Source organism: Devosia sp. RR2S18, from assembly GCF_030177755.1.
In the GTDB taxonomy this organism is placed as follows: Bacteria; Pseudomonadota; Alphaproteobacteria; order Rhizobiales; family Devosiaceae; genus Devosia; species Devosia rhizosphaerae.
On sequence record NZ_CP126539.1, the window covers coordinates 3346305 to 3401888 of the forward strand.

General features: G+C 63.0%; 56 protein-coding genes (2 of these 56 running past the window's edge). 22 read left to right on the forward strand and 34 right to left on the reverse strand.

The window, feature by feature from the left end; translation table 11 throughout:
- The 3 genes in view from gcvH to gcvPB are tightly spaced (at most 11 nt apart) and all read left to right on the forward strand, a layout consistent with a single transcriptional unit that may run on beyond the window.
- Positions 1-248 carry the 3' portion of a glycine cleavage system protein GcvH gene (gene gcvH / locus QOV41_RS16450; RefSeq protein WP_284577879.1) on the forward strand. The gene continues 118 nt to the left of window position 1, outside the view, so only the last 248 of its 366 coding nucleotides appear in the window; the start codon falls outside the window, past its left edge; it ends in the stop codon at positions 246-248.
- Between the two features lie 11 nt (positions 249-259).
- A complete protein-coding gene (gcvPA, locus tag QOV41_RS16455; RefSeq protein ID WP_284577880.1) occupies positions 260-1603 on the forward strand; it encodes an aminomethyl-transferring glycine dehydrogenase subunit GcvPA in 1344 nt (447 codons plus the stop codon).
- On the forward strand, positions 1600-3144 hold the full coding sequence (gcvPB, locus tag QOV41_RS16460; RefSeq protein WP_284577881.1) for an aminomethyl-transferring glycine dehydrogenase subunit GcvPB: 1545 nt from the start codon (positions 1600-1602) through the stop codon (positions 3142-3144). Before gcvPA ends, gcvPB begins: the two co-directional genes overlap by 4 nt.
- A gap of 51 nt (positions 3145-3195) precedes the next feature.
- Here gcvPB and QOV41_RS16465 read toward each other — a convergent pair whose 3' ends face one another.
- From QOV41_RS16465 to QOV41_RS16475, 3 genes are all read right to left on the reverse strand, one after another.
- Complete coding sequence (locus tag QOV41_RS16465) at positions 3196-3774, reverse strand: hypothetical protein (protein ID WP_284577882.1); 579 nt, start codon at positions 3772-3774, stop codon at positions 3196-3198.
- A gap of 29 nt (positions 3775-3803) precedes the next feature.
- Complete coding sequence (locus tag QOV41_RS16470; RefSeq protein WP_284577883.1) at positions 3804-4301, reverse strand: peroxiredoxin; 498 nt, start codon at positions 4299-4301, stop codon at positions 3804-3806.
- 88 nt (positions 4302-4389) lie between these two features.
- On the reverse strand, positions 4390-5202 hold the full coding sequence (locus tag QOV41_RS16475; RefSeq protein ID WP_284577884.1) for a protein-disulfide reductase DsbD domain-containing protein: 813 nt from the start codon (positions 5200-5202) through the stop codon (positions 4390-4392).
- Positions 5203-5332: 130 nt separating this feature from the next.
- Between QOV41_RS16475 and QOV41_RS16480 the strand changes: the two genes are divergently transcribed.
- Positions 5333-5908 (forward strand): YqgE/AlgH family protein, encoded by a 576-nt coding sequence (locus tag QOV41_RS16480; protein ID WP_284577885.1) that lies wholly within the window; start codon positions 5333-5335, stop codon positions 5906-5908.
- On the opposite strand, the gene QOV41_RS16485 is transcribed toward QOV41_RS16480, so the two are convergent.
- The 11 genes from QOV41_RS16485 to coxB form a co-directional block, all read right to left on the reverse strand.
- Entirely contained in the window at positions 5905-8784 is a 2880-nt protein-coding gene (locus QOV41_RS16485) for a putative bifunctional diguanylate cyclase/phosphodiesterase (protein WP_284577886.1), read from the reverse strand. The two genes, QOV41_RS16480 and QOV41_RS16485, sit on opposite strands and share 4 nt — an antisense overlap.
- Positions 8785-8945: 161 nt before the next feature.
- On the reverse strand, positions 8946-9557 hold the full coding sequence (locus tag QOV41_RS16490) for a GNAT family N-acetyltransferase (protein ID WP_284577887.1): 612 nt from the start codon (positions 9555-9557) through the stop codon (positions 8946-8948).
- A gap of 10 nt (positions 9558-9567) precedes the next feature.
- Positions 9568-10830, reverse strand: coding sequence for a M16 family metallopeptidase (locus QOV41_RS16495; protein ID WP_284577888.1), 1263 nt, complete (start codon positions 10828-10830; stop codon positions 9568-9570).
- 45 nt (positions 10831-10875) lie between these two features.
- Positions 10876-12270, reverse strand: coding sequence for a threonine synthase (thrC, locus tag QOV41_RS16500; protein WP_284577889.1), 1395 nt, complete (start codon positions 12268-12270; stop codon positions 10876-10878).
- A 75-nt stretch (positions 12271-12345) separates the two neighbouring features.
- The gene (locus QOV41_RS16505; protein WP_284577890.1) at positions 12346-13101 is read right to left on the reverse strand and encodes an SURF1 family protein; all 756 of its coding nucleotides are present in this window, start codon (positions 13099-13101) and stop codon (positions 12346-12348) included.
- 170 nt (positions 13102-13271) lie between these two features.
- Complete coding sequence (locus QOV41_RS16510; protein WP_284577891.1) at positions 13272-14105, reverse strand: cytochrome c oxidase subunit 3; 834 nt, start codon at positions 14103-14105, stop codon at positions 13272-13274.
- 3 nt (positions 14106-14108) lie between these two features.
- Positions 14109-14672 (reverse strand): cytochrome c oxidase assembly protein, encoded by a 564-nt coding sequence (locus tag QOV41_RS16515; protein WP_284577892.1) that lies wholly within the window; start codon positions 14670-14672, stop codon positions 14109-14111.
- Positions 14672-14854, reverse strand: coding sequence for a hypothetical protein (locus tag QOV41_RS16520; protein WP_284577893.1), 183 nt, complete (start codon positions 14852-14854; stop codon positions 14672-14674). The genes QOV41_RS16515 and QOV41_RS16520 overlap by 1 nt, the downstream gene beginning before the upstream one ends.
- Positions 14851-15786: a heme o synthase gene (locus QOV41_RS16525; protein WP_415926728.1), complete on the reverse strand. Its 936-nt coding sequence runs from the start codon at positions 15784-15786 to the stop codon at positions 14851-14853. Before QOV41_RS16525 ends, QOV41_RS16520 begins: the two co-directional genes overlap by 4 nt.
- Before the next feature lie 63 nt (positions 15787-15849).
- Positions 15850-17544 (reverse strand): cytochrome c oxidase subunit I, encoded by a 1695-nt coding sequence (gene ctaD, locus QOV41_RS16530; protein WP_284577894.1) that lies wholly within the window; start codon positions 17542-17544, stop codon positions 15850-15852.
- 24 nt (positions 17545-17568) lie between these two features.
- A complete protein-coding gene (gene coxB / locus QOV41_RS16535) occupies positions 17569-18519 on the reverse strand; it encodes a cytochrome c oxidase subunit II (protein WP_284577895.1) in 951 nt (316 codons plus the stop codon).
- A 351-nt stretch (positions 18520-18870) separates the two neighbouring features.
- On the opposite strand from coxB, the gene QOV41_RS16540 reads away from it, so the two are divergent.
- Positions 18871-19359: an invasion associated locus B family protein gene (locus tag QOV41_RS16540; protein ID WP_415926777.1), complete on the forward strand. Its 489-nt coding sequence runs from the start codon at positions 18871-18873 to the stop codon at positions 19357-19359.
- Between the two features lie 17 nt (positions 19360-19376).
- A complete protein-coding gene (locus QOV41_RS16545; RefSeq protein ID WP_284577896.1) occupies positions 19377-19619 on the forward strand; it encodes a PilZ domain-containing protein in 243 nt (80 codons plus the stop codon).
- Positions 19620-19763: 144 nt separating this feature from the next.
- Here QOV41_RS16545 and QOV41_RS16550 read toward each other — a convergent pair whose 3' ends face one another.
- The gene (locus QOV41_RS16550) at positions 19764-20024 is read right to left on the reverse strand and encodes a hypothetical protein (RefSeq protein ID WP_284577897.1); all 261 of its coding nucleotides are present in this window, start codon (positions 20022-20024) and stop codon (positions 19764-19766) included.
- Between the two features lie 144 nt (positions 20025-20168).
- Between QOV41_RS16550 and QOV41_RS16555 the strand changes: the two genes are divergently transcribed.
- Genes QOV41_RS16555 through QOV41_RS16570 form a run of 4 tightly spaced genes read left to right on the forward strand, consistent with a single transcriptional unit; the run spans position 20169 to position 24133 of the window.
- Complete coding sequence (locus QOV41_RS16555) at positions 20169-21056, forward strand: LysR family transcriptional regulator (protein WP_284577898.1); 888 nt, start codon at positions 20169-20171, stop codon at positions 21054-21056.
- Between the two features lie 41 nt (positions 21057-21097).
- Positions 21098-22711, forward strand: coding sequence for an exodeoxyribonuclease VII large subunit (gene xseA, locus QOV41_RS16560; RefSeq protein ID WP_284577899.1), 1614 nt, complete (start codon positions 21098-21100; stop codon positions 22709-22711).
- A 49-nt stretch (positions 22712-22760) separates the two neighbouring features.
- Positions 22761-22982 (forward strand): DUF2093 domain-containing protein, encoded by a 222-nt coding sequence (locus QOV41_RS16565; RefSeq protein ID WP_284577900.1) that lies wholly within the window; start codon positions 22761-22763, stop codon positions 22980-22982.
- A 2-nt stretch (positions 22983-22984) separates the two neighbouring features.
- A complete protein-coding gene (locus QOV41_RS16570) occupies positions 22985-24133 on the forward strand; it encodes a glycosyltransferase family protein (RefSeq protein WP_284577901.1) in 1149 nt (382 codons plus the stop codon).
- Here the strand turns inward: QOV41_RS16570 and QOV41_RS16575 are convergent.
- Both QOV41_RS16575 and QOV41_RS16580 read right to left on the reverse strand, forming a co-directional pair.
- Positions 24130-24378 carry a DUF4170 domain-containing protein gene (locus tag QOV41_RS16575; protein ID WP_284577902.1) on the reverse strand — a complete coding sequence of 83 codons (249 nt, stop codon included), beginning with the start codon at positions 24376-24378 and terminating at the stop codon, positions 24130-24132. The two genes, QOV41_RS16570 and QOV41_RS16575, sit on opposite strands and share 4 nt — an antisense overlap.
- Positions 24379-24395: 17 nt before the next feature.
- Positions 24396-25229: a 3'(2'),5'-bisphosphate nucleotidase CysQ gene (locus QOV41_RS16580; RefSeq protein ID WP_284577903.1), complete on the reverse strand. Its 834-nt coding sequence runs from the start codon at positions 25227-25229 to the stop codon at positions 24396-24398.
- 267 nt (positions 25230-25496) lie between these two features.
- Between QOV41_RS16580 and QOV41_RS16585 the strand changes: the two genes are divergently transcribed.
- A complete protein-coding gene (locus QOV41_RS16585) occupies positions 25497-26012 on the forward strand; it encodes a DUF6101 family protein (RefSeq protein WP_284577904.1) in 516 nt (171 codons plus the stop codon).
- A gap of 135 nt (positions 26013-26147) precedes the next feature.
- On the opposite strand, the gene ubiA is transcribed toward QOV41_RS16585, so the two are convergent.
- The gene (gene ubiA, locus QOV41_RS16590; protein ID WP_284577905.1) at positions 26148-27092 is read right to left on the reverse strand and encodes a 4-hydroxybenzoate octaprenyltransferase; all 945 of its coding nucleotides are present in this window, start codon (positions 27090-27092) and stop codon (positions 26148-26150) included.
- Between the two features lie 88 nt (positions 27093-27180).
- On the opposite strand from ubiA, the gene QOV41_RS16595 reads away from it, so the two are divergent.
- The 4 genes from QOV41_RS16595 to QOV41_RS16610 all read left to right on the forward strand — a co-directional run bounded on the left by QOV41_RS16595 (position 27181) and on the right by QOV41_RS16610 (position 31866).
- Complete coding sequence (locus QOV41_RS16595) at positions 27181-27930, forward strand: 16S rRNA (uracil(1498)-N(3))-methyltransferase (protein WP_284577906.1); 750 nt, start codon at positions 27181-27183, stop codon at positions 27928-27930.
- Positions 27931-28002: 72 nt separating this feature from the next.
- Complete coding sequence (locus QOV41_RS16600) at positions 28003-29373, forward strand: glutamate--cysteine ligase (protein WP_284577907.1); 1371 nt, start codon at positions 28003-28005, stop codon at positions 29371-29373.
- Positions 29374-29549: 176 nt separating this feature from the next.
- Positions 29550-30833 carry a phosphoribosylamine--glycine ligase gene (gene purD, locus QOV41_RS16605; protein WP_284581363.1) on the forward strand — a complete coding sequence of 428 codons (1284 nt, stop codon included), beginning with the start codon at positions 29550-29552 and terminating at the stop codon, positions 30831-30833.
- The gene (locus QOV41_RS16610) at positions 30757-31866 is read left to right on the forward strand and encodes a patatin-like phospholipase family protein (protein WP_284577908.1); all 1110 of its coding nucleotides are present in this window, start codon (positions 30757-30759) and stop codon (positions 31864-31866) included. The genes purD and QOV41_RS16610 overlap by 77 nt, the downstream gene beginning before the upstream one ends.
- A gap of 4 nt (positions 31867-31870) precedes the next feature.
- Here QOV41_RS16610 and QOV41_RS16615 read toward each other — a convergent pair whose 3' ends face one another.
- Together QOV41_RS16615 and QOV41_RS16620 are read right to left on the reverse strand one after the other, a co-directional pair.
- Positions 31871-32317 carry a nucleoside deaminase gene (locus tag QOV41_RS16615; RefSeq protein WP_284577909.1) on the reverse strand — a complete coding sequence of 149 codons (447 nt, stop codon included), beginning with the start codon at positions 32315-32317 and terminating at the stop codon, positions 31871-31873.
- Positions 32318-32353: 36 nt separating this feature from the next.
- On the reverse strand, positions 32354-32560 hold the full coding sequence (locus QOV41_RS16620; RefSeq protein ID WP_284577910.1) for a hypothetical protein: 207 nt from the start codon (positions 32558-32560) through the stop codon (positions 32354-32356).
- Positions 32561-32726: 166 nt separating this feature from the next.
- Between QOV41_RS16620 and mutL the strand changes: the two genes are divergently transcribed.
- A complete protein-coding gene (gene mutL, locus QOV41_RS16625) occupies positions 32727-34577 on the forward strand; it encodes a DNA mismatch repair endonuclease MutL (RefSeq protein WP_284577911.1) in 1851 nt (616 codons plus the stop codon).
- A gap of 7 nt (positions 34578-34584) precedes the next feature.
- On the forward strand, positions 34585-35085 hold the full coding sequence (locus QOV41_RS16630; protein ID WP_284577912.1) for a metallophosphoesterase family protein: 501 nt from the start codon (positions 34585-34587) through the stop codon (positions 35083-35085).
- Here the strand turns inward: QOV41_RS16630 and edd are convergent.
- The 4 genes from edd to QOV41_RS16650 form a co-directional block, all read right to left on the reverse strand.
- The gene (edd, locus tag QOV41_RS16635) at positions 35082-36896 is read right to left on the reverse strand and encodes a phosphogluconate dehydratase (RefSeq protein ID WP_284577913.1); all 1815 of its coding nucleotides are present in this window, start codon (positions 36894-36896) and stop codon (positions 35082-35084) included. The two genes, QOV41_RS16630 and edd, sit on opposite strands and share 4 nt — an antisense overlap.
- Positions 36897-36960: 64 nt before the next feature.
- The gene (gene pgl, locus QOV41_RS16640) at positions 36961-37668 is read right to left on the reverse strand and encodes a 6-phosphogluconolactonase (protein ID WP_284577914.1); all 708 of its coding nucleotides are present in this window, start codon (positions 37666-37668) and stop codon (positions 36961-36963) included.
- The gene (gene zwf, locus QOV41_RS16645) at positions 37668-39149 is read right to left on the reverse strand and encodes a glucose-6-phosphate dehydrogenase (protein ID WP_284577915.1); all 1482 of its coding nucleotides are present in this window, start codon (positions 39147-39149) and stop codon (positions 37668-37670) included. The genes pgl and zwf overlap by 1 nt, the downstream gene beginning before the upstream one ends.
- A gap of 27 nt (positions 39150-39176) precedes the next feature.
- Complete coding sequence (locus QOV41_RS16650; RefSeq protein WP_284577916.1) at positions 39177-40118, reverse strand: glucosamine kinase nucleotide-binding domain-containing protein; 942 nt, start codon at positions 40116-40118, stop codon at positions 39177-39179.
- A gap of 205 nt (positions 40119-40323) precedes the next feature.
- Between QOV41_RS16650 and cobU the strand changes: the two genes are divergently transcribed.
- Positions 40324-40878: a bifunctional adenosylcobinamide kinase/adenosylcobinamide-phosphate guanylyltransferase gene (gene cobU / locus QOV41_RS16655; protein ID WP_284577917.1), complete on the forward strand. Its 555-nt coding sequence runs from the start codon at positions 40324-40326 to the stop codon at positions 40876-40878.
- A 250-nt stretch (positions 40879-41128) separates the two neighbouring features.
- Positions 41129-41692: a ParB N-terminal domain-containing protein gene (locus QOV41_RS16660; protein ID WP_284577918.1), complete on the forward strand. Its 564-nt coding sequence runs from the start codon at positions 41129-41131 to the stop codon at positions 41690-41692.
- Positions 41693-41724: 32 nt separating this feature from the next.
- On the opposite strand, the gene cbiB is transcribed toward QOV41_RS16660, so the two are convergent.
- From cbiB to cobA, 4 genes are read right to left on the reverse strand one after another with little or no spacing between them, the layout of a single operon-like run.
- Positions 41725-42690 (reverse strand): adenosylcobinamide-phosphate synthase CbiB, encoded by a 966-nt coding sequence (gene cbiB / locus QOV41_RS16665; RefSeq protein WP_284577919.1) that lies wholly within the window; start codon positions 42688-42690, stop codon positions 41725-41727.
- Positions 42690-44153: a cobyric acid synthase gene (locus QOV41_RS16670; protein WP_284577920.1), complete on the reverse strand. Its 1464-nt coding sequence runs from the start codon at positions 44151-44153 to the stop codon at positions 42690-42692. Before QOV41_RS16670 ends, cbiB begins: the two co-directional genes overlap by 1 nt.
- A 2-nt stretch (positions 44154-44155) precedes the next feature.
- On the reverse strand, positions 44156-45475 hold the full coding sequence (locus QOV41_RS16675) for a cobyrinate a,c-diamide synthase (protein WP_284577921.1): 1320 nt from the start codon (positions 45473-45475) through the stop codon (positions 44156-44158).
- Positions 45441-46277 (reverse strand): uroporphyrinogen-III C-methyltransferase, encoded by an 837-nt coding sequence (gene cobA, locus QOV41_RS16680; protein ID WP_284577922.1) that lies wholly within the window; start codon positions 46275-46277, stop codon positions 45441-45443. The genes QOV41_RS16675 and cobA overlap by 35 nt, the downstream gene beginning before the upstream one ends.
- Positions 46278-46342: 65 nt before the next feature.
- On the opposite strand from cobA, the gene QOV41_RS16685 reads away from it, so the two are divergent.
- Positions 46343-47068: a cobalt-precorrin-6A reductase gene (locus tag QOV41_RS16685; protein ID WP_284577923.1), complete on the forward strand. Its 726-nt coding sequence runs from the start codon at positions 46343-46345 to the stop codon at positions 47066-47068.
- Here QOV41_RS16685 and QOV41_RS16690 read toward each other — a convergent pair.
- A complete protein-coding gene (locus QOV41_RS16690) occupies positions 47005-47472 on the reverse strand; it encodes a cobalamin biosynthesis protein (RefSeq protein WP_284577924.1) in 468 nt (155 codons plus the stop codon). The two genes, QOV41_RS16685 and QOV41_RS16690, sit on opposite strands and share 64 nt — an antisense overlap.
- A 273-nt stretch (positions 47473-47745) precedes the next feature.
- On the opposite strand from QOV41_RS16690, the gene QOV41_RS16695 reads away from it, so the two are divergent.
- Both QOV41_RS16695 and QOV41_RS16700 read left to right on the forward strand, forming a co-directional pair.
- Positions 47746-48645: a cation diffusion facilitator family transporter gene (locus QOV41_RS16695; protein WP_284577925.1), complete on the forward strand. Its 900-nt coding sequence runs from the start codon at positions 47746-47748 to the stop codon at positions 48643-48645.
- Between the two features lie 48 nt (positions 48646-48693).
- Entirely contained in the window at positions 48694-49164 is a 471-nt protein-coding gene (locus QOV41_RS16700) for a hypothetical protein (protein WP_284577926.1), read from the forward strand.
- Here QOV41_RS16700 and cobO read toward each other — a convergent pair.
- The 5 genes in view from cobO to QOV41_RS16725 are tightly spaced (at most 46 nt apart) and all read right to left on the reverse strand, a layout consistent with a single transcriptional unit that may run on beyond the window.
- Positions 49161-49802 (reverse strand): cob(I)yrinic acid a,c-diamide adenosyltransferase, encoded by a 642-nt coding sequence (gene cobO / locus QOV41_RS16705; protein ID WP_284577927.1) that lies wholly within the window; start codon positions 49800-49802, stop codon positions 49161-49163. The genes QOV41_RS16700 and cobO overlap by 4 nt on opposite strands.
- Positions 49799-53608 carry a cobaltochelatase subunit CobN gene (gene cobN / locus QOV41_RS16710; RefSeq protein WP_284577928.1) on the reverse strand — a complete coding sequence of 1270 codons (3810 nt, stop codon included), beginning with the start codon at positions 53606-53608 and terminating at the stop codon, positions 49799-49801. The genes cobO and cobN overlap by 4 nt, the downstream gene beginning before the upstream one ends.
- A complete protein-coding gene (cobW, locus tag QOV41_RS16715; protein WP_284577929.1) occupies positions 53608-54657 on the reverse strand; it encodes a cobalamin biosynthesis protein CobW in 1050 nt (349 codons plus the stop codon). The genes cobN and cobW overlap by 1 nt, the downstream gene beginning before the upstream one ends.
- Positions 54654-55394, reverse strand: a complete 741-nt coding sequence (locus QOV41_RS16720; RefSeq protein WP_284577930.1) for a CbtA family protein — start codon at positions 55392-55394, stop codon at positions 54654-54656. Before QOV41_RS16720 ends, cobW begins: the two co-directional genes overlap by 4 nt.
- A 46-nt stretch (positions 55395-55440) precedes the next feature.
- On the reverse strand, positions 55441-55584 hold the 3' portion of the coding sequence (locus QOV41_RS16725; RefSeq protein ID WP_284577931.1) for a CbtB domain-containing protein. The gene runs 36 nt beyond the window's last position; only the last 144 of its 180 coding nucleotides appear in the window; the start codon falls outside the window, past its right edge; its stop codon occupies positions 55441-55443.

Sequence of the window (55584 nt, forward strand, 5' to 3'; positions counted from 1 at the left end):
CAACCGTTGGCAAGGAGCTCAAGAAGGGCGACGAAGCTGCCGTGGTCGAGTCCGTCAAGGCCGCGTCCGAGATCTACGCGCCAGTTTCGGGCACCGTCACCGAGATCAACTCCGCCCTCTCCGGCGAACCGGGCCTCGTCAACTCGGCTCCAGACTCTGACGGCTGGATGTTCAAGATCGCCATTAGCGACATGAGCGAAATCGACAAATTGCTCGATGCTGACAGCTACCACGAGCTGACCCTCTAACCGAGTACGCCATGCGCTATCTTCCCCATTCCGAAGCCGAGCGGTCAGAGATGCTCGCCGCAATCGGCGCCGATACGATCAACGCGCTGTTCAGCGCCGTTCCCGCCAAGGCTCTCAAGACCTTCGACCTGGGCTTGCCGGCCCACCAGCCAGAATTTCTTGTGGAAGCCCATATGCGGGCGCTGGCAGCTAAGAACCACACTGGTTCGGATGGCCCCTTCTTCATCGGGGCTGGCGCCTATCGGCATCACGTTCCGGCAACTGTCGATCACCTGATCCAGCGGTCGGAATGGCTCACCGCCTATACGCCCTACCAGCCCGAGATCTCGCAGGGCACCCTGCAGATGCTCTTTGAGTTCCAGACCCAGGTGGCCAAGATCACCGGCATGGATGTGGCCAATGCGTCCCTTTACGACGGCTCCACCGGTACCGCCGAAGCCGTGCTCATGGCCCGCCGCCTCACCAAGCGCAACAAGGTTGTACTTTCTGGCGGCCTTCATCCCCATTACCGAGACGTCGTGCGCGCCTACCTCAAGGATGACGCCGATCTCGAGTGCCTTGCGGCTTCCCCCGAAGGTCAGGGCGACATTCTCGACCATATCGACGAGCAGACCGCAGCTATCGTCATCCAGACCCCAGACTTTTACGGCCATTTGCGCAACCTCAAGACTGCAGCCGACGCGGCACATGCCAAGGGCGCGCTGCTGATTGTCGTTATCACCGAAGTGGTCTCGCTGGGTCTGCTAGAAGCGCCGGGTGCTTTGGGCGCTGATATCGTGGTCGCCGAGGGCCAGTCGATCGGCAATGCCCTGAATTTTGGTGGCCCTTATCTGGGATTGATGGCCACCCGCAGGGAGTTCATCCGGCAGATGCCGGGCCGGCTCTGCGGGGAAACCGTCGACGCAGATGGGAATCGCGGCTTCGTTTTGACCCTGTCGACGCGTGAGCAGCATATCCGTCGCGAGAAGGCGACCAGCAATATCTGCACTAATTCGGGGCTGTGCGCCCTGGCCTTCTCGATCCACATGGCTTTGCTGGGTGAAGCTGGCTTCACGCGCCTCGCCCGTCTCAATCACGCTAATGCCTGCAAGCTGGCCAACGCGCTTTCGGCTGTTACAGGCATCGAGGTGCTGAACCGGAGCTTCTTCAATGAGATGACGATCCGCACCGCTCAGCCGGCTGCAGCTCTTGTTGAGCGCCTCGCCGCCCGCGGCATACTTGGTGGCGTACCGGTCAGCCGGGTTGAGCCCAGTGAGCCCGGTGTGGAGAACCTGATCGTTCTTGCAGCCACCGAACTCACGACCGATAGCGATATCGCTGCTCTCTGCGGCGCCCTTGCGGAGGAACTGGCATGAGCATGAATACGCAAGGCCGGCCGACGGGCATCGGTAGTACTGGTACGGCTGCTTCCGGCTCCGCCCTCCTCCCCAATGAACCGCTGCTGTTCGAGATCGGCGACACCGAACACTCTGGCGTGGATCTGCCGGATGTTACGATCGGCACAGACCGCCTCGGCGGCTTCGCCCGGCAGACACCGCTTGATCTCGCCGGACTTACTGAGCCCGAGGCCATGCGCCACTATGTGCGCCTCAGCCGCCTCAATCATTCCATCGATAGCGGCATGTATCCGCTTGGTTCGTGCACCATGAAGCACAATCCGCGCCTCAACGAAAAAATGGCGCGGCTGGCGGGCTTTTCCGATATTCACCCACTCCAGCCGGTCTCGACCGTCCAGGGTGCGCTCGAGTTGATGGAGCAGCTTTCCCATTGGTTGATGACGCTCACCAATACCGCTGCCGTTGCCCTTTCACCCAAGGCAGGTGCCCATGGCGAACTGCTCGGCATGATGGCGATCAAGGCGGCTCAGGAAGCCAAGGGCGAGGCGCATCGCCGGATCGTGCTCGTTCCCGAAAGCGCGCATGGCACCAACCCGGCCACGGCCGCTTTCCTTGGCTACACGGTCAAGCCTGTTCCAGCGCGGGAAGATGGGACAGTGGATGTGCAGGCGGTACAGGACGCGCTGTCCCCGGAAGTGGCCGCCATCATGCTCACCAATCCCAACACCTGTGGTCTCTTCGAGCCGCAGGTCATCGAGATCGCTAAGGCCGTGCACGAAGCGGGCGCGTTCTTCTATTGCGATGGCGCTAATTTCAACGCGATCATGGGCGTCGTGCGGCCGGGTGATCTTGGCATCGACGCCATGCACATCAACCTGCACAAGACCTTCTCGACGCCCCACGGCGGCGGTGGCCCAGGCGCCGGACCTGTGGTGTTGTCGGAGGCGCTCGCGCCATTCGCACCCGTCCCGTTCGTGCGCCAGGGTGAGACTGGGCTGGAATTGGTCGAGCACCAGCAGGATGCTGCGCTTGGCCGCGTCACCGCATTCCACGGCCAGATGGGCATGTATGTGCGGGCGCTCACCTATATGCTTAGCCATGGTGGCGATGGCCTCGCCCAGGCGGCGCAAGATGCGGTGCTTAACGCCAACTACATCAAGGCTCGTCTCCAGCACGCCTTTTCGGTACCGTTCAACGACTACCCCACCATGCATGAGGCGCTGTTCGATGATAGCTTCCTAGAGGGCACGGGCGTCACGACGCTCGACTTTGCCAAGGCGCTGATCGACGAAGGCTTCCACCCCATGACCATGTATTTCCCGCTGGTCGTGCATGGCGCGATGCTGATCGAACCCACCGAAAGCGAAAGCAAGCAGACCTTGGACCGGTTCTGTGATGTCATGGAAGAGCTCGCGGCCGACGCTAAGGCCGGCAACACCGAACGGTTCACTGCCGCGCCGCTGAAGGCGCCCCGCCGACGTCTCGACGAGACACGTGCGGCCCGGCAGCCGGTGCTTAAATGGGAGCGAGCACCGGAGTTGCCCAAAGCCGCCGAATAAAGCAGGAGGCCCGCAGATTGCTCTGCGGGCTTTTTTAGGTCTCTCGTTGGATTATCCGCGAGTGTCGAACCCTACCCAGATGGTGATCTCCTCGCCACCCAGGTAGGGAATGGCGACGTTCTCGACCACCTTGACGAACTCCGCCGACTGCGCCGGCGGATTGATCGCCACAGGAATGGTGTACTTCTCGGAGAACACCGCCTGTCCGTCGCGTTCCACTGCAAATCGCAGAGGCGCGTTGACCGAGCTCTGCGATCCGGCAGGGCCGAGCAGCACCCGGCCGACCACGCCCATGTTGACGGTAATCAGCCCGTTGGAGACCACGCAATTGCGCGATGTCTCATCGATGACGCCCTGATATTGCAGCGACTTGGCACTGCCGACCTGCCCACCACCATAATAGAACATCGCTTCACTGCCCGGCCGCACCTTGATGGGTGGGCATTCGGTGGCAATCACCGGCAGCGCGCTGGTTTGCGCCTGCGCCACCGAAGCAGGATTTGGCGTGGCATTCTGCAGCGTCTGGGCAGACGAGGAACCGCCGCCCCCCATGAGGCCGCCCATTGAGCAGGCGGTCAACAGGCTTGCCGCAGCACAGAGGCCAGCAAGGCGCAGAGCACGAAAGTACATCGAATTCATCGAGCGTGGTCCTGGGAGCATTAGCTTGGGTTGGCTTCAAGCGCCATCAGAATGGCCGGGGCACCCGTGGCGGTCACGCCGGGCGCGTCTTCGACAAAGACGCTCTCGACCACGCCGTCACGCACCAGCATAGCGGCACGGACAAAGCGCTTGCCCATGAGGGAGCCTGAGAAATCCTTGCTCATACCCAGGGCATCGGCCAGTTCGCCATTGCCGTCAGCCAGAAACTCGATCTTGCCGACCGCGCCGGAGGCTTCCGCCCAGGCCTTCATCACATGCACATCGTTGACTGAGGCACAGACGATCCGGTCAATCCCGGCGGCTTTGAGTTTAGCCTCATTGGCAACAAACCCGGGCAGGTGATTGACGTGACAGGTCGGCGTAAATGCCCCCGGCACCGCGAAGAACGCGACGCGCCCCGTCCCCAGAATTGCATCACTGGTGGTATCTGTCGTCTCGCCATCGGCGCCGATCAGCTTCACCCGCACAGACGGGATCGCATTACCCTTTTCAATCATCGAATAGTTCGCCCCATCCTACCGCTCGCTGGCGGTTCCCCTTTGACCCACGTTCGTCACTCAGGCAATTCATGCACATCCGGAAAAGCTATTCTGTCACTGTAGGCTCAACCGGTCGAGTGACCTCGAAAGCTCCCATTTCGGTCATGAACGTGAGCTGAACGTCTTCACCCACCAGTGCCGCATCGTTCTCGGCACCAAGTATGGGGATCAGCACTAGGTTCGGCTCGGGGCTTTTTTGCGGCACACCAAACACCGGCTCCCCCGGTACCGTCGCTGCGATAAGGGAAGCAGCGTCCACCCGTGGGTCTAGCACCTTAACGGCAATTGCGCCGCCTTCCTCCGTCAGAGCGACGTCACCGATCACCGGCGATGACTCGGTCCAGGCAACTGGCGTTTCCGCAAGCGCCTGGCGGATGCGCAAGCTGTTGGGCGCGTCCTTTACCGGTTCGGCGAGGGCGATGGAAAAAGCCGCTTGAGCCGGCATGCAAATGTCCGAACAAATCCCCAGGGTCGCCTTCATCTCCAGATGCGATCCGGCTCCCGCCTCTAACTCTAGCGGTAAAACCGTCGGCCCATGATAGACATAGTCCAGGTATTCACCGGTCTTCTGCCGCTCTGGATAAGGCCAGTGAACTTTGTGACTGGCCACACCGGACGAGCCCGCCAGGTCAATTTCCAACGGCAGTCCAGTTTCCCCCGGCACCCGCCAATAGGTTTTGGTGTTCGCTGGCATATCGATTTCGAGCGCCGCGTAGGTGGTGCCGTCCGCTGTAATCTCTCCGCTGGTGATCAGCCGCAGTTGCACCCCCGGGGCAATCTCCTGCCACGGCGTTTCTCCCCCGGTGGCAGGGCCGCAGGCGAAAAGAGCGATAGCGAGGGCAGCGGATCTTGTTGTCATGGCGCCGGCATTAATGCACGCCATGGTGAAGAAACAACTGACGCCAGCATCATGCCTTCGTGATGGTGCCAGGCCCGGCCGCAGGCGCTCGCGCCTTGGCACATCGAGCAATCGTGCCTACACTTGGGGTATGAACTCACTTGAAGGACAATTCCTTGTTGCAATGCCCGAAATGGCGGACGAACGCTTCGCCGAGAGCGTCATCCTGCTGGTCGGCCATAGCGACGAGGGTGCGATGGGCCTGGTCGTCAATCACGAACTGGCCGATCTCCGCTTCGCCGATATTCTCGACGAACTCGATCTGGGCGACCCTGATGCGGTAATCCGTCTGCCTGACACCATCCGCGATCGCTCAGTGTTGCGCGGGGGGCCGGTCGAGAAGGGCCGCGGCTTCGTGCTCCATACGGCCGACTACAAAAGCGGCAACACCTACGCGGTGACCGAAGACATCTATCTGACGGCAACTCTTGATGTGCTCAAGGCGATGGCCTTCGGGCCCGCGCCCAAGGCCTCACTCTTTGCATTGGGCTGCTGCGGTTGGGGCGCTGGCCAACTCGAACAGGAGATCGCGGAGAACGGCTGGTTAACCGTCCCGTTCAAGCGCGAATTGCTGTTCGATACACCGGTCGAGAAACGCTATGATGCGGCGCTTGCGAGCCTTCACATTACCCGCGCTACACTCAGCAGCGACGCAGGACACGCTTAGCGCGCCAATTGCGCGCTAAGCTTGCGGCCGAACTCTGCGCCGGTCATGGCAGCACCGAACGCAAATCCCTGGCCATAGCGGCAGTTGAGTTGGCGCAGCCGCTCGATCTCGTCCAGTGTCTCCACACCCTCGGCGATCACCATCAGGTCGAGATCGCTGGCCAAGCCGACCACAGCCCTGATGATGGGCGCCTGGGTATGTGCAATGCCGGTGTCGGCGCCGAGCTTCACGAAGGGCGCCGCGATCTTGATCGTGTCGAACGGGAAGCGGTGCAAATAGCTTAGGGACGAGTGGCCGGTGCCGAAATCGTCAAGCGCCAGCCCCAGCCCCAGACTGCGCAACGCGTCGAGCATGTAGGCTGAATGCTCAGGATTGTTCATGACCTGGCTCTCGGTGATCTCGAGCTTGAGGTGCTGCGCCAGCTTTCGGTCCTGATTAACGAGGCTGCGCATGTCGTTGAGCAGCGTTTCGGTGGCCAATTGGCTGGGCGAGAGATTGACCGAAATAAAGAAATCCTCGGGCAAGCCGATCGAGGTCATCCAGTCCTTGGCCTGCGTGGCCGATTGTTCGAACGCCAAGCGGCCAAGCTTCTCGATGAGTCCGGAGCGCTCCGCCAAGGGTACGAATTCGTCGGGATTGACTACGCCGCGCGTTGGATGGGTCCAGCGCATCAGCGCCTCGGCACCCACCATCTGCCCCGAGACAATGTCCATTACCGGCTGGAACTGCACATGCAGTTCGCCCTGCTTCATGCCGCGTTCCAGATCGGCTTCGCTAGCACGGTTGTAGGCTGAAATGGAGCGTGCTGACGCGCGATAGGCCTCGATGCGGTCTCCGCCCAAACGCTTGGCGTAGTACATGGCGAGTTCCGCATCGCGCAGCACATCGGGTGCATCTGCCGGGTTCCCGTCATAGATGGTGACGCCGATGGAGCAGGATAGCGTCAGATCGCGGTCCCCGAAGTTGAAAGGTGCCTTGAGCGCCTTGCGGATCTGCTCGGCCGTCTCCGCAATCTTGCCCGCCGCCTGCTCGGACGCGAGGATCACCGCGAACTGATCGGCGGTGATGCGCGCCACCGTATCGAGCGGTCGCATGATCCGGCCAATGCGCCGGGCAATGGCGAGCAGCACCGAGTCCGCCGCCGAGTGACCGATGCGCTCTTCCAACTCCATGAATCGATCGATGTCGATCATGAACACCGCAGGCTTGATCCCACCTGGCGTGCGCGAACGCACCAGCGCCCGCTCCAGCCTGTCGAGGAACAATTGCCGGTTGGGGAGCCCGGTGAGGCTATCGTGCACGGCATCATGCAAGAGCCGTTCGCGGGCCGCCCGATCTTCGGTCACGTCCTGTAAGGTGCCGACGATCCGGTTCACCTGGCCGTCGCCACCGAGCACCGGCTTCACCCGCATGCGGAAACAGCGATAGCTGCCATCCTGGCCAGCAATGCGCAGGTCGGACGAGACCTTGCCGCGCCGTAGTTCGACCAACGTGTCGAACGCCGTGCGGAAACGATCGCGATCATCGGGGTGCACTCGGTCCAGCCACCGCTTGATTGCACCCCGCAGAGCGCCGCGCTTCTCGCCCAAACGGGTCGCGAGTTCCTCGCTGACGGTGACCCGGTCGCGCTCGATATTCCAGTCGAAGACAAAATCCCCCGAGCCGGTCAGCGCTAGCGCACGCCGCTCCACCTCCGAGAGTGTGCCAATGGTGACCTGCCCTTCGGAAAAGGCGTGCTGCACGGCCGTGAAGCCCAAGAGCATCACAATAAGCACCAGGCCACCGCCGACGGCTGGTTGCGCGACATCGTTGCTGACTTGCCCGGAGACCACCAGCCAGGCGTAGAACAGCCAGGCGATAAAGATGATCCAGGTGGGCACCAACAGAACCGCTCGATCATAGCCACGCAGGGCGAGCAGGATGATGAGGAAGAACCCAGAAAGCCCCAGTAGCACCAGCACCAGCCGGGCAATCGTGGCCGCAATGGCGGGCTGGAAGAAAGCGAACGCAAAGAGCGCAAGAAACAGCGCTGCCAGGCCAAGCGCCAGATGAATGAAGCGCAGATGCCAGCGGTGAAGATTGAGATAGATGAAGAGGAAACCCGCTAGGGTGGTCGCGATACCGGCCTCGGCCGCCGCCCGCAGCGGCTGGACGCCGCCGGCAGGCAAGCCGAGTAGCCGCCCCAGCACGCCGAAATCGATCAGGAGATAGATCAGCACCGCCCAGGCAAAGGCCGCCGTCGCCGGGAACACCCCCCTACCCTTCACCACGAACATGATGGTGAGGAAGACCGCGGCGAGGGAGGCGACGCCCAGAACCACTCCCCGGAACAGGGTGAAGGAGTTGACGTAGTCGCGATAGGCGTTTGGCTGCCAGAGGTAGAGTTCTGGCAATTGCCCGGAAGCCAGCTCAGCCACGAAGGTCACGGTGGACCCGGGGTCCAGCGTCACCTCGAAGACGTCGGCTTCGCTATCGGTCAGCCGCACCGGGCGGATGCCGGCGCTCGGCGTCAAGGCTTCTATTCGATCGTCGCCTAAATCGGGCTGGATGATGCCGGAGGCTGGAAGGCGAAAAAAGGGCGCCACCAGCAGTCGCTCGATCTGCTGGTCGCTGTCATTGCGCAGCGCGAACAACGCAAAAGCGGGGTTGGTACCGGGTTCGGTCGCCAGCACTTCGATGCGCCGGATGATGCCGTCGTCCCCTGGCGCCGTCGACAACTGAACCCGGCCCTCGCGCCCGGGCTGCACTTCGATGACGTCGGAGAGGTTAACGGCATTGACGTCCTCGGGGACGGCAATGACCTCGAACGCCATGGCAGGAACCAGCAGGGCCAGCAGGCAAGCGAGACAGAGCGCAAGGGCATGAAGGTGACGCATCAGGGGCGACTATATCCTGCGGTAGGCTTCATTGTGGCAGAGGTTCGGCAGCCACTCCGGCAACCGGCGCTCCTGATCGCTTTGTCTGGCGGGAGCGCATCTTGGTAGCGACGTTCGCTGCGAGCCACAAGCGCGAGCGGCTGTTGCTCAACTGCCACAAACTAGCGCAGACCTCGAGAATAGCGGGACGCTTCATAGCGTTCCTTGTGCAGGCCAAAGAGCACGTGGTCTTCCCAGCGCCCGTTGATCTGCAGGTATTTCTCCGCAAACCCTTCCTCCACGAAGCCGTTCTTTTCTAGCACCCGGCGCGATGCGTCATTGCCCGGCAGGAAGGCGGCATGGATGCGGTGCAGATCCAGCGTGTCAAAGACAAAGGGCAAGCAAATCGCTACCGCTTCGCTCATCAGCCCGCGCCCGGCATATTGCTGACCCATCCAATAGCCGAGTGTCACGAATTGCGCCGCTCGCCGCCGGATGTTTGAGAGCGTGATGCCTCCCACCAGGATTTCGCTCCGCCCCTCCTCGACAAAGATGAAGAAGGAATAGTCAGTGCCCTGCTCGGCCTCCTCGCGCGCCCGCCGAACGCGGGAAACGTAGATTCGACGTCCCAGATCGGCTTCGGTCCAGCGCGGCTCGAACGGACGGAGGAAGTCCCGACTTGAGCGTCGCAGGGTGAACCAGGCTTCGTAATCGTCCATCTGCGGCAGCCGCAGCACTACATTGGGCCCGCGCAGGTTGACCAGAGACGCCGGAGATGACCAAGGCCAGAGCATCAGCACTGGATCAGCGGCGCAAATGCGCGCTGATAGCGTCCACGTCGGCTAGTCGGTTCACCGGACCAATACCGGCGACGGTGGGAACTCCGCTCGAGAAGATCTGCTCGGCGACTTCCTTGACCCGATCGGCCGTGATGCGATTGATACGCTCGACCGTCTCCTGCATCGGGATGGGACGTCCCCAAAGGATCTGCTGGCGGGCCAGTTGACCAGCGCGCGCAGAGGGGCTTTCCAGCGACATCAGGAGACCCGCACGGATCTGGTTGCGGACGCGGATGACTTCCTCTTCCAAGATGCTCTCGGTGGTGCGCTTGAGTTCATCGAGCACAACGGGCACGAGGTCGTCCACCTCGTCCTCGCCAGTAGCCGCGGCAACACCGAAGACGCCACTATCGGCGAAGGCCCAGTGGAAGGAATAAACGGAGTAGCAGAGGCCCCGCTTCTCGCGCACTTCCTGGAACAGCCGTGAGCTCATGCCCCCGCCCAGAATGGAAGCAAGCACCTGCGCGGCATAAAAACCATCGGAGTTGTAGGCCCGACCCTCAAAACCGATCACGATATGCGCCTGCTCGTGATCGGAAATCAGCCGCTCTTCGCCGCCCTTGTATTCGGCCCGCTGTGGTGCTGGCGCACCATTGGGCTTGAGATCGGAGAAACGCTGGCGCGCCACCTGAACGAGATCCTCGTGGTCGACATTTCCTGCGGCGGCAATCACCATGTGGTCGCCCACATAGTTGCGGCTCATATATTTCCGGATCATGTCCGGATTAAACTCGCGCACGGAGTCAGTGGTGCCCAGAATTGTCCGACCGATGGGCTGGGTTGGAAATGCGGCTTGCTGGAACAGGTCAAAAACGTGGTCGTCGGGGTTGTCGCGAGCGGCCCCGATCTCCTGGACGATCACCTGTTTTTCGCGCGTCAACTCCTCCTCTTCGAACAAGGAGTTCTGAAGAATGTCGGAAAGGATGTCGGCTGCGAGCACCACGTCATCCTTGAGGACGCGGGCGAAGTATCCGGTGTGTTCGATGGAGGTAGCTGCGTTGAGATCGCCACCCACGTTCTCGATGGCTTCTGCAATCTGGAGGGCGTTGCGCGAACCGGTCCCCTTGAAGGCCATATGCTCTAGGAGATGGGAGATGCCGTGCTCGGCCTTGCGCTCGGAGCGCGCGCCCGCTTTGACCCAAACCCCCAGCGAGGCGCTTTCGAGGTGCGGCATGTCGTCGGTGAGCACCACCATGCCGTTGTCCAGTGTCGTCGATTGTACGCTCACTACTCGTCCTCCTGACGCTGCCGAATGCACGGCCGCATCTCTCCGCTATGCCGCACGCGTCCGCGCGCTGATAAATTCTTCGACCGCTTGCTGGTCATTGGCAAGCACCGTGAGCCGCTCCTCGCGGCCATGCAGATCCGCCAGCCAGTCCGGAAGCGCCGCGTCAAGCCCCGAGGCTGCCTTGACCGCGTCTGGGAACTTGGCGGGGTGCGCGGTCGCCAGAGTGATCATTGGCGTGGTGGACCGCTCCTGCATCCGGGCAACATGCACACCAACGGCCGTATGTGGGTCGAGCAAATAGCCGGCACCGCGATAGGTGCTGGTCACAGCGGCGGCCGTTTCGGTCTCGTCCGCGCGCCCAGCCCGGAAGTCAGCTCGGATCTTCTCGAGCGCATCTGTCGGCATGCTGAACCCGCGAGACTGCTTGAGGCTGTCCATCATGCGTAGCACCGCTTCGGCATCCCGCCCGGTGCTCTCGAAGAGCAGCCGCTCGAAATTGGACGAGATCTGGATGTCCATGGATGGGCTGATCGTTGCTTCGACACCCTCCATTTCATAGCGACCCGTCTTGAGCGTTCTGAACAGGATGTCGTTGGAGTTGGTGGCGATGACCAAGCGCTCGATGGGCAGACCCATGGCCTTGGCGCAATAGCCAGCGAAGATGTCGCCGAAATTGCCGGTCGGCACCGTGAAGCTGACCTTGCGGTGTGGCGCTCCCAGGGAGACCGCGGCGGTGAAGTAATAGACGATCTGCGCAACGATGCGGCCCCAGTTGATCGAGTTCACCCCGGAAAGGCGCACCCGGTCGCGGAACTTGGCGTTGTTGAACATCGCTTTCACAATGTCCTGGCAATCGTCGAACGTGCCCTCGAGCGCGAGGTTATGCACGTTGGCGTCCAACACCGTCGTCATCTGGAGGCGCTGCACCGGCGACGTGCGGCCACGGGGGTGGAGAATGAAGATGTCGGTGGTTTCGCGCCCGCGAAACGCTTCGATCGCAGCAGATCCCGTATCACCCGAGGTGGCTCCCACGATCGTGGCCTTGAGCCCGCGCTCGGCCAGGATATGGTCCATGACCCGGCTCAGGAACTGCATGGCGACGTCCTTGAACGCCAGCGTTGGTCCATGGAAAAGCTCAAGCAGGAAGTGGTTGGGCTCGAGTTCGACCAGCGGCGCTACCGATGGGTGCCGGAAGACGCTATAGGCGCCATTGATGATTTCACGCAGTTTGGCAGGCGGAATCTCATCGCCGGTGAAGCGGCCAATGATATCATAGGCCACGTCTGCGTAGGATGCGCCGGCAAAGCCGGAGATCTCCTCCGGTATAACCCGTGGCCATTGGGCGGGAACATAAAGGCCACCGTCGGCGGCTAAGCCTGCCAGGACTGCGTCAGAGAAGCCGAGCGCCGGCGCCTGGCCGCGCGTGGATACAAACTGCATCGAGGGGAAGTGCCCTTTCAGAATTGCTGCAACCTAGAGAATGCGGCTTTGCGCCGCAAGTTCTCCGGCATGACCTCACTGTCCAATGCGGCGCTGCCGCCACAACCAAAAGCCCAGCATCACCACGGCGACGACGGCAAAGCCGTACCAGGTCAGCGCATAGCCAAGGTGATTATTAGGGAACTCAACAACGGTTTCGCCGCCTTGCGGCAACTCACCGGGTGCGCCTGCCGGTAGATCGACATAGAAGGGCGCAAAGGGGGCGAGCGCCGGGTCGGTCAACTCGGCGAGCCGCTCGGGATCGCGGACCCACTCGACACGGTCGGAGGTGTTCGGCGCCGGCGTGAGCATGTTGGCGGCTTCAGCCGAACGCAACAGCCCGGTGACACTGACCGTCCCCACCTCCCCCTCGGGATCGCTGACTGCAGCTGGCTGGAACTCCTGGGGAATAAAGCCGCGATTGACGAAGACCGTACCACCATCGGCGAGCGCAAAGGGTGTAACGACCCAGTACCCTGGACCCGAAGCGGGTCCCCGCGCATTAGCCAGGCTGGTGAACACCGTCACCGTCTGGTTGTATCGAAACGCGCCGGTCAGCGTCACCGGCTGAAAGTTTAGCGCCTCGGTATCAAGGCTGGCCCATTCCTCGGCCGGCGGAACCGCGATCGGGTCGGCGTTCAGCCGGGTGTCCACCGCGGCGATGAGCGCCTCCTTCTCGGCAAGGCGATCCATTTGCCAGCTACCCAGCCAAAAGCAGACAACGGCAAGCGCCAACATCAGCACCACAAAGATCCAGGTGCTTACCTTGCGCAGTCCCGAGCGCTTGCTCATCGATATGGTTCCAGAGCGGTGCACGGCCTAACCGCACATGACCTGTGGGCGGTCTCTTGTGCGTTGAAGCTGCGGGAGGGGAGACTGGATGCGCGCGGGATCATTTTGGCCTTGAATGCAAGTGGGGCGCAGCTTGCGGCTGCGCCCCAGATCGAGAAGGTGACGGGCTTCTAGTGATGCAACGCTACCCCCCAGCTGCCCCAGATATAGACCGAGGCAAACAGGAAGAGCCACACCACGTCCACGAAGTGCCAGTACCACGCCGCGAACTCGAAACCGAGATGGCGTTCCGGAGTGAAGTCCCCCCGCTCGGCGCGGATCAGGCAGACAGCCAGGAAGATAGTGCCCACGAAAACGTGGAAGCCGTGGAAGCCCGTCGCCATGAAGAAGGTGGCGCCATAGAGATTGCCGGAGAACGAGAAGCCGGCTTCGGTATATTCCAATATCTGCACGAAGGAGAACAGCACACCCAGCGCAATGGTCAGCACCAGGCCCCACCGCAGCCCGTTGCGATCATTTTCGAGCAGCGCATGGTGCGCCCAGGTCACCGTGGTGCCCGACGTCAGCAGGATCAGCGTATTGAAGAGCGGCAGATGGAAGGGGTCGAAGAGCTCGATGCCGGCTGGCGGCCAGGCGCCACCGGTGAAAGCAACGCGAGCATATTGCTCGAGATCGTCGCCGCGGAAGAAGCCGTCGAAATAGGCCCAGAACCACGCGACAAAGAACATCACCTCGGAGATGATGAACAGGATCATGCCGTAGCGGTGATGCATCTGCACGACTGGCGTATGGTCGCCGGCATTGGCTTCCTTCACTACGTCGCTCCACCAAGCGTACATGCAGTAGAGCACGCCCACGAGACCAATGAAGAACGGGAACGGCGTCCAGTCGCGCATCCAGAAGATGGCGCCGACTGCCATCACCAGGAGTGCTATCGAGATGAAGAACGGCCACGGACTGGGCTCAACCAAATGGTAGTCGTGGTTCTTGGCTACTCCGGCCATGGTTCAGCTTTCCCCGTTGTCTGAAGCGTAGAAGGTATAAGAGAGCGTGATCTCTTTGATGGTATTGAGCTCGCGGTTTTGGTCGAGCTCGGGATCAACAAAAAACACGATCGGCATCTCGACGGTTTCGCCGGGCTGCAGTGTCTGCTCGGTGAAACAGAAACACTCGATCTTGTTGAAATAGACGCCGGCATTCTCGGGCGAAACGTTGAAGATCGCTTGTCCCGTGATCGGCTTGTCCGAATAGTTTGTGGCGATATAGTTCACCGTATCCACCGCACCGATATTATCGGTTATCGCTGCGGCGGGCTTTACGGTCCAGGGCAGATCATTGGCGACGGTGGCATCGAAGCGGACCTTCATCTCGCGCGCGATAACGCCCTTGGGGCTTTCGGTCGCGACCTGCGTGGTTCCGCCGAAACCCGTCACCTGGCAGAAAAGCTGATAGAGCGGCACGGAGGCAAAGGCGAGCCCCACCATGGCCAGCGCAAAAAGGCCGAAGCTGGCGCCTACCCGGCGGTTGCGGCGACCCTGCTGGTCGGCAATGGTGTGGAGAATGTCCGCCATCAGAGCGCCCGGTCGAACAAAGCCGGCCCCATCTTGGCGATGGTCAGCGCATAAAATGTCAGGGCAAAGAGAGCCAGTGCGATGGCCAAGGCGATGGAACGCCGGCGGCGGACCTTGGCACGTGCCGCCGCCACTTCGGGGCTCTCTGGTTCTACCTTGCGAATCTCGTCGGGTGCACTCATGCGGTGAAGCCCCCGAACTGACCCAACAGATTGTCGGCAAGGAGGGCGAAAAACAGCACGAACAGATAGCTCAGCGAATAGTTGAAGAGCGCCCGGGCGCTTTTGCGCATCGCGATGCTCTCATGGGTCCCGTATAGCCGCCAGGCAAAGAACAGGAATGCTCCGCCCGTACCCACCGCGGCCAGGGTATAAATCACGCCGGCAAAGCCGAGCACCGTGGGCAGCAGGCCAGCGGCAGCCAGCAGCACCGAGTACACGAGGATCTGCAGCTTGGTGGAGGCTTCCCCCACCACATTGGGCATCATGGGGATCCCAGCTGCGCCATAGTCGCTCTGCTTATAAAGCGCGAGCGCCCAGAAGTGCGGTGGCGTCCACAGGAAGATGATGAGAAAGAGCGCGATGCTTTCGAGCGTGATGCTGCCGGTGACCGCGGCCCAGCCGACCACGGGTGGAAAGGCACCCGCAGCCCCGCCGATCACGATATTCTGGGGCGTCGAGCGCTTGAGCCACATGGTATACACGACGGCATAGAAAAAGATGGTGAAGGCGAGCAGGCCACCCGCCACCCAATTGGTGGCTAGTCCCAGCAGCAGCACCGAAAACACCGACAGCACAACGCCGAACACCAGTGCTTCTTCTGGGGTAACGCGTCCCGAAGGTATGGGGCGGTTAACCGTACGGCTCATGATGGCGTCGATGTCAGCATCGTACCACATGTTGAGCGCACCCGATGCGCCGGCACCAATGGCGATGCAGCAGATGGCGATGATGGCAATCACTGGATTGATGGTGGCAGGCGCCACCACCAAGCCTACGATGGCTGTGAACACGACCAGTTGCATGACGCGTGGCTTCAGCAGCGCGAGGTAGTCCTCCACGCGCGCTTCGCCCGTCATCGCGGACATGTTCCGGCTGTCGTCGATAATAGCCAATAGCCTGCCTTCTCGTTTATTCCCAAACCGCGCGAACGCGGTCCGGGATCATGCAGTTGCGCTTTAGTGCGCGTTGCTCGCGTCGATCTTGGGGAGCGTGGTGAACTGGTGGAACGGCGGCGGCGAGGACAGGGTCCATTCCAGCGTCGTAGCCCCAGGACCCCACGGGTTGTCTCCAGCCGGGCGCTTCTTACGGGCCGCTTCCCACATGGCGTAGAAGAAGATCAGCATCGCCGCGAAGGTGATGTAGTAGCCGATTGAGGAGACACGGTTCCACAGGGCGAACGCATCGGGATAGTCGACATAGCGGCGCGGCATGCCGGCCAGGCCCAGGAAGTGCTGCGGGAAGAACACCAGGTTGACGCCGATAAACATGACCCAGAAGTGCGCCTTGGCCAGGAACTCGTTGTACATCCAGCCGAACATCTTGGGGTACCAGTAGTACCAGCCGGCAAAGATCGAGAACACGGCGCCCAGCGATAGCACGTAGTGGAAGTGCGCGACGACATAGTAGGTGTCATGGAGGGCCCGGTCAGCCGCCGCATTGGCCAGCACCACGCCCGTCACACCGCCAACGGTAAACAGGAAGATGAAGCCGATAGCCCAGAGCATGGGCGTGCGGAAGGTGATCGAGCCACCCCACATGGTGGCGATCCACGAGAAGATCTTCACACCCGTGGGCACCGCGATGACCATGGTGGCCGCCACGAAGTAGCGCTGCACGTCGAGGCTGAGGCCGGTCGTATACATGTGGTGCGCCCACACAACGAACCCAACGAAGCCAATGGCCACCATGGCATAGGCCATGGCCATGTAGCCAAAGACGGGCTTGCGGCTGAAGGTCGCCACGATGTGGCTGATGATGCCGAAGCCCGGCAAAATCATGATGTACACTTCGGGGTGCCCGAAGAACCAGAACAGGTGCTGGAACAGGACCGGGTCACCACCCCCTTCAGGCGCAAAGAAGGCCGTGCCGAAATTGCGATCGGTGAGCAACATGGTGATGGCACCCGCCAGCACGGGCAGAGCCAGCAGGAGCAGGAAGGCCGTCACGAGGATCGACCAGGCAAAAAGCGGCATCTTGTGCAGCGTCATGCCGGGTGCGCGCATGTTGAAGATGGTGGTGATCAGGTTGATCGCACCGAGAATAGAGCTAATGCCGGACACGTGCAGCGCCAGAATGGCGAAGTCCATCGCCGGACCGGGATGACCAGCCGTCGAAAGCGGCGGATAAACCGTCCAGCCGCCACCAAAACCGAGGGCGCCAGGGCCGGTTCCTTCAAAGAACAGGCTCATCAGCAGGAGGATGAAGGCAGGCGGCAACAGCCAGAACGCCACATTGTTGATGCGCGGGAAAGCCGTGTCCGGTGCGCCGATCATCAGAGGCGCGAAGTAGTTGCCGAAACCGCCGAAGGTGGCGGGCATCACCACGAAGAACACCATGATCAGGGCGTGCGCGGTGGTGAACACATTGTACATGTGCTTGCCCGCATCGAGGGCTTCACCGCCCTCCATGCCATAGACCATCGCGGCCAAGCCGTGGAAAATCTGGATGCCCGGCTCCTGCAGCTCCATGCGCATCACGCCGGACAAGAGCCCGCCGATGACGCCGGCGAAGATCGCAAAGATCAGGTACATCACACCAATATCTTTGTGATTGGTGGAGAACAGCCAGCGGCTCCAGCCCGTGGGCTCGTGCGCGTGCCCGTGGTCGGTATGTCCGGTTGCTTGGGCTTCGAGGTGTGCAGTGTCAGCCATTATCGAGTTCCTCTGACCCTATTCTTATTGCAGTGCGGCGAGCGTGGCGACGCCGGCGGCATAGTCACCACCTTCGAAGGCTGCCATGAACGCTGCATATTCTTCGCGCGTCACCACGCGGATGGCGATGGGCATGAAAGCATGATCCTTGCCGCACAGCTCCGAGCACTGACCGTAGTAGAGGCCAGTCTCGCGCACATGGAACCAGGTTTCGTTCAGCCGCCCGGGCACAGCGTCGATTTTAACGCCGAAAGCAGGCACCGCGAAAGCGTGAATGACGCCCAGCGGGTCGGCGGTCACCTGCAGACGCACGGTGGTATCAACCGGCACTACCAGTTCATTGTCGACGGCCAGCAGGCGCGGCTGCAGCGGCTTCAGCGCTTCGCGCGCATCTTCCTGCAGCATGATCTGGGTGATGCCGAGACCTTGGTCGACATATTCGTAGTCCCAATACCACTGCTGCCCGGTGGCTTTGATGGTGAGCTCGGGTGCCGGCACCTCGACCTCGCCGAACGAGAAGATGTTTTCGCCCAGATACTTGCGCTCGCCATCGGGCGTCGTCAGCTGGTCGGATAGTACGCCGAAGGAGGGGATGGCGATGACGATCAGCACCACGATCGGCAGCACCGTCCACAGCACTTCCACCATGGTATTGTGCGTGAACGCAGCCGGAACCGGGTTGGCCTTGGCATTGAAGCGGATGATTACCCAAACCAGCAGCGCCAGCACCAGCAGCACGATCAGCGAGATCGTCCACATCAAAATTCCGTCGTGGAATGCCACGATGGAGTCCATGATGGGGGTAACGGAGCGCTGCAGGTGATACTGCCCGTGCTCGGCATAACCGCCGACATTGTCGACCACATTGCCGTCCTTGGTATCCGCCACCAAGTCCTGCGCAGCAGCAAGGCCCGGCGCCAGCACTGTAGAAGCCGCAGCAAGCGCTCCCATCTTTCTCAAGAACTGACCGGTCACCGTGAACCCCCTGTGGACATAATTGGTGCAGTCGCACCGGGTTTGAGGGGGTATGATAGCGGCATAGGGAACGCCGCCCCGACTCAACCTCGGAGCGCAAAACTCGATTTTGACCTAAATCACATCGGAATGAGCGAGTCTATTGCATCCGCTCCCCTGCCCGTGCGTCATATTGCACTCGTACAGGGGCGGCCAACGCCTCACCACCGCCGCAGTTTGCGGGCTAAATCTCCAGCGTTTCCGGGGTTTGGTTGACTCAACCCCTGCACCTGTCGGAAACACTATTGGCGCGGCGCGATCTGCGATTCGAGTGGAGAAGTGATCAAAGTGAAGGCAGTTTTGAAGCGTCACATCGGCAGCCTCGGCCTTGCCGCTCTGGCTCTGGCGAGCTTCTCTGGCGCCTTGCAGGCCCAGGGCGTGGTGCGATCCACCCATGGCGATTGGCAGATGAGTTGCGACACGCCGCCCGGCGCCAGCTTTGAGCAATGCGCCATTATCCAGAACGTGACGGCTGAAGATCAGCCCAATGTCGGCCTCTCAGTCATAGTGCTGCGTACCGCCGACCGGGAGGCTCGCCTCCTGCGGGTGCTGGCGCCACTGGGCGTGCTGCTTCCCAATGGCCTGGGGCTCAATGTCGATGGGGAAGATATGGGTCGGGTCGCTTTCGTGCGCTGCCTTCCCAATGGGTGCGTCGCCGAAGTCGTGCTGGACGAGAGCTTGATCCAAACCCTTTCAGAGGGCACGGACGCCATTTTTGTGGTGTTCAAGACACCCGAGGAAGGGATCGGCATTCCAGTGTCGCTCGAAGGCTTCGCCGAAGGCTTTGCTGCGCTCCCCTGACGGCAGAGGCGGAAACGATGAACGAGCAGCGAGATGTCCCCAGGCGCCGCGTTCTTAAGGGCGGGAAAATCGTCATCAATGACGGGTTCTCGGCCTTTGACTGTATCGTACGCAATGTCTCGGACAGCGGCGCCCGCGTGAAAGTGCCGAGTATCGTGGGAATTCCCGATCAGTTCAGGCTGTCGATGAATGACGGGCGCGAGTTTGCCTGCACCGTGGTCTGGAAGACCGAGAACGAACTGGGCGTGACGTTCTCCTGAAAAAAGCCGGACAAGTGCAGAGCACTGTCCGGCAAGTCATCAGGAAACGAAGCCGGCGGCAAAACCGGCTCGGGAGATGGCACGCTCAAGAGACCGTGCCAACGCGTTGGCCCTGCCGTTCAGCAGAGCGATTCCATTTTCGGATCAGCCCTTTACATTCCGCGCCCGGGCGGCATTGAGCGTGTGTTGGGCGGCAGCGGCTGGGTGGGCCCGCGCACGGTTGATGTCCTCGCGCGATATCCCCAGATCGTCCAGGCGGCAGTGATCCAATTCCAGCAAGGCTTGCAGCGCGACCCGGCGGGTTCGTGCGGCGCGCGCCTTGGCAATCCAGCGCATGAGGGCGGCAAATGGATTAGTGGGCGTGGCGGCCGCAAGTGACCGCTCGCCGGGAAGCGAGAGAGCCATGCTGTTCTCCGATGTGATTTTGCCGAAGGGAGATCGGCGGGTTCAACGCAGGTTCTACGTCGATGATGGTGAGATAACCGGCTGGACTTCTATTCGTCCAACAAATAGATTTCATTCATTCGATCAATTCGGGTGATGCGATCCATGGCTACTCCCTTGGACCTTGATCAACTGCAGAGCTTCTGCGCTATCGCCGACTGCGGCAGCTTCACCGAGGCTGCCCGTCGCGTGAACAAGACTCAATCTGCGGTGTCTATGCAGATCAAGCGCCTCGAAGAGCGGCTTGGCCACAGCCTACTCACACGCGATGGCAGATCGGTGACACTCACCCACCATGGTGAAGTGCTCTACGAGCGCGCCCGCAAGATGCTGCGTACCAACGCCGAGATCCTCGACCACTTCTCCGAAGCCGATCTGGCCGGCTCGATACGCTTCGGCGTCCCCGATGATTACGCAGTGCGGCTCCTACCGGTGATCCTCTCGAGCTTCCAACGCACTCATCCCAGAATTGCGGTTGATGTCGCCTGCATGGCCTCCGAGCAACTGCTCGAAGGCATGAAGGTGGGTCGTTACGACCTGATCGTCTTCACCCAGGGCACCGACCACAGTTTCGGCGAACTTTTCCGCACCGAGAAGATGTTCTGGGTGGCCTCCCACGGGGGCCGGGCGCTGGCAACCGAGCCCTTAGCGATCGCGTGCGGTCCGCAATGCTGCATCTGGCGCAAGGATGCCATGGAGGCGTTGGAGCGGAGTGGCCGCGATTATCGGATTGCTTATACCTCGTCCAACGCGACCGCCATTTCCAGCGCTGTCTTGTCTGACCTCGCGGTCGGCTTCCTGCCTGAAAGCGCACTACAACCCGGCATGCGCCCGATTAGCGAAGATCAGGGTTTACCGCGACTGGGTGACGCGCAGATCGCCTTGATGCGGGCCAGCCACGCCTATGGCGGTATCTACGACGCATTGGCCAACCACATCGTGCAGTCGATGGGCAATCTCGATCAGCCGAGTGTGAGCGAAGCAGCGGAATAGGGCCGCTTGACCTCCCTGCCCGATTGGCTCACCAGAAGCACATGTCGCAAGCGCTCACCAATGCCGCCGAATTCACTGTCAGCGAAATCGCCCAGGCGGTCAAACGCACCGTCGAGGACGAGTTTGGCCATGTGCGGGTGCGCGGGGAGATTTCTGGTTTTCGCGGACAACATTCGTCCGGTCACTGCTACTTCACCCTCAAGGATGATGCTGCTTGCATCGACGCCGTGGTCTGGAAAGGCAGCTATGCCAAGCTGACGTTCAAGCCCGAAGAAGGCCTCGAGGTGATCGCCACAGGCCGCCTCACCACCTTCCCACGCTCCTCCAAATACCAGATCGTCATCGACAACATCGAACCGGCCGGCGCCGGCGCGCTGATGGCGCTCCTCGAAGAGCGGCGCCGCAAGCTCCAGGCCGAGGGACTTTTTGCGCGCGAGCGCAAGCGCGCCCTGCCCTATCTGCCGCGCGTCATTGGCGTGGTCACCTCCCCCACGGGCGCCGTGATTCGGGACATTCTCCACCGCCTCGAGGATCGCTTCCCCAGTCACGTGCTGGTCTGGCCAGTTCGCGTGCAGGGCGAGACGTGCGCGCCCGAGGTCGTAAACGCGATCCAGGGGTTCAACGCACTCCTGCCCGACGGCCCCATTCCCCGCCCGGACTTGCTGATTGTGGCGCGTGGTGGCGGCTCCATCGAGGATCTGTGGGGCTTCAACGAGGAGGCGGTGGTCCGCGCGGTCGCCGGCTCGGCCATTCCCGTCATCTCGGCCGTCGGCCACGAGACCGACACCACCCTGGTCGACCACGCCTCGGACATGCGGGCGCCGACGCCCACCGCCGCCGCCGAGGCCGCCGTGCCGGTGCGGGCTGAACTCATCGGCTATGTGGACGATCTGGGATCACGCCAGCGCCAGGCTTCCCGCCGCATCACCAGTTCCGGGCGCGATCGCTTTCGCGCCGTAGCCGCCGGCATGCCGCGCCCGGCCGACCTCGTTGCCACGCAGCGCCAGCGGCTGGACCAGGCTTCCAGCAACCTCTTTTCCTGCCTGCGTCACTCGGTTCAGGAACAGCGGGTGCACCTGTCGCGCGTCGAGTCGCGCCTCGGGCCGCAACTACTCGATCGGCGGCGCGCCGAAATGGCCGAGCGGCTGCGCAATTTGTCCATGCGCGCCGAGGCAGGCCTGCGGAAAAGCGTTGACCGCAATCGCCTGACCTATGATCCACGCGCCGAGCGCCTCGCCACTGCCGCCGCGCGCCTCGTCGAGCGCAAGCGCGCCCTGTTCGAGGCTATTGGGCCAAAGCTCTCGCCCACTGCCCTGCGGGCTGAACTGCGCCACTCCAGTGGTCAACTGGCGCCCCTGACAGCCCGGCTCGCCAACAGCATTCGCCTCACCTTGGCCGATCGGCGGAATACCCTGACCCAGTCCGCCAAGCTCCTGGACAGCCTGAGCTACAAAAGCGTGCTGGCCCGCGGCTATGCCGTCGTCAAGGACGCCGAGGGCCAACTGGTGCACAGCAAGGCCACTCTGTCACCTGGCGATCTGGTCTCGCTCGAATTTGGGGATGGTTCGGTCGATGCCACTGTCGTGGGCAGCCCTCCGCTCCGTAAGAAGGCCAAGACGCCCTCCGGCGAGGCTACCCAGGAAAGCCTCTTTTGACCTCGCCACTTGATCGTTATATCGATGGCCGACCTCAAGGATTGGTGCCATGAACATCTTCGACAGGGGCTTCCAGCCCACCGAGGCGGTGCTCCGCTATCTCGACGGCGATTATGTCGTGCTCAGGCCCGGCACGTTCGTGCGCTGCGCTATCACAGGCAAGCCGATCCCCCTCGATGAGCTCTTCTACTGGAATGTCGACCGGCAGGAGCCCTATGCCGATGCAGTGACGGCCCACCAAGCTTTCGAGCGGTACGGCCGGGAAAACTGACCGTGGCCCAAGCGGCGGGTCGCCCCAATATTCTCCTTATCTCCAATGGACACGGCGAAGACTGGATCGCCTCGGCCATCGCTGCCCGGCTCAAGGACCACGCCGACGTTGAAGCCTACCCGATGATCGGCGCAGGCTACGCCTATAGCGACGCCTGCCCCATCGTGGGGCCGCGCGCCAGCCTCGCCTCGGAGGGCTGGCGCAATGTCAAGGGCTCGCTCCGCCGCGACATCGCCACTGGTGGCCTCGGCATCATCCCTCCCGCCCTGCGTTTCCTCCGTGCGGTGCGCGGTCGCTATGACCGGGTGGTCGTGGTCGGCGATATGGTGGGGGTCCTTGCCTGTCTCGCCACTGGCTATCGGGATCTGGTCTATCTCGACGTTTACAAAACCGGAGCCGCCCGGCTTTACTCGCGGGCCGAGCGCTGGGCCATCAGGCAGACCTGCCGGACAGTGTTCTGCCGCAACCCTCGCCTGGCACAACTTCTCCAGCAGGATGGTGTAGACGCCCGCGCGGCCGGCAATGTGATGATGGACGCCATATCCAGCGGCCCTTACGATGCTGCCGCGCGGCGCACTCGTCCCCTCGCCGTGACGCTCCTTCCCGGAGCCCGGGCGCTCACCAGTGAGAGCTTCGAACTGCAGGTCGCGGCCCTTCGAACGCTCTCCGAGGACATGCTCCCCGACATCTTCATGGCGGTTGCCGGCAGCGCCAATATCGAGAACATGGCCAAGCGCACCGGGCTGCGCCGAGTGCCCATGCTCAGCCACGAGCCAGCAGATCTCGGCCAGCTTGCCGATGATCGGCTGACCATCCACATGGCCCGCGGCAATGCTCTTGGGAACGTGCTGGCAGCGTCAGATCTGGTGCTGTCGCAGGCGGGCACTGCCACCATTCAGGCGCTCGGCCTTGGCAAGCCCGCCATAACCTTTATCAATCCGCGTGACCGCCGTTCGCGCTTCGAGGACGAGCAGGCGCTGTTCGGCGACGCGCGCATTGTGGTGCAGCCTGAGGCGGGTGAGATCGGCGCTGCGCTCAAGAAACTCCTGGACGACAGCGCCCATCGGGAACGGCTGAGCCAATCGGGGCGAGACCGTATCGGCGGTCCAGGCGCCATGCAGGCGATCCTGGCCGTACTCCTCGGCCCTTAGGCGTCCTGCTTCTTGCCGGTCTCAGGATCGAGCAGGCGGTGCAGGTGCACGATGAAGTACCGCGTCTGCGCGCTATCGACGGTCATCTGCGCCTTCTGCCGCCAGGCAGCGAGCGCACTGGCATAATTGGGGTAGAGACCGACGATATCCACCTTGTCGAGGTCGCTAAAGGTGATCCCTTCGATGCTCGACAATTCGCCGCCGATCACCAGGTGAAGGAGTTGCTTTGGTTCTTGTTCGGCCATTGCATTGAGTCCGTAGTTCAGGAGGAGGAGGCGCTGCTCTGGTCTTGAGCGGGGCAGCCATAGACCTTGATCAGCGCGGCGTGGACAGCGGGTTTTAGGCTCATGTCGCTGAGCGCTGCAAGGGCCCCGTGGCGCACATCTCGTTTGTTGAAAATGGGGAAGCCGGTGCAGACATCGGCGAATTCGATACCGGCCTCGGCCAGGATCAGCGCAGCCGCCGCGATGTCCCAATCCTGCGAGCCACGACGGGAAACCGCGCCATCGAGCTTGCCGGTTGCCACCTGCACCAGCCGGTACGCCAGCGAGGGGTAGCTGGGGCCACGCGTATAGTGGAGACCGGCCGCCTGCATTTCCTGGTGCACTGCGCCAGGCGCCGGGATCAATGGCGGCGCTCCCGCCCGACGCCGCCGGACCATTGGCTGCTGGTTGAGCCGGGCGCCGCCGCCTTTAATTGCATCATACAGCTCGTCACGTGCCGGCGCGTAGATCACGCCGGCGACCGGGACACCCTGTTCCACTACCGCCAGGCACACCGTCCAGCTGTCTTCCCCGCGCAGGAAGCCGCGCGTGCCATCGATTGGATCAACGACAAAGACCCGCTCGGCGCCGAGCCGACTCGGATTGTCAGCGGTCTCTTCGCTGAGCCAGCCATAATCCGGGCGCGCCGCCAGCAGGGACGCGGCAAGATAACGGTCCACCAGAATGTCGGCTTCGCTGACGGGCGTCGCATTCTCCTTGGTCCAGGTCTTGATGTCCCTGCGGAAAAAGCCCATCGCGATGATCCCAGCCGACACCGCAGCGCTGCGGAGCAGGTCAAGGTCGTCCTGGTAGGTGCTGGGCGGCGTGGGCATCGGGGCGCTTGTAGGCGTGGCGTGCCCTGGCGGCAAGGGGCGCCGTCATGCGGCGCCCTTTGGGCTGTGGAGGGCAGGGTTAATGGGTCGCCACCGGGTGGGGTTAATCGGCTCCTACACCAGTTGAGGTCCTGCTAACCCTCACGGAAAACAAGATAAACTTAACCGAACCGATTAAGGTGCCGGGTAAGGGAGCGCGCTATGGTGGACCCACAAAAGAGAGCACCAAAAACCAGCTCTCGAAGTTAGCAGGAAGGCGTATTCAAGATGCATCACGGCGTGGCGATGGAAGGCACCTCGGTCGTTCTGGCGTTTGCCCAGCCCGTTCTGGCAGACCGCCGGTTCGTGGCAGCCAACGACAACGGCCCCAAGGATCCGGTCAAGACCGTAACCGTGCGTCGCATGCTCGAGCAGAGCGGCGTGGCCATCAAGATCAAGGTCCCCGTAACCGAGTTCATCGGCGTGGCCGTTGCAACCTCCATTTCCGAGGAGGGTGTACTGACCAGCGCGATCGAACTCGTCCATGAGGACAGCGAACTCAACTACCGGGTCTTCGAAGAAGAAGGGAACCACAACGTGGTGGCCGAATGGCAGAACTGGGGCAAGAAGCTCCGGCTGCCGCTCTTCATCAAGGCAGGCGACGGTGCCTACATGCCCTATTCGCAGCAGGTCGATGGCGTCATGGTGGGCTCCAGTGCCTCCCGCCGACGTCTGGCCGCCGAAGCCAATCGCCGTCCCCGCTTCCTCAACCGGCGCAAGCCCGGCCAGATCGAAGCTAACTAAGCAGTCGACTGCTCCTCCAAAGCACGGCGAAAGGGTTGACCAGTGGTGCGGTCAGCCCTTTCGGCGTTTTTAGCCCTTAAGTGCCACCCGAATTCGCTGTCACCCCCGGCACTCCAGTGTTGGCAGGGTCGCTGGCTACCAAACCCAGTCTGCCAGGAACGCCAGCGTCAGTGCCAAGCCCAGCCCAGCATAATGGTTGGAGCGAAAGCGCAGCAAGGGATTGCCGGGCTCATTGCCGTCCAGCGTCTGCACTTGCCAGGCCAACAGGCCTGCCACCACCAGAGACAAAACGGCAAAGACGATGCCGGCACCAGCCAGCGTCGCTGCTGCGAGCCAGAGCACATAAGCGCCTGCATAGAACCCGCCTACAATGGGGCGCGTCTTGTCGCCGAAGAGTCGCGCCGTCGACTTGACGCCGATCAGGGCGTCATCTTCGACATCTTGCAGGGCATAAATGGTGTCGTACCCGATGACCCAGAGAATGCAGCCAAAATAAAGCAGCAGTGCCGGGACGCTGAGCCCGCCCGTCTGGCTCGACCATCCCAGCAAGGCGCCGTAGGAGAAGGCCAAGCCCAAAAAGAGCTGCGGCCACCAGGTGATGCGCTTCATGAAGGGATAGATCGCCACCAGCACCAGCGAGGCGATGCCGGCCCAGATAGTGAAGCGGTTGAACTGAAACAGGATAACCGCACCCAAGAGCGCCTGCACCACAAGAAAGATTAGTGCTTGCTTGGCGCTGACCTGCCCCGAAGGAATGGGCCGCGAGCGCGTACGGGCGACCTTGTCGTCGATATCGCGGTCCACAATGTCGTTGAAGGTACAACCGGCACCCCGCATCAAGACGGCGCCGACAAACATCAGCACCATTGCCCACCAGTCAAAACCCCGCAGCGGATCGGCGATGGCTGCAAGACCGAGGCCCCAGGCACACGGCCAAAACAGGAGCCAAAAGCCGATCGGGCGGTCCCACCGCGCCAGCCGGCCGTAGGGCTTGAGCCAATCGGGCGCATGCCGGTCCAACCAATTGTCGGGCGGGGCATCGGCCACGGTGCCGCTGGTCACGGGGTTGGTATCGGTCATTGCAATCCGTCGTCGTCAGTTGGCAGTGGGCTTGATCCAGGGGTGGTATCAGTCCTAACTGCGCCGCGAAACCCGAACAACGCTCCCTATGCCCCGCACCCACGCCAGCCTGCCGCGTCTTTTCGTCCAACCCGAGCTCGCCGCGGGAGCGCAAATGACGCTGGGCAAGGACCAGTCGCTTTATCTCGCGGCGGTACTGCGCAAAACAGTGGGTGACGAAGTTGTCCTCTTCAACGGCCGCGACGGCGCCTGGCTCGCCCGCTTGCAAAGCGACGCCAAGAAGTCGGTCGCGCTGGAATTGATCGAGCAGATTGCCGTTCAGACACCCCGCTCCGATCTCTGGTACGGCTTCGCCCCGCTCAAGACTGAACGCCTCGATTATGTGATCCAGAAGGCGACGGAAATGGGTGCCGGCGTCATCCAGCCGGTGCTGACGCGGTTCACTCAGGTCAATCGCCTCAAGCACGACCGTCTGGTCGCCAATGCGGTTGAAGCGGCTGAACAGTGCGAGGTCCTGAGCGTTCCGGACGTTCGAACCGAACTCACCCTGGATCGCCTGCTCGACTCCTGGGCGACCGAACACGCCGACCGCCGCCTCATCCTGGCCGACGAAGTCGAAGCATCGGCCTCCCCCGTCGAGGCCATTTCTGCCCTTAAGGGCCAGCGCGTTGGCGTGCTGATTGGTCCCGAAGGCGGCTTTTCCGATGAGGAGAGATCCCGACTCCACAGCCTGCCCTTCGTTGTTCCTGTCAGTCTTGGTCCGCGGATTTTGCGTGCCGACACTGCCGCGGTGGCTGCCTTGGCCGTCATTCAAGCGATCATCGGTGATTGGCGATAAAAGCCGATTGCTTTGTTGCGCTGCAACGCTATGTTCCCGCGCGACATTGACCCCTCAATTCAAGAGGACCTTATGGCCGGCGCCGACACTCCATCGCCCCTTATCGACTCCCGGGCGGACCTCATCGAGGCCATGGCACGCGGCTGCAAGCCCGAGGCCGAGTGGCGCATTGGCACCGAGCACGAAAAGCACGTCTTCCACACCAATCCGCTCCGCCCCGTGGCTTACGACGGTCCCAATGGCATTCGCGCCCTGCTCGACGGCATCGAAAAGGAAACCGGGTGGCACCCGTTCTACGATGGCGAAAACCCGATCGGGTTGCGCAATCATGAGACCGTCGGTGGCATCTCGCTGGAACCGGGCGGGCAGTTCGAACTCTCGGGCTCGCCGCAGGCGGACCTCCATGGCACGGCTGCCGAACTGGCCCAGCATATGCAGGTCAGTAAAAAGGTCGCCGCGCCACTCGACATTCATTTCCTGGGCTTGGGCGTAACGCCAATCTGGTCGGTTGCCGATATCCCCGCAATGCCCAAGTCGCGCTATGGCATCATGGCGCCTTATATGGACAAGGTCGGCACGCTGGGCACTTCCATGATGTTCCGCTCGGCAACGGTCCAGTCCAATCTCGATTTCTCCAGTGAAGCCGACATGGTCAAGAAGCTACGCGTCGCGCTGGCGCTGCAGCCGGTTGCCACGGCCCTCTTTGCCAATTCGCCCTTCGTCGACGGCAAAGATTCGGGCTATCTCAGCTTCCGCAGCCACATCTGGCTCAACACCGATAATGACCGCACCGGCATGCTCCCGTTTGCCTTTGATGAAGGCTTCGGCTTCGAGCAATATGCGGACTACGCGCTCGACGTGCCGATGTATTTCGTTATTCGCGACAAGCAGTACATCAACGTGGCCGGCGAGAGCTTCCGTGATTTTTTGAATGGCCAGTTGCCGCAACTGCACGGTGAAAAGCCGACCATCAAGGATTGGGAGGACCACCTCTCAACCATTTTCCCCGAAGTCCGGCTCAAGCAGTTCCTCGAGATGCGCGGCGCCGACATGGGTGACGAGAAGTCCGTCGTGGCGCTCTCTGCCTTCTGGACCGGCTTGCTCTATGACGAAGTGTCGCTCGAAGCGGCTTATGAACTGATCGAGCCCTGGGACCAGAACGAGCGCGAGCGCCTCCGCCGCGAAGTACCGCGCTTGGGCCTCCAGACCCCCCATGACCGCTCCACCCTCTACGATGCCGCAGCTCAGGCGGTCGGCATTGCCGAAGCCGGTCTCGTGCGCCGCAACCGGCTCAATGGCGAGGGCAAGGATGAAACCGTCCACCTCGCCCCCCTCGAAGCAATCATCCATCACGCCTGTTCGCCCGCCGATAAATGGCTCGAGAAGTTCCGTGGTGAGTGGAACGGCGATCTGACCCGTATCTTCCGCGAAGCCGAGCTCTAGCCGATCCTCACCCGGCCTCCCCCTGGGAGGAGCAGGTTTGTGCTCGCCATGTCTTCCGCGTCCACCGGAGACACCTCCCCCTCCGAGGGGGAGGCCGGGTGGGGGTATCTCCGCTATCCCCTTGCCCTCCCACCTCCTCTCGTGCATCACCGCATCACTAGCGGGAGGGCATGAGCATGCGAGTTCTGGTGATCGGTTCGGGCGGGCGTGAGCACGCCCTGGCGTGGAAGATCGCCCAATCCCCCCAGCTCACCAAGCTCTTCATCGCTCCGGGCAATGGCGGCTCTGGCGAGATCGCCGAGAACGTCGCCATCGACATCACCGACCACCAGGCGGTGACCGATTTCTGCAAGCTCATGGCCATCGATTTCGTGGTGGTTGGGCCCGATGCGCAGGTGGTGGCTGGCTTGGGTGATGATGTCCGCGCCGCCGGCATCGCCTGCTTCTGCCCTTCCAAGGCGGCCGGGCAGTTGGAAGGCTCCAAGGGCTTCACCAAAACCTTGTGCGACGAAATGGATATTCCCACCGCGGCCTATGCCCGCTTCGACAACGCCGCGGCGGCACTCGCCTATCTCGACGCGCAGGGCGCCCCGATCGTTATCAAAGCCGATGGGCTGGCCGCCGGCAAAGGCGTCACCGTCGCCACCACGCTCAATGAGGCCAAGGCTGCCGTCAGCGACTGCTTCGCCGGCGCGTTCGGCGACTCGGGCGCCGAGGTGGTCATCGAGGAATTCATGGAAGGCGAGGAAGTTAGCCTCTTCGTTCTTTGCGACGGCACCGACATTCTCCCCCTCACCACCGCGCAGGACCACAAGCGCGCCTTTGATGGCGATACCGGACCCAATACCGGCGGCATGGGGGCCTATTCACCCGCGCCGGTGATGAGCGAGGCGGTGTACCAGGAAACGCTCACCCGCATCATCGAGCCGACCGTGCGCGGCATGGCCGCTCGCGGCACGCCTTACCAGGGCGTGCTCTATGCCGGGCTCATGCTCACCAAGAATGGACCCAAGCTCGTTGAATACAATGCCCGCTTCGGGGATCCGGAAACGCAGGTGCTGGTGATGCGGATGGAAAGTGACCTGCTCCCGCTGCTCCATGCCACCGCCACCGGTGATCTCAAGGGCAAGACGGTTGCCTGGAAGGACCAATACGCGCTCACCGTGATCCTCGCCACCCAGGGCTATCCCGGTGCTTACGGCAAGGGCAGCGACATCGCCGGCCTCGAAAATTTGGACGACGCTAACCTTCATGTCTTCCATGCAGGAACGCTTCGGGAAGGCAGGCGTTTAGTTGCATCGGGAGGGCGCGTGCTCAACGTCACGGCGCTGGGCAATACCCTGGAAGACGCGAAGGATCGTGCTTATCGAAGCGTGGACAAAATTGTTTGGCCAGAAGGCTTTTGCCGCAGAGACATCGGCTGGCGGGAGCTCGCGCGGCAAAACGCCCGATCTTCTTGAACCCTTTCGCAATCTTGGTGGACTACCCTATCTCAAAAGCGTCTTCGACGAGACGCCGAGCCAGCGACCGCTGACCCCGCTGCAGCGCCGCGGCAAGGCCCTCGCCGACCGGTTGCGCTCGCAGGGCAAGGAGCGGGGGAAAGTGAGCACGGCTTCAGGACCTCGGATCGGTGTCGCGCTGGGCGGCGGTTCGGCCCGTGGCCTCACGCACATCCCCTATATCGAGGCCATGGACGAACTTGGCCTCAAGCCTGCCGTCATTTCGGGCTGCTCCATTGGGGCGCTGATCGGCGCCGGGTGGGCGTCGGGCATGACCGGCAAGGAACTGCGCGAGCATTCCTTTGAGGTGCTGGGCACCATGAAGATCATCGCCGCCAAGCTCTGGTCCACCCAGATGCGTGGTCTGGGCGGCATGCTGCGCAATGGCATCTCGATGCAACTCGACGCCACCAGTATCGTCGACGCCTTTACCCCCGAGGATTTCCCCACCGAATTCAAGGATCTCAAGATCCCACTCTATGTGGTGGCGACCGACTTCCAATCCTGGCACCAGACGGTATTCAATTCCGGCCTGCTGCGACCGGCCATTGCTGGATCGATCGCCATTCCCTCGCTGTTCAAGCCGGTTACTCATGCCAACCACCTCCTGGTCGACGGCGGGGTGGTCAATCCGCTGCCGCTCGACCAGGCCGATATCGACACTGATTTCCTGATCGGCATCGACGTCAATGGCGACCCCTCCGAAGGCATCAGCAAGACCGACCACCGCCCGCTCGACCTCTGGATGGGCTCGGCCCAGATCATGATGCATTCCTTGACGGCGCACATGATGGCGGCCTATCCGCCGGACATCTATATCCGCCCCCACGTATCCTCGTTCGGCATTCTAGAATTCTGGCGGGTGCGCGAAATCCTCGCCCATGTGGATGGTGAGAAGGACCGCTTCAAGCGCATTCTCGAGCACAAGATCGAGGCGCATATCAACAACAGCGTGCAGGTGATGGAGAGCCGCCAGCCCGACCACCACGGCTGAGGCGCTAGCGCAATCCGCGAAAGAAGTTGCGCAGCATAGCCTCCGATCGACTCGCTCCCAGCCCGCCGATAATTTCGGGCCGATGATGGCAGCTGGGCTGCTCGAAAAGCCGCACCCCGTTTTCCACGGCACCGGCCTTGGGGTCCTCGGCGCCGAAATAGACACGCCGTAGCCGCGCATGGGCGATGGCGCCGGCGCACATGGCGCAGGGCTCCAAGGTCACATAGAGGTCGCAACCGTCAAGCCGACCGCTACCACGCTCTGCCAGGGCGGAGCGGATCGCCAACATCTCGGCATGCGCCGTCGGGTCCCCCAGAGCTTTCATGCGATTGCGTTCGGCCGCCAGAACCCGCTCGCCCTCGACCACCACTGCCCCAACGGGGGCCTCGCCCATCTCCGCCGCCTCTCGGGCGAGCGCCAGGGCGAGTTCCATGGGACTGGTCGAAATCATCGAAAGGCTCCGGTCGAAAGACCGGAAGGACTATGCCTAGTCTGGGCTGCCGTGCAAGCCGCCGACCTGATCTCCTAAAGGCTGGCCGTCGTCATCGCCGTTGAACTCAGCATTGGCTGCCTCGTTCACTTCCTGCGTATCCTTGGCATCCTTGAGCCGCTTGATCTTGCGCTCCTTGCCGCCCTCGAACTCTTCATGGGCCGCTTCGTTGGCGCTGGTGATGTCGTCACGCTTATCGCTCATGTCCGGTCTCCTTGTTGACCGGAGAACGCGCACCGCCCTGTCATGGTTGTGTCACATCGCTGCGGAACTCCACTGACACAGACTTCCCCCTCCCCGTGCACAACCAGCTGAACCCTGTCGGCAGCGCCGGGCCCCTGCCCTATACTGGGGCCAAGGAGAATCGCCCTTGCCCATTCGCCAACTGCCCGAGGACCTTATTAACCGCATCGCCGCCGGCGAAGTGGTGGAGCGGCCTGCGAGCGTCGTCAAGGAGCTGGTCGAGAACGCCATTGACGCCGGCGCGAGCCGGGTTGGCATCACCACCGGAGGGGGTGGCAAGACGCTTATCCGCATCGAGGATGATGGCATAGGCATGCACGAGGACGATCTCGTCCTTTCGGTCGAGCGGCACGCCACCTCCAAGCTCAGCGCCGATGACCTCGATGACATCCGCACGCTGGGCTTCCGCGGCGAAGCCCTTGCTTCCATCGGCTCGGTTGCCGAACTGTCGATCTGTTCGCGGCCGGAAGGCGCCCAAAGCGGGCTGCGGCTCGAGGTTCGGTTCGGCCTGCGTGTTGCCCCCATGCCGCAGGCGATGAACCGGGGCACAACGGTTGAAGTGAAAAACCTCTTCGCCCGCGTCCCGGCGCGCCTGAAATTCCTAAAATCGGACCGCGCCGAAGCAGCCGCGATCACCGACGTGGTCAAGCGGCTCGCCATGGCCAATCCGGCCGTGCACTTCGTCTTGTCCGGCACGGATCGCTCGGCGCTCAACTGGCCGGCGGTCAACGGCACCGGTGCCTTGGAGGCGAGGCTGGCGCAGGTCATCGGCGATGATTTCGCGCAGAATGCCGTGCCTCTGGCGATGAGCCGCCATGGCGTCGTCGTTGCCGGCCTTGCCGGACTGCCCACCTATACCCGCGCCAACTCACTGTCGCAGTTCTATTTCGTTAATGGCCGTTCGGTGCGCGACAAGGTTCTCGTCGGCGCCATTCGCGCCGCCTATGCCGACTACACCTTCCGCGACCGCTTTCCCGTGGTGGCGCTCTACTTGGCGATCGACCCAGGCGAAGTCGACGTCAACGTGCACCCCGCCAAGGCCGAACTGCGCTTTCGCGATCAACGTGCGGTACGCGGCGCCGTCATCCGCGCCGTGGGCGAAGCGCTTGCCGCCGCGGGCTTCAAGGCCTCCACTAGTGTTGCCGAGGATGTGCTGGGTGCGTTCACCGCTCCAACCTGTCCTTCCAGCCCTCAATCTTCCCCGGGCGCCAGCCCAAGCTATAGCTATCGCCCACCCGAACCTGCCTTTGCCGGCTACGAACGCCCCCGAGGCTATGGAGCTGACAACCCGTTCTCACCCGTCTTCGGCGCGGTGACGCAGTCGGGCTTGGCCGGCCTCGCCGAGCCAAGTGCCCGCTTTGAACCTCATGTGGCGCCGACACCCCAGGAGGCCGATTTCCCACTTGGCACTGCCCGGGCGCAGATGTTCGACAATTTCATTATCGCCCAGAACGGCGAGGGACTGTTGCTGGTGGATCAGCACGCAGCCCATGAGCGCCTCGTCTATGAGCGTTTTAAGACTCAGCTTGCAGCCGGTCCGGTGCCCAGCCAGGCTCAGCTGATCCCCATTGTCATCGATCTGCCCGAAGAGGATTGCGTGCGCCTTGAGGAAGCCGCGCCCGACCTCGAACGCTTTGGCCTTTATCTCGAACGTTTCGGCCCCCGAGCGATTGCCGTGCGCGAAACCCCCGCTCTGCTTGGTACGGGCGACGTTGATGGCCTCATCCGCGATCTCGCCGACGGCTTGGCCGAATGGGATTCGACCGCCGCTGTCACCGATCGCATGGAAGCCATTATTGCCCGCATGGCCTGTCATGGCTCTGTGCGGTCCGGTCGGCGCCTACGGCTCGATGAGATGAACGCGCTCTTGCGCGATATGGAGGCGACGCCCCATTCGGGCCAGTGCATCCATGGCCGCCCCACCTACGTTGAGCTGAAGAAGAAGGATATCGAGCGGCTGTTCGGCCGCAGCCGCTAGGACGGGCATGCTCTACTTTACCAGCGACACGCATTTCGCCGACCCGCGCGTGCTGCGCATCGACCGCCGGCCCTTCCCCAACATGGCTGAACACGATGCGGCGTTGATTGCCAATTGGAACAGCATTGTCGGACCAGACGACGAGATTTGGCATTTGGGCGACGTTGCCCGCGGCACGACCGAACAGGTCGAAGCGCTCCTGGCGCAACTCAACGGCACCAAGCACCTCATCATCGGCAATAACGACCCACCGGCCACCCTCGCCGCAACCGGGTGGGCGAGCATTCAGCACTATGCCGAGCTCAAGCTCGCGGGCCAGCTCTTTATCCTCTGCCACTATCCGTTCCGCACTTGGAACCAGATGGGCAAAAAGTCCATCAATCTGCACGGCCATTCCCATGGGCGTCTCAAGCCCATGCCCCGGCAGTTCGACGTCGGCGTGGACCCGCAGGCGCTACTTCCGCGGACCCTCGAAGAGGTGCTGGCGAGCCGTAGGGCGCGCGCCTAGCTGAAGACGCTGGCGCCCCGGTCAGCCACCCCGACCAGCGCACGCATGCCGGCAAAGAGCTCGCGGCCCATGCCGAAATGCTGCGGGCTGAGGTCTTCTGTCGCCGGCGTCCGGGCGAAGAACTCGGCTTCGTCGCCCAGGAAGGTCAACGTACCCGCGTTGGCGTCGAGCCGGATCATGTCACCATCGCGGATCTTGCTGATTGGCCCGCCTTCGTTGGCTTCTGGCGTCATATGGATCGCCGCCGGCACCTTGCCCGAGGCTCCCGACATGCGCCCGTCGGTCAACAGCGCAACCTTGAAACCGCGGTCCTGCAGCACGCCCAGCGCGGGCGTCAGCTTGTGCAGTTCGGGCATGCCGATGGCCTTGGGGCCGGAGAAGCGCACCACGGCGATGACATCGCCATTGAGCTCCCCAGCCTTGAACGCGGCCTGCATGGCTTCCTGGCCGTGGAACACGCGCGCCGGTGCCTCGACCACGCGGTGCTCGGGCTTCACTGCTGAAACCTTGATCACCGAACGCCCCAAATTGCCGGTGAGCAGCTTGAGGCCCCCCGTCTCCTGGAACGGCGTCTTGGCCGAGGTCAGAACCTTGGGCAGCGCCGACTCTTTGGCCGCCGGCTCGAAATGGAGCTTGTCCTCGATCAGCTTGGCTTCCACCGTATAGCCCGACAGGCCGCTACCCCAGACGGTTTTGACGTCCTCGTGCAAATGCCCGCTTTCGAGCAGCTCTTGGATCAAAAAGCCCATGCCACCCGCGGCATGAAAGTGGTTCACGTCCGCCACGCCATTGGGATAGACACGCGCCAGAAGCGGCGTGGCGTCGCTGAGATCGCTCATGTCGTCCCAGGTCACCTGCAGACCCGCCGCCGCCGCGATGGCGATCAAGTGCATGGTGTGGTTGGTCGAACCGCCGGTGGCGTGCAGACCCACCAGCCCATTCACAATGGACTTCTCGTCCACCACATGGCCGACCGGCGTATACTCATTGCCCAAGGCGGTGATCGAGAGCGCGCGGGTGGTCGCCGCCCGCGTCAGCGCGTCTCGCAGCGGTGTGCCCGGATTGACGAAGCTAGCGCCGGGGAGATGGAGACCCATGATCTCCATCAGCATCTGGTTGGAGTTGGCCGTGCCATAGAAGGTGCAGGTGCCCGGCGAGTGGTAGCTCTTGCTCTCGGCTTCGAGCAGTTCGGCACGGCCGACCTTCCCCTCCATATAGAGCTGGCGGACCTTGCTCTTTTCGTCATTGGGGATGCCCGAAGGCATCGGTCCGGCCGGCACGAACACCGCGGGCAGATGCCCAAAGGTGAGCGCGCCGATGAGCAGGCCCGGTACGATCTTGTCGCAAATGCCGAGATAGACCGCCGCGTCGAACATGTTGTGCGAAAGGGCAATGGCCGTGGACATGGCGATGACGTCGCGGGAAAACAGCGACAGATCCATGCCCGCCTGGCCTTGGGTTACCCCATCGCACATGGCCGGCACGCCGCCCGCCACCTGCGCCGTAGCGCCGATCTCGCGGGCCGCTTCCTTGATGATATCGGGATAGAACTGGTACGGCTGATGCGCCGAAAGCATGTCGTTGTAGCTGGTGACGATCCCTAGATTGATCGCCTTGTTGCCCGCCAGCGCGGCTTTTTCAGCGGGTGAGCAGGCGGCAAAGCCGTGCGCGAGATTACCGCAAGACAACACGGCGCGGTTGACGCCGGCCTCACGGGCCGCATCGACGCGGTTGAGATAATCCCGACGCGTATCGCGGCTCCGTTCTGCGATACGGTCGGTCACATCCTGAATGGATTGGCGGACGGACATAATTGAGCTCCCAAGCTTGGAGCCCGTCGTGGCCAGAACAGTCGATTGGGGACCGTTCCAGGGACTATGGGCACCAGTAGACGTTGACAGGGTGACCGGAGCGCAGAACGGCTCGGATGGGCATGTCCTCGATGGGTCCATCGCCCAGCGCCGTGTCGAGTACGCTGGCCTTTTCCTCCCCTTCGATATGAAGGTACAGCCCATCCGTGCGGAGGAGACGCGGAAGGGTAAGGGTGATGCGCGGCTCGCCCGCACCGGGCGCCCGCAGGGATAGTGCCGGCCCTTGCGAGGTCAGCGCTTGGTCGAGCGTGTCGCCGCCCGGAAAGAACGAAGCGGTGTGGCCATCGCTGCCCATACCGAGCACGACGGCAGCAAACTGATCGGGTAATTGGGCAAGGAGTGCGTTGGTCTTGGCCACCGCCTCCATATTGGGCTCATCGCCGCCCGAATAAAGGGGGAAGAAGCGGGCAAATGCCGCCGGCCCCTGCAGCATGCGCTCGTTGACCAAGAGCGCATTGGAGCGATCACTGGTCTCGTCGACCCAGCGCTCGTCCACCAGCGTGACGATCACCTTGTCCCACTCGATGTCCTTGGTCTTGCCCAGCGCCTGGAAGAACCGTCCCGGCGTCGAGCCGCCGCTCACGGCAATGGCCGCAACGCCGCGCTCGGCAATCGCTGCGCGGATCCTATCGGCAACCCCCTCGGCCAATTCCTTGGCCAGGGTCACCTTGTCGGCAAAGCTGCGGCGCTCGATGCTTGCGGTGTCGCTCACTAGACTTCGTCCTCATACCAGGTGCGGCCGTCGCGCTCGATCAGGGCGATAGCGCCGCTGGGCCCCCAGGTACCGGCCGTATAGGGCTGCGGCGGTTCGCTGGAGCGATCCCAGGCCTCCCGTATGGGGTCGACCCACATCCAGGCTGCCTCGAGTTCGTCGCGCCGCATGAAGAGCGTCTGGTTGCCGCGGATCACATCGAGCAGCAGGCGTTCATAGGCCTCGGGCGTGCGTTCGGTGAAGGTCTGGGCAAAGCTCAGATTGAGCGGCACCTCGCGCAGGCGCATGCCGCCCGGACCGGGGTCCTTGATCATCATCATGAGCTTGACGCCCTCGTCAGGCTGCAGGCGGATGATGAGTTTATTGGCGCGCGGCGCGCCTTCGGCATGGTCGAAGATGGAGTGCGGAATGGGCTTGAACTGGATGCAGATTTCCGAGACGCGGTTGGCCATGCGCTTGCCGGTCCGCATGTAGAACGGGACGCCCGACCAGCGCCAATTGCCGATCTCGGCCTTGAGCGCCACGAAGGTCTCGGTGCGGCTGCCCTTTTTGTCTTCGGGCAGTTCCTCCTGGTAGCCGGCAACCGAGGTCGTCTCGGATTTGACGCCCTTGTACTGGCCGCGCACCGTCATCTTGGTGACGTCGCTATTGGCGATCGGCTTGAGCGCCCGCAACACCTTGAGCTTTTCATCGCGGAGTGCATTGGCGTCGTCCGATGCGGGCGGCTCCATAGCCACCAGGCACAGCAGCTGCAGCATATGGTTCTGGATCATGTCGCGGAGCGCGCCGCTCTCGTCGTAGTAGCCGCGCGTGCCGGCGCCGACGCTTTCGGCCACAGTCAGCTGCACGTGGTCGATATGGGCCGAGTTCCAGATGGGCTCGAAGAGTGTATTGGCAAAGCGCAGCGCTAAGAGGTTCTGCACCGTCTCTTTGCCGAGATAGTGGTCGATGCGATAGACCTGATCTTCCTCGAAGATTTCGGCCACGCCGTCATTGATCTGCATCGAGGAGAGCAGATCATGGCCCAGCGGCTTTTCGATCACCACGCGGGCGTCGCGGCGATAATAGCCTTGCTTGGAGAGATATTGCGCAATGGGCGCGAAGAGATCGGGCGCCACCGCCAGGTAGAAAGCCCGCACGATATTGGCATCGTCGCGTAGCGCCTGCCCGAGATCGCCCCAGCCCTCCTCGTTCAGCACATCATTGACGATGTAGGAGAAGATCGAGACGAAGCGGTCGATTGTCGCCTTGTCCTGATAGTCCTTGTCGACGAACTGGGTGACTGCGTCGCACGCCAGGTCCTGGAACTCGGCATCGCTGAGATCGGAACGCGACACCCCGATGATCCGGCTCTGCTCGTCGAACTGCCCATCCATGAACCGGTGATAGAGCGCCGGAATGAGCTTGCGCTTGGTCAGGTCACCGGTGGCGCCGAACACCACATAGTCGAAAGGCTGGACGGGAATGATACGGCTGGACACGGGAAGGAAGTCCCTTTCAAACGGAAGTCAGGCGGCGTCGAAGTTCTGCTTGGCGAGGATCACTGCACCATGCAGTGGCTCGAATTGCGGCAAGGCGACGAAATCGCCGTAACGCTGCTGGAAGATGGGAAAAAGGCGCTGCCCGAAGCCACCGACAACCGCCATGACGGTCGCGCCATGGCGCTTGAACCAATTGGCGTAGGTATCGACATAGCCAAGCTGGATGTCCATCATCTTCTTGGCCACGGCATCGCCCCGGTCATAATGCTCGATAAACAGCGGCATGAGCTGGCCGTATTCGGCGGGCGCCCGGCCGATCAGCGCATCGTCACAGCCCTCTGAGCCGTCGCGGCTGATGATCTTGAGGTCCATGTCGCTGGCGAACGACCAGGTCATCACCGCCTGGTTGTCGCCGCCCAAGCGCTCGATCACCGCCTTGGTCAGCGGCGAAGCCTCGACCAGCCCATCCTCCGCCTCGACGGCATAGCGGACCAGCTCCCGCCCCAGAATTGCGCCCGACATCTGATCGCCGATCGGAAAGCCCCAGCCACCGGCTTGCAGGCGCTGGCCATCGACCACGGCCATTGCAGCCGAACCGGTTCCCACGATGATCACGCCGCCTTCGCCGCCGCCTAGCGCGCCGGCATGGGCGATGTCGATGTCGTCATAGACGCGAACACCGGCAAACGGCCAGGGGCGAGCCGCGAACTCAGCGCGTGCCGTGTCCATGCGCCCCCCCGCCATGCCGAAGCAAGCGAAAGTGTTCGCGGTTTCCGCATAGTCGATGCCGGCCGCGGCGAACACATCGCGCGTGCCGTCGCTGATCGCCTTGTAGGCGGGCTCCCCAGCGTCGATCTGCAGGTTGGCGCGACCGTTCTTGACCTCTGCCAGCGTGACCAGATTCTCGTCGGCCAGGCGGATACGGCAATTGGTGCCACCGCCATCAACGCCAAGATAGTACCTGGACACGCGCGAAGTCTCCTTGAAACATTGAGGATTCTAGAGGTCGAATTCGGCGCGGACCATAATGCGAAAGCCGCTAAGACGAAAGTAGCATGGGGCAGAAAAATCCTGCGCCGTGGCGGAGTACTGCCGGCGGGTTTATGCTGGCGGCGCAACCATGCCTTGTTCGAGGATTTATCGGGTAGCCATGGCGGATGGCAGAGAGGCCGAAATGACAAGACACACATTGGTGCTGGGCGGCGCACGCTCTGGTAAGACAGCCTTTGCTGAACGCTTGGCGATCCGAAGTGGCAACCAACCCGCCTACCTCGCCACGGCCGAAGCGCTCGATTCGGAAATGCGCGATCGCGTCGCCAGCCATCAGCGGCTGCGCGGCAAACGCTTCGCTACCATTGAGGAGCCGCTTGCCCTTTCCGATACCCTCTTTTCAGCCTCGGTCTCACACGACGTGATCCTGGTGGATTGCCTGACCCTCTGGATCACAAACCTCCTGGTCGCCAACGAGGACGTATCCAAAGCCGTCAGCGAACTGGGCGCCACCCTCGTGCAACTCAAGCGCGCCAACGTCATCCTGGTCAGCAACGAGGTCGGCCTGGGCATCGTGCCCGACAACGCCATGGCCCGCACCTTCCGCGACCTTGCCGGCGCCGCCCACCAGCGCCTCGCCGAAATCTGCGATGACGTCTACTTCGTCGTCGCTGGTCTCCCCATGACGCTCAAAGGGGTGTCCCCCGACGAGATATCCAGCCGCATCCACGAGGCATAGGGCTTTCCCGGAGACAGCAGGGAAGATCGCTTCAGGTGTCACCCCCACCTAACCTCCCCCTGGGAGGGAGGGGGAGAAACCTCTCGGGCACGCGCCCCCCAGCCCACCGGCCCAACTCCTCCCCCTCCCAGGGGGAGGCCGGGTGGGGGTGAATCCCGTAAGCGCCCCCAACGACCCCTCACCCCGCCGCTACTTGACAGATTTATGACGTTTGTATGAACCTTCTGCTCGCTTTTGAGTTCGGGAGGCCATGCGCATCTACACTGCATCCCCAGCGGTCGAGTTCCACCGCTCCTTCCCCGGTATCGAGCTGCGATTGCATTCCGAGCGCATTCCGCCTGAGCGGTGCAAGATTTATCGCCGGCAGATCCGCAGCGGCGCTCATGCAGCCCGCCTCTTCAGCGCCTTTCGCTCCGCGGGCGGTCGACCCTTTGTGGGGTTTGGCCATCCCTTGGCACGTCCCATGCGGATTGGCGAAGTCATCGACCACCTGGAAGAGATAGACCCTAGCGAACGGCGTAGGTTCGCTGCCGACAAGTTCCTGGAGACCGGCATGCCCGAGCAGGTGGAGGTTCCCGCCTATGCACTGGGCGAAGACGAGTACCTGCTGCTGGACGGCAATCACCGGACCACTGCTCTGTGCCTCGCCGAGCAACCCTCCCGCCTCACCTTGCGGGTACTCGAGGCACCGGTTGACCGGCGTTTCCTGATCGACCTCAAATATTGGGATGGCGGCTGGCGGCGCTTCGGCCGGCGACTCCGGCGCTGGCAAGAAGCGCCGGCCTCGGTGCGAGGCGAGCCGTCGTCGTCCTGAGACGCGCCTTCAGGCGTCCTCGCGGCAGCCCCTCAGGTTCCTACCCACCAGATCACCGCCAACGCCACGCTCACTCCAAGCAGCACATGGAGCGTCTTGCGATAGAGCAGCAGCGCCCACAAGATGTCACTGGATCCGAGCTTGCGCTTACCCTGGCCGAACGCGGGCAGATCGACCAGTTCGCCCTCATAGCTGCGGGGGCCACCCAGCTGAAAGCCGAGCGCTCCGGCAAAGGCCGCCTCGGGCCAACCCGCATTCGGAGAGTCGTGCTTACGCGCATCCCGCCGCGCTGTTGCCCAGGCAGCCGATGGGCTCACCTGCGGCATGAAAAAGCAGCCAGCCGTGACGAGTACGGCCGTGAACCGCGCGGGAAGCCAATTGACCAGATCGTCAAGCTTGGCCGCCGCCAAGCCATAGTCGCGATAACGCTCATTGCGGTGGCCAATCATGGAATCGGCGGTGTTGATCGCCTTGTAGAGCGCAATACCGGGTAGCCCCAGCAGCACCAGCCAAAACCAGGGCGCGACCACACCATCGGAGGTGCTCTCGGCCAAGGTTTCGATGGCGGCGCGGGCAACACCGGCCTCGTCCAGCGCTTCGGGATCACGCCCCACGATGTGGCTCACCGCTTCGCGTCCCGCGGCCAATGAACTGCGCAACGCCTCTGCCACACGTTCAACCGAGCGAGCGAGTTCCTTTTGCGCCAGGAATGGTGTCGCCAGCAGTACTTCGAGAACGAAGCTGCCAGGAAGCTGACGCAGAGCTATCTGAATGGCAGCGGCAACGACCAGCGTTACCACCAGTAGAACGGCGAGCGAGACGAGACCGGCTAACCGCCGCTGCTCGGATGTTCGCTCCGGACGATTGGTGCGCGCCTCGAGTGCGCTGATCAGCTTGCCATACCAGATCACCGGATGGCCGATCCTGGCAACCAGTTCCTGCGAATAACCCAGCCAGCGCTCCATGAGGAGCGCCAGAGGCGCGACGAATGCTTCCATCAACCCGCCCTCACCGGCTCGGCCAGCGCCAGCAATGCCTCGATATCCAAATGCTGTTCGAGATGGATCGCCAAGGCGTCCAGCGTGGCTTCGACCTGATGCTCATAGTTTACATCGCCACTGGCTGCCGCGCCGAGAAAAGCGCGCCGAAACGCATCGGCGGAAAACAGCCCATGCAGATAGGTCCCCATCACTCGACCATCGGCACTCATCGCCCCCTCGCGCGCGCCGCCCACAAGGGCAAAGGGCCGGCTACGGTCCGCACCATCGGTCACGCCCATATGCATATGGTAGCCGCTGATCGGCTGGCCAGTCGTGGCGTGCTCGGCTGCCTCGACCCGCAATTGTTTGATCGGGGCGAGCACCGTCTCCACCGCCAACAGCCCCAGCCCCTGACTTACGCCAGGCGCCCCTTCGACACCGTCGGGATCGGCGATGGTGCGGCCCAGCATCTGATAGCCCCCGCAGACACCCAGCACCTTGCCACCCGCTCGGTGGTGGGCAGCGATGTCGATATCCCAGCCATTGGCCCGCAGCGCCGCCAGATCGCTCCGCGTCGATTTCGACCCGGGCAGCAGCACCAGATCGGCATCGCGCGGGAGGGGATTGCCCGGCGCCAGCAGTGTCACTTTCACCCCCGGCTCAGCCCGCAGCGGATCGAGATCGTCGAAATTGGCAATTCGTGGCAGGCGCGGTACGACGACATGCAACGTTCCGCTGGCATTTTCCGGCAAAGCGTCGAGCGCCATCGAGTCCTCTGCGGGTAGCTTCGTTGCCGCCTCGAACCACGGCACCGGCCCCAGGCACGGCACCCCGGTCCGTTCGGCGATAAACCGCGCGCCATCGTCAAACAGCGCCGGATCACCCTGGAACTTGTTGACCAGAGTGGCCCGGATCAGGCCCGCGTCCGCAGGATCGATTACCGCAAAGGTCCCCACCAGCGCCGCAATCACCCCGCCCCGCTCGATGTCGCCGACCAGCACAACCGGCGCTCCCGCTGCCTGGGCAAAGCCGAAATTGGCGATGTCATTGCCCCGCAGATTGACCTCGGAAGCGCTGCCCGCCCCCTCCACCAGCACATAGTCGACGTTGCGACCGAGCTCCTGGAACGCTTGGAGAACCTGTGGCAGCAGCCGTCCCCGTTTGCGCCAATAGGCGCGCGCATCCATAGACGCCACGCGCTGCCCGCGCACCACCACTTGCGAACCCGTTTCGCCCTCGGGCTTGAGCAAAACCGGGTTCATTGCCGTGAGCGGCTCGCGCCGCGCCGCGCGTGCCTGCAGGGCCTGCGCCCGGCCGATCTCGCCACCATCGGCGGTCACGGCGGCATTGTTGCTCATGTTCTGCGGCTTGAAGGGCGCAACGCGCAGGCCGCGATTGCTCAGCGCGCGGCAGAGCCCCGCCACGAGGAGCGACTTGCCGACGTCGGACCCCGTACCCATGAACATCAAGGCTTTAGCCATCGCTAGGCCGCCGCATCGATGACATGGGCATAGGAGCCCATCACCCGCCCGATTACCGCGCCCATGGGCGGCATGGCCTCGCCACGCGCATCGGTGGCGGCAAACAGCGGCGTCAGGCGGCTCTGCTTGGCCGAGGAGTAGTGAAACTCATGCGCCATCAGCTGTCCCGGCCAAGGCAGGTCGCCGCCATGGACCAGCCGCCGATAGCCCAGCGTCCGCTTGGGGCGGTCGATCCGCGTCGTAACCGGCAGCAGTCCCGCCATGGGATGTTCTGCGCCGGCCTTGTCGACCAGGGTCTCGCCCAAGACCATGAACCCACCGCACTCGCCATAAAGGAGCGCCCCCCGATCCCGCGCTTCTTGCAGCCCCCGCTTGAAGCGCTCCGCCGCCGCCAGAGTGGCGCCATGCAGTTCGGGATAGCCTCCCGGCAGGAAGACCGCATCGGTGTCGGCGGCTGGTGCCTCGTCGGCCAAAGGCGAAAAGAAGCTCAGCTCCGCCCCCGCACTACGCCAGCCGTCCAGCAGATGGGGATAAAGAAAGGCAAAGGCGTCGTCCCGGGCAATGGCGATCCGCTGCCCCAAAGGCGGCAAGGCGAGGGCCCTCTGCCACGGCTGGGCAAGCGGTGCGGCAAGAGCGCGGAGCCGGTCGAGGTCGACATAGCGCCCCACCGCCTCGGCAGCCGCCCTGAGGAAGCCGTCGAATGCCGAAATCTCCCCAGGCAGCACCAGCCCGAGATGGCGCTCCGGCACCACCAGCGCGCCGTCCCGCGGAATGGCACCCAGGACCGGAATGCCCGTGCCAGCGATCGCCTCTACCAGCATGCGCTCGTGCTTCATCGACGCCACCCGGTTGAGGATCACCCCACCGATGCGCACCCCAGCGCGCCAGTGGGCGAAGCCTGCCACCAGCGCGGCAACCGACTGGCTTTGCCGCTCGGCATCGACGACCAGCACCACGGGCAGCTCGAGCAGTTCGGCGAGATCGGCCGTCGAGCCAATCCCATCCACGGCAGCATCGAACAGCCCCATCACGCCCTCGACCAGCAACAGGTCGGCGCCGGTCGCCTGCAGCTGCGCCAGTTCCTTGATCCGTGCGGGCGCCATCGCCCAGGGGTCGAGATTGACGGCATCGCGCATCGCCGCGCGGCCGAGAAAGGCGGGGTCGATATAGTCCGGTCCGGTCTTGGCCGGCGCCACCACCACCCCATTGCGGCGCAAGGCCGCCAACAAGCCCAGCGTGATCACCGTCTTGCCCGAACCTGAGCGCGGTGCCGCGATGACGATTCCCCTAGCCAAAGATGTGCCTCCGCATCTCGCCGACATACCAGTCGAGCGACGCTCGGTACGCGCCCACAGGCCCCAGCACCACGATGGCCGGTGTGGGCACGTCGATCAGGTGCGGCGCTTGGGCAAGGGTCGTCTCGATCACCGACTGCCTGGGCGTCGCCGCATGCGAGATGATGGTCACCTTGTCCCCTGGTGCGCGTCCCGATGCTAACAGTCTGCTAGCAATAAGACCGAGATGTTTGACAGCCATGAACATGACAATCACCGGCGCTGCCGTGGCAACTGCCTCCCAGTCGACAGCCTGCGGCACCGTCCCGTGCTCGTCATGCCCGGTCAAAAACAGCACGGATTGGTTGGTGTCGCGGTGCGTAATGGGAATACCGGCATAGGCCAAACCGCCCAATCCCGCCGAGATTCCCGGCACAATCCGGAAGGGCACGCCCGCCTTGACCAGTGCTCCCGCCTCCTCGCCACCGCGCCCGAACATGAAGGGGTCGCCGCCTTTGAGGCGCAGCACGCGCTTGCCTTGACGTGCGAAATCAACGAGCTGCAGCGAGATATCCACCTGCTTGGGGGACGGCTTGCCACCGCGCTTGCCGGCAAAGACCCGTTCCACCCGCCTTGGCGCCAGTTTCAGTAGTTCCTCTGACACGAGGGCATCATAGACGATCACATCAGCCTCGCCCAAGGCATGGTAGGCCAGCAGCGATGCCAACCCCGGGCCGCCCGGCCCCGCTCCGACGAGCCACACCGTGCCCGGTAGGAACGGCGGAAAGTCAGCACCATCGAGCTTGGCGAAATGCCGGCGCGGCCAGAACCTTGTGAGTTGGCGGAACATCAGTGGCAGCCGGCTTGAGCTGGAGCCGGCGCAAGGGCATGGTCCGCGTCAGGAGTACTTCTGCAATGAAAATCCTGATCCTGGGCGGCACCGCGGAGGCACGAGACCTGGCAAACCGCCTCGTTGCGCTCGGTTGCGATGTGACCACCTCGCTGGCGGGCCGCACAAGGGAACCGATCCTGCCCGAGGGAGCCGTCCGGAGTGGCGGCTTCGGTGGTGCAGCGGGCCTCGCGCGCTATCTCACGGACCACAATTTTCAGCGTCTGGTCGACGCCACCCACCCCTATGCCGGCCAGATTTCGCACAATGCGGTGGCGGCGGCGAAGGCCGCAGGCGTGCCGCTGGTGCGCTATCTGCGTCCCCCATGGCAGGCGCCCGCCGGAGCCGAGTGGCTCCAGGCGGACACGCCAGAGGCGGCGGCCGACATTCCACCTGCAGGCTCGGTGGTGCTTCTGACGACTGGCCACACGGCCAATCAAGCATTCTTCGCGCGACATGATTGCCAACTCGTCCTGCGCATGATCGAGCCATTGGCCGAGCCAGTCCCTGCCCATGCGCAGCTGCTCTTGGCCCGTCCGCCCTATGCGCTCGACAGCGAATTGACGCTTATGCAGGCTCACCGCGTCACCCATCTCGTCAGCAAGAATTCGGGCGGTGGACAAACAGCGGCCAAGCTCGATGCCGCGCAGCTACTCAATATCCAGGTGATCATGCTGTCGCGCCCTGCCTATGCACCGGCCCTGGAAGTCACCAGCATCGAAGAGGCCATCAGCGCGCTCGAGCTGGAATGAGGCACTAGCGCTAGGGCGCAGGTCGCGTGCGCCGACTTGCGCTTGGCGAGACGCAGATCGCCGAATGCCGCAGCGGCAGCTTCGGCAACACTCATGGTCCCGATGGACTCCCAGACAATAGCGGAGGGCGTCGGCACGTCCGCCGCCAACTCATCCTCATCCATCAGGTGCAGGACGACGCCCAGCCGCTCCGCCACGGCGCGCGCAAGCGGCCCATCCTTGCGGCGCAGGGTTGCAATGGCGGCCAGTTGCGCCCCTCTGGCATCCATTTCGCGCAGGCAGTCCTCCACCAGCGCCACGACCTCGTCGGCCGTCGCCTTACTGCCGAACCCGAAGCCGGCAACCAGATAGGAGAATGGGGGTGCAGCCGCACCGGTGGCGCTTACTGCCAGGCCAGATTTCATCGTCGCCTCTTTAACAACAAGAGGCAGGTTCGCCAAACCGGAGCAGCTCCGGACTTGGTCCCCGATTTGGGTCGACCGCACCGAACTCTGTTTCAGTTCCTGGGTGGAACGCTGCACTACACAGCTTTCTACGGGCGGAGAACCGCAAGGTCAATCAATGGCTTGGCTGCGAAACAGCCGGACACAACTGCAGGTGAAAACCATTTGCAGATTCAAGAACTTGCCCCGTCCCGCCCCCGGGGCTATGGCACGGGCAAGAACTGGAAGGACCCCTTGAGCAAAGCTGCCAACAGAACCTTGATCGTCGCCAGCGCGAGTCTGCTCGTGGGGCTTGTCGTGCTTGGCCTCAAGTTTCTCGCCTGGTGGTTTACCGGCTCTGTTGCCCTTTATTCCGATGCGCTCGAATCGATCGTCAATGTCGTAACCGCGGGCATGGCGCTGGGCGCCGTCCGGCTGGCGGAGCGCCCCGCCGATGCCGCCCTGCCCTATGGTTATCACAAGGCCGAGTATTTTTCGGCCGTGCTGGTGGGCGTAATGATCATCGTGGCGGCCATTCTCATCATGCGGGAAGCCTATCTCGGCTTCCTCGCCCCCGCCTTGCCCGAAGCGCCGGTTCAAGGGCTTGCGGTCAGCGCCGTCGCGACGATCATCAATGCCGGCTGGGCTTGGGTGCTGATCCGGCAGGGCCGTGTCGCCCGCTCGCCGGCGCTTGCTGCTGACGGTAAGCACCTGGTGACCGACGTGGTCTCCACCATCGGCGTCTTGCTTGGTCTTGCGCTGGTTTTCCTGACGGGTTGGGCCATCCTCGACCCGATACTTGCCGCCCTCGTGGCGCTCAACATACTTTGGTCCGGCTGGGGTGTGATCCGGGACAGCGTGGGCGGGCTCATGGACGTGGCGGTTCCGCCCGAAAAGCAGCAGATCATCCGCGAGGTGATCGCCGCCAATGCCGAGGGCGCCATCGAAGCCCACGACATTCGCACCCGCCAGGCCGGAAAGATGACCTTTATCGACTTCCACCTCGTCGTACCCGGTGGCATGAGCGTCGATGAGGCGCACGCCATCTGCGACCGCCTCGAAGCCAAGTTGCGCGAGACGGTGGAAGAAGTGCAGATCACCATCCATGTCGAGCCGGAAGACAAGGCCAAGCACTCAGGCATCATCGTGCTCTAGCTCACGAGTGACTTGCCCGCGTCGTGCGACGCAGGCAGTTTGATCGTCATGCGTTTTCTTGTCCTCGCTTTTTTCGCGATGTTCTGCATCCCGGCCCTGGCTCAGTTTTGGGACCACTATGCCAATGCTCGCTTCGGCTACAGCATAGACGTGCCGCCGGGCTATTCCGGTACTGGCGAGAGCGCCAATGGTGACGGACAGAGCTTCGAAGACCCGGGGCGCATGCAGACGCTGCTGGTCTGGGGCGGCCAACTCCACGACGGGCTCGACGCCGAGGTCGCAAATGCGATGAGGAGTGCCGCGGAGACTGGCTGGGCCATCACCTATCAGGTTGCAACGCCCGAGTGGGCAGCCTTCTCCGCCAGCAAGGATCAACGCCTGCAGCAGCAGCGGCTGATCCGGCTGTGCGACGGCGCAAGCTATGCCGCATTCCGCATCGAATATGCGCAAGAGGACGTACCAAACATGGAGAGCACCGTCGCAGGCTTGGTGCGCAGCTTGCGCCCGGAGGGCTGCTAGAACTCGATGCCAGCCTGCGCCTTCACCCCGGCACGGAAATGGTGCTTGATCTCGGTCATCTCGGTCACGAGATCGGCAATCTCGATTAATTCGTCCTTGGCGTTGCGGCCGGTGACGATGACGTGCTTGTCGACTGGCTTGTTGCGCAACACCTCGACCACCTCCCCAATCGGCAGGTAGTCGTAGCGCAGACAGATGTTGAGCTCATCGAGCAGCACGAGCTTGTAGCTGGGGTCCTCGATCAGCTTCTTGGCCTGCTCCCAGGCATTGCGTGCCGCAGCAAGGTCTCGCTGGCGGTCGGCCACGTCCCAGGTGAACCCCTCGCCCATGGCGTTGATGGTGACGAGGTCGGGGAACTTCATCAGCACGTCGCGCTCGCCGGTCTCCCACACGCCCTTGACGAATTGCACCACGCCGACCTTGTAGCCGTGGCCGAGCGCCCGAAACACCATGCCGAAGGCGGCAGTCGACTTGCCCTTGCCCTTGCCGGTGTGGACGATCAGCAGGCCCTTTTCCTGCGTCTTGGTAGCAAGGATGCGGTTCCGCGCCTCCTTCTTCTTGCGCATCTTTTCGGCGTGATAGGCGTCCCGCTCCGCCTCGGACATGAGATCGGTTTTCTTGAGCGGCTTGTCGGTCATGCATCGGCTCCTTCGAGCAAAGCGTAGGCGGAGTTCGAGCGCGGCGTCCAGAAGCCGCGGCTGAGGGCCTCGTTGAACTTGGCGAGCAGTTCATCGAAGCCATAGGGATTGCTGGTGCGGATAAAGTCGCGCGTTGCCTCATCGTCGATGAAGGCTTCGAACGCCAGATCGAAATGGTGGGTCTTTACCGCACCGGTGGTCGCCGCATAGGCGAACATGAAATCCACGGTGGCGATGATCTCGAAGGCCCCGCGATAACCGTGCCGCTTCACCCCGGCGATCCATTTGGGATTGACCACGCGAGAGCGCACCACATGGCTGATCTCTTCTTCCAGCGTCCGGATCAGCGGCCGTTCGGGCCGCGAGTGATCGGGGTGATAGGCAGCGGGCTTGGTTCCCGACAGCACCTCGGCGGCGGCGGCAAGGCCGCCTTCAAACTGGTAGTAATTGTCGCTATCGAGCAGGTCGTGCTCGCGATTGTCCTGATTGTGAATGATCGCGTCGACCGCCGCCAGCCGGGCCGCGAACCGCTCCCGTTCGGGGGTGCCGCTCGCCTGCGCGCCATAGGCATATTGCCCCCAATCCAGCGCCTGGTTGGCGAGATCGGCCTTGCCGGACCACTTGCCAGAATCGATCAGCGCCGAGAGCCCTGCGCCATAGGCACCCGGCTTGGCGCCGAAGATTCGATGCCCGGCCGCCAGCGCCGCATCCGCTTCCGACTGTCCCGCGGCCATGAAGCCTAGTGCATCGGCCCGCATGCGCGCCGCAATCGGGTTGTCCTCGGTCGGCTCGTCCTGCGCGCCGATGGCGCGGATGGCACGGTCGAACAGCGCAATCTGCGCCGGAAAGGCATCGCGGAAGAAGCCGGAGATGCGCAGGGTCACATCGACGCGGGGACGGCCGAGCTTGGCGAGGGGGATGATCTCGTAGCCAGAGATGCGGAGGGAGCCGGGGTCCCAGACGGGCTTGGCGCCGATCAGCGCCATGGCTTGCGCGATATCGTCCCCGCCGGTGCGCATATTTGCGGTACCCCACACCGAAAGTGCTACGGATTGGAGGTACAGTCCGTGGTCCTGAAAGTGCCGTAGAACGAGATTTTCTGCTGATTTCTGACCCAGCTCCCAAGCCGTGGGCGTGGGGATGGCGCGCGAGTCTACCGAATAGAAATTGCGACCGGTCGGCAGCACGTCGAGGCGCCCGCGGGAGGGGGCTCCGGAGGGGCCCGGGGCGATGAATTTACCGTCCGCCCCGTTGATAAGTGCGGCCATTTCGGCCGGGCCGGACTGCCGCAAGCGGGGGCGGATGACGTTCTCTACGCTGGCGAGGACTGTTTGGGTGGAAAGCCAATCGGCAGAAGGATTTAAGCGCCCCGAGACGAGGGCCCCAGCGAGCTCTTCCAGCATTTCCACAACGTCGCCGCAGGTCCGCAATGCCGCGATTTTTCCATGAAGATTAAGGGAGTCTGAACACCAGTTTGGCGGTGCAACCCACGCATTACCGAGCTTTGCCGTCAGCGGATCGAAGCCGAGCTTCAGATCATCGGCCAGAGCGCGGATCAGCGAGTTATCCTCGCCCCCTTCCCCGCGTGGTATACGTGCAAGGGCAACAATGAGGTCGCGCTCCATGTCGCCGTCAGGAGAGCGGCCGAAGACATGCAGCCCGTCGCGGATTTGCGCCTCCTTGAGGTTGCAGAGAAAGTTGTCGATCTTGATCAGCGCCTCGGTCTCGTCCTCGGGCAGGCCGATGTCGCGATCAAGCCGACTGTCACGCGTGAAATCGAGAATGCGGCGGCGGAGGTCGGCTAGCCGCCGGCGGTCCATGCCGGAGGCGGCGTAGTACTCATCGAGCAGCGCCTCAAGATCCTTGAGCGGTCCGTAGGTCTCGGCCCGGGTGAGCGGTGGCACGAGGTGGTCGATGATGACAGCACCGGTGCGGCGCTTGGCCTGCGTCCCCTCACCGGGATCGTTGACGATGAACGGGTAGAGGTGCGGCAACTGCCCCCAAAGAGCGTCGGGGTAGCTCGCGGCATCCAGCGCCGCCGACTTGCCGGGCAGCCATTCCAGCGTCCCGTGCTTGCCATTGTGGATAAGGGCATGGGCGCCCCAATCGTGGCGGAGCCAGAGGTAGGCGGCGAGATAGGCGTGCGGCGGCACCAGCGTAGGGTCGTGATAGCTTAGCGTCTCGTCGAGATGATAACCGCGCGCTGGCTGGAGCAGGACGGCAACATTACCGAACACCAGAGCCGGCAGATGGAAAGCATCATCCCGCACGAAGGGGTCGGTTGAGGGGGCACCCCAGCGCGTGGTGACCTCGTCCTGGATCTGCTGGGGGAGCGCTGCGAAGAGTTTGGCATAACGGGCCAGCGGCAGCGTGGCAGGCGATGTGCCACGCTGCGGATTGGCATTGGTGGGGCCCGATTGCAGCTGGTCGATCAGTTCGCCCGAGGTCTTTGGCAAGCCCTGTTCACTCAGGTCATACCCCGCGCCCAGGAACGCCTTTAGCATTTCGACCGTGGACTCGGGCGCATCGTAGCCGACGCCATTGGCGAGACGGCCGTCGCGGATGGGGTAGTTGGCAAGGACAAGCGCAATCCGGCGCTCGGCGCGGGGGGTTGCACGGAGGCCTGCCCAGTTTTTGGCCAGCGAGACAGCGCGGGTGATGCCGGAGCGGTCAGGTGTGTAGGCGGTTAGCGGGCATTGCGTTCGCTCATGCCAGACCGCGTCGCCCTTGTGGCCGACGAGGATGCCGCCTACGCGTCCGTCGACCTCGGGCATCACCAGGAACATGGCCATGTCCTTGGCCGAAAGGCCCTGGCTGTCGGCCTGCCACTGCGCCTCCGAGCGACCGGACTGGATTAGCTGGATGACCGGCGCATCGCAGCCGGAAAAGGGATTGGCCTTGGCTTCGAGCTGGTCGATGCCCAGCGAAAAGGCCGTAAGGTTGAGGATGGCTGCGGGCGGGAACGCCGCGAGCGCGTTTTGCACGAAGCGGACGCAGGCCCCTTCCTTCAGGGAGGAGACAAGGAGCGGCACCGGCAGAAGGCCCTGATGCTCGAATTCGGCGACAAGGGCCTCGAGCGTGGCTGTGCCGGCACCCTCAAGGGCCGCACGGTAGAAGAGAATGGGGATGTACGCCCACCCAGCCTGCCGCTGTACCGAGGATGAGCGGTCGGGCGCTTCAGCGTGGATGGTGCGCAGGCCGGCTTCATCGACGATGCCGGTGCGCGGGTGCCAAAGGCCGAACCGGGGGAATGGTTGGGGTGAGAGGCGCGAGAGGCGCGGCCCCCCAGCAATCCGGGACGATATCACCACCGGAGAGAGTGAAGGAGCGGCTAGCTCATGGAACGCCCCGAGGATCGCATCGGCATTGTCGGGACCTCCGGCGACGAAGAGGCTATGGAGGCGTTGCCAGTCCTCGGGATGGAGGGTGGAGCGTGATTGCAGGATCGGGTCGGGATTGGCGTCGCCGGGCAAGAGCGCCAGGGGGATCTTCCGGTTGGCGCAGAGCGCGGTCAGCTCATCGACGCCATACTGGAAATAGGCGGCACCACCGATGAGTCGGAGAACCACGAGACGCGCCTGCGCGACCGTTTTCTCGAGCCAAAGGTCGACCGATAGATTGTGGCTGAGGCGGAGCGTGTTGGCGAGGCGCAGTTCGCCTTCGCCCGCCCGGTCGGCCGCCCCGGCCAGCATGGCCAGTTCGCTATCGGCCGAGGACGCAAAGATCAGCGCACCGGGGCGCTGATCGAGGTCGATGGCCTCGCCCTCCTGCTGAATGGCACCGGCCTGGGCAGAGAGGAGGTGCATCAGGCTGCCGCCTGCTCCAGGCTCTGGGTGATCGCGGCATGATCGAGCGGGGATTCGCCGATGACGACCAGCGAGGTCTGGCGCACTTCGCCATCTTTCCAGGGGCGGTCGAAGTAGGCGGTGACGCGCGGCCCCACCGCCTGAATGGCGAGGCGGGCAGCAGCGCCCGGAACTGCCGCAAAGCCCTTGAGGCGCAGCACATCGTGGTTCCGAATGGTCGCCTCGATGGTGGCAAGCAGGTCATCCTTGCCGCGGATGGCAGGCAGGGTCAGGGAGAAGCTGTCGAAATCGTCGTGCTCGTGCGTCTCCCCGCCATGCTCCAATTCATGGTGGCTGGGACGGTTTGCAATGTCGGCTTCCGACCCCATGCCCAGGCCGAGGAGCGCGGCAATATCGACATGCCCATTGGCAGCCCGGACAATGCCGACGCCCGGACGCAGTTCGGCACGAATATTCTGCTCCACCTTGTCGAGCGTTGCGGGCTCCACGAGATCGGTCTTGTTGATGACGACCATATCGGCCGCCGAGAGCTGATCTTCGAAGAGTTCACCCAAGGGGGTTTCGTGATCGAGCATCTCATCGGCACGACGCTGCGCGTCGACTGCCGCTTCGTCGGCGGCAAAGCGCCCTTCGGCGAGGGCAGCGGCATCGGCAACAGTAACTACACCATCGATGGTCACCTGGGCCTTGATCTCGGGCCAGTTGAAGGCGCGGATCAGCGGCTGCGGCAAAGCAAGGCCCGAGGTTTCGATGACGATGTGATCGAACTTTTCCGGGCGGGCCAAGAGGGCCTGCATGGTAGGGATGAACTCATCAGCGACGGTGCAGCAGATACAGCCATTGGAGAGCTCGACCATGTCTTCTTCCCGGCACGTCTCGTCGCCACAGCCGGCCAGGATATCCTTGTCGACGCCGAGATCGCCAAACTCATTGATGATCAGCGCGATCCGCTTGCCCTTGGGAGCGTGCGCCAGGAGATGGCGCACGAGGGTGGTCTTGCCGGCACCAAGAAAGCCGGTGATGACGGTGGTGGGGATCTTTTCGGTCATGCCGTGGCTCCAGCAGGAAGGGCAACGCTGCGCGTGGCGAGATAGTCATGCATGCGACCAAAAACAGCCCCCAGCACGACCCAGAACACGGCGCCATTGAAGAGCACCGCAGCGGCGAAGCTGGCCGCGAGTGGGGCAGGAACCCCCGCTGCTTCGGCTGGCGCCTGCGGCGCACCGATGACATGCGGCAAGACAATCAGGGCGATGGCAATCGCCAGAGCCCAGGGCGCGCGCAGCTTGGCGGCAAGCAGCAGCGCTGCACCGGTGGAGAGGGCAGTACCAGCCCACCAGAGCTGGCGTGCAAAGGTATCGGCCACGGGCATGCCGGGGAGCCCCGGCGGCAAGCCAAAGCTGGGGGCCAGCGAGAAGGCGGCATAGCCGCCCAGCCCCCACAGCAGGCCCGTCGACCAGGTAATGGGCAGATTGAACAGCACGGACACGGCGCCGATGACCAGCGCATAGCCAGCGGCCATGAGGATATTGGCCAAGACGGTATAGCCGGTACGTTCCAAGCCATCCTGGGGCATCCACTCATCATCGCCATGGCTGTGGGCGGGCGTGCCTTCGGAGTGGCTATGCGCCACCGCTTCTTCCCCATGGTGGTGGTGGCCGGCTTCGCCTTCAAAGCTCTCAGCAGCAAAGATCAGCGGCGTCACGCGGAAATGCTGGATGACGGATGTGACAAGGCCAGCACAAAGGGCTGCGACCAGCGCAGCAAAAAACAGATTGCGGAACATTTTTCTCTCGTTTGCTCAACAGCCCCAAAGGGTCAGGGGAACTGGCTCAGTGGCAGGGAAAGCCCATGGCATGGCGCGTGTCGTGCGCGCCGTTGTGCAGGCGGTAATCCCCGGCAAAACCGGTACCGACGAGCAGTACAAGGCCGAGCGCCAGCGCGAGCGAGCCAGCGACGAGGCGCTGGGAAATCGA

What these genes read in the sequence shown, in the direction of transcription:
- cobA (WP_284577922.1), bottom strand. Translation starts at nt 46,277, where the DNA reads ATGTTCCGCCAACTCACAAGGTTCTGGCCGCGCCGGCATTTCGCCAAG.
- QOV41_RS16685 (WP_284577923.1), top strand. Translation starts at nt 46,343, where the DNA reads ATGAAAATCCTGATCCTGGGCGGCACCGCGGAGGCACGAGACCTGGCA.
- cbiB (WP_284577919.1), bottom strand. Translation starts at nt 42,690, where the DNA reads ATGGAAGCATTCGTCGCGCCTCTGGCGCTCCTCATGGAGCGCTGGCTG.
- ubiA (WP_284577905.1), bottom strand. Translation starts at nt 27,092, where the DNA reads ATGACCGATACCAACCCCGTGACCAGCGGCACCGTGGCCGATGCCCCG.
- gcvPA (WP_284577880.1), top strand. Translation starts at nt 260, where the DNA reads ATGCGCTATCTTCCCCATTCCGAAGCCGAGCGGTCAGAGATGCTCGCC.
- QOV41_RS16700 (WP_284577926.1), top strand. Translation starts at nt 48,694, where the DNA reads ATGCGTTTTCTTGTCCTCGCTTTTTTCGCGATGTTCTGCATCCCGGCC.
- QOV41_RS16565 (WP_284577900.1), top strand. Translation starts at nt 22,761, where the DNA reads ATGAACATCTTCGACAGGGGCTTCCAGCCCACCGAGGCGGTGCTCCGC.
- QOV41_RS16580 (WP_284577903.1), bottom strand. Translation starts at nt 25,229, where the DNA reads ATGCCCACGCCGCCCAGCACCTACCAGGACGACCTTGACCTGCTCCGC.
- QOV41_RS16600 (WP_284577907.1), top strand. Translation starts at nt 28,003, where the DNA reads ATGGCCGGCGCCGACACTCCATCGCCCCTTATCGACTCCCGGGCGGAC.
- QOV41_RS16555 (WP_284577898.1), top strand. Translation starts at nt 20,169, where the DNA reads ATGGCTACTCCCTTGGACCTTGATCAACTGCAGAGCTTCTGCGCTATC.
- cobU (WP_284577917.1), top strand. Translation starts at nt 40,324, where the DNA reads ATGACAAGACACACATTGGTGCTGGGCGGCGCACGCTCTGGTAAGACA.
- QOV41_RS16615 (WP_284577909.1), bottom strand. Translation starts at nt 32,317, where the DNA reads ATGATTTCGACCAGTCCCATGGAACTCGCCCTGGCGCTCGCCCGAGAG.
- QOV41_RS16670 (WP_284577920.1), bottom strand. Translation starts at nt 44,153, where the DNA reads ATGGCTAAAGCCTTGATGTTCATGGGTACGGGGTCCGACGTCGGCAAG.
- QOV41_RS16720 (WP_284577930.1), bottom strand. Translation starts at nt 55,394, where the DNA reads ATGTTCCGCAATCTGTTTTTTGCTGCGCTGGTCGCAGCCCTTTGTGCT.
- QOV41_RS16485 (WP_284577886.1), bottom strand. Translation starts at nt 8,784, where the DNA reads ATGCGTCACCTTCATGCCCTTGCGCTCTGTCTCGCTTGCCTGCTGGCC.
- QOV41_RS16545 (WP_284577896.1), top strand. Translation starts at nt 19,377, where the DNA reads ATGAACGAGCAGCGAGATGTCCCCAGGCGCCGCGTTCTTAAGGGCGGG.
- QOV41_RS16675 (WP_284577921.1), bottom strand. Translation starts at nt 45,475, where the DNA reads ATGTCGGCGAGATGCGGAGGCACATCTTTGGCTAGGGGAATCGTCATC.
- QOV41_RS16595 (WP_284577906.1), top strand. Translation starts at nt 27,181, where the DNA reads ATGCCCCGCACCCACGCCAGCCTGCCGCGTCTTTTCGTCCAACCCGAG.
- thrC (WP_284577889.1), bottom strand. Translation starts at nt 12,270, where the DNA reads ATGCAGTTTGTATCCACGCGCGGCCAGGCGCCGGCGCTCGGCTTCTCT.
- QOV41_RS16515 (WP_284577892.1), bottom strand. Translation starts at nt 14,672, where the DNA reads ATGGCGGACATTCTCCACACCATTGCCGACCAGCAGGGTCGCCGCAAC.
- QOV41_RS16690 (WP_284577924.1), bottom strand. Translation starts at nt 47,472, where the DNA reads ATGAAATCTGGCCTGGCAGTAAGCGCCACCGGTGCGGCTGCACCCCCA.
- QOV41_RS16575 (WP_284577902.1), bottom strand. Translation starts at nt 24,378, where the DNA reads ATGGCCGAACAAGAACCAAAGCAACTCCTTCACCTGGTGATCGGCGGC.
- QOV41_RS16550 (WP_284577897.1), bottom strand. Translation starts at nt 20,024, where the DNA reads ATGGCTCTCTCGCTTCCCGGCGAGCGGTCACTTGCGGCCGCCACGCCC.
- edd (WP_284577913.1), bottom strand. Translation starts at nt 36,896, where the DNA reads ATGTCCGTCCGCCAATCCATTCAGGATGTGACCGACCGTATCGCAGAA.
- QOV41_RS16475 (WP_284577884.1), bottom strand. Translation starts at nt 5,202, where the DNA reads ATGACAACAAGATCCGCTGCCCTCGCTATCGCTCTTTTCGCCTGCGGC.
- cobN (WP_284577928.1), bottom strand. Translation starts at nt 53,608, where the DNA reads ATGCACCTCCTCTCTGCCCAGGCCGGTGCCATTCAGCAGGAGGGCGAG.
- QOV41_RS16480 (WP_284577885.1), top strand. Translation starts at nt 5,333, where the DNA reads ATGAACTCACTTGAAGGACAATTCCTTGTTGCAATGCCCGAAATGGCG.
- QOV41_RS16660 (WP_284577918.1), top strand. Translation starts at nt 41,129, where the DNA reads ATGCGCATCTACACTGCATCCCCAGCGGTCGAGTTCCACCGCTCCTTC.
- ctaD (WP_284577894.1), bottom strand. Translation starts at nt 17,544, where the DNA reads ATGGCTGACACTGCACACCTCGAAGCCCAAGCAACCGGACATACCGAC.
- QOV41_RS16490 (WP_284577887.1), bottom strand. Translation starts at nt 9,557, where the DNA reads ATGCTCTGGCCTTGGTCATCTCCGGCGTCTCTGGTCAACCTGCGCGGG.
- cobW (WP_284577929.1), bottom strand. Translation starts at nt 54,657, where the DNA reads ATGACCGAAAAGATCCCCACCACCGTCATCACCGGCTTTCTTGGTGCC.
- QOV41_RS16630 (WP_284577912.1), top strand. Translation starts at nt 34,585, where the DNA reads ATGCTCTACTTTACCAGCGACACGCATTTCGCCGACCCGCGCGTGCTG.
- QOV41_RS16505 (WP_284577890.1), bottom strand. Translation starts at nt 13,101, where the DNA reads ATGAGCAAGCGCTCGGGACTGCGCAAGGTAAGCACCTGGATCTTTGTG.
- gcvPB (WP_284577881.1), top strand. Translation starts at nt 1,600, where the DNA reads ATGAGCATGAATACGCAAGGCCGGCCGACGGGCATCGGTAGTACTGGT.
- cobO (WP_284577927.1), bottom strand. Translation starts at nt 49,802, where the DNA reads ATGACCGACAAGCCGCTCAAGAAAACCGATCTCATGTCCGAGGCGGAG.
- QOV41_RS16470 (WP_284577883.1), bottom strand. Translation starts at nt 4,301, where the DNA reads ATGATTGAAAAGGGTAATGCGATCCCGTCTGTGCGGGTGAAGCTGATC.
- QOV41_RS16510 (WP_284577891.1), bottom strand. Translation starts at nt 14,105, where the DNA reads ATGGCCGGAGTAGCCAAGAACCACGACTACCATTTGGTTGAGCCCAGT.
- QOV41_RS16520 (WP_284577893.1), bottom strand. Translation starts at nt 14,854, where the DNA reads ATGAGTGCACCCGACGAGATTCGCAAGGTAGAACCAGAGAGCCCCGAA.
- purD (WP_284581363.1), top strand. Translation starts at nt 29,550, where the DNA reads ATGCGAGTTCTGGTGATCGGTTCGGGCGGGCGTGAGCACGCCCTGGCG.
- QOV41_RS16585 (WP_284577904.1), top strand. Translation starts at nt 25,497, where the DNA reads ATGCATCACGGCGTGGCGATGGAAGGCACCTCGGTCGTTCTGGCGTTT.
- QOV41_RS16620 (WP_284577910.1), bottom strand. Translation starts at nt 32,560, where the DNA reads ATGAGCGATAAGCGTGACGACATCACCAGCGCCAACGAAGCGGCCCAT.
- QOV41_RS16465 (WP_284577882.1), bottom strand. Translation starts at nt 3,774, where the DNA reads ATGTACTTTCGTGCTCTGCGCCTTGCTGGCCTCTGTGCTGCGGCAAGC.
- xseA (WP_284577899.1), top strand. Translation starts at nt 21,098, where the DNA reads ATGTCGCAAGCGCTCACCAATGCCGCCGAATTCACTGTCAGCGAAATC.